This window comes from Sphingomonas sp. (assembly GCF_965227385.1).
Taxonomy (GTDB): Bacteria; Pseudomonadota; Alphaproteobacteria; order Sphingomonadales; family Sphingomonadaceae; genus Sphingomonas.
The window spans coordinates 2,310,300-2,367,970 of the sequence record NZ_OZ245750.1; the positions used below are offsets into that span (position 1 = coordinate 2,310,300).

Below are 57,671 nucleotides of genomic sequence, written 5' to 3' on the forward strand. Positions count from 1 at the left end.
GTCCGAGACGGGCGGGTCCGATCCGCCCGGTCTACTCCCCCTGCGCCATCGCCGGCGGTGGTTCGGTCAGCAGCCGCCACGGGGTCGGCAGGTAGTCGAGCGACATGTAGAAATAGAAGGCGCAGGACCCGTCAGTACGGAATGTCGCGCCCTTGACGATGCCGAATGCGGTCGTGCCGCTGAACACCGGGCCGCCACTGTCCCCCTGTTTGCAGGTGGGACCCGCTACCGCGACCCAGGTCGGCAGGCAATGGCCGCCGCACAATTCGCCCGCCGGTGCGAAGTCGAGCAACGTCACCTCCGCACAGCTATAGCCGGTGCTTTCGCCGCGATGGCACACGAAGTCGCCAGCACGTGTGCTCGTCTTGGCGCGCTGCGACTCGACCGGGCGGACGCGGGTGCGCGCGGTGTCGGTGAAGAACAGCGGGCGTGCCACCGTCGGGACGGTGTGGATCTGCACATCGTGATAGCCCCAGCCCCATTGCCCGACAAAGCCGAGCGGCGTCGCCTGGCGCGTCGGATCGATATAGGCGAGTTCGTCGAGACAGTGCGCCGCGGTGGTGATGCCGATGCGCGCGCCATCGCCGACCAGAAAGCCGCTGGTGCAGCGATAGCGCCTTCCGCTCGCCGGATCGGTGCCGTCGAGCCGCCCGCCGCCTTGCGGCCCGAGATTGCGGTCGACCAGATCGAGCATGCGGACCCGCACCGGAACTCCGGTCAGCGCGGTCAGCCCCGCGTCTAGCGCGGCGGCTCCCCCAGCGCGGTCGACCACCGACTGGGCGGCGATGACGACCAGTTCGCCGGTGCGGGGATCGATGCCCATCGACGGCGTCCCGCTGAGTGCGGCGCGGATCGCGGGCTGGTGATGGGTGAGCGCCCATAGCACACGCTCGCGACTGGCCTTGGCGCCGGTGCGGAACTGCACGGGGACCCGCGTGGGGCCGGCCGAGACCGCAGTCGGGGCCACCGGCCGCGCGCCGGTGAGATACACGATGTAGCGATAATCTGGACGATGCTGGACGGAGACGCCGGCGAGGCGGTCGCGATATCGCTCCGCGATGGCATCGATGGCTGGCACGCTATCTTGTTGCGCGATCAGTCGGCGCACTGCCTCCGCTGCGGGGACGCCATACGCGCGGACATATTCGGCGGCATCCTGCCCGAGTGCCTCGGCGCGTGTCTGTGCGGGTTGCGCGGTGGCGCGATGCGGAAGCGCGAACCAGGCGAGCAGCAGCAGGATGAAACTGGAGAGCGAGCGCATGGCACCGGTCTAACCAGCGCACCGCGCTGCGCCAAGGCCATGGCATTGCTTGCAGCACGTCCAACGCAATGTTAGCGGTCGGCAATCGATTGCAGGCGATGGGGCCAGCATTTGCTTGGGAGAGGGCCGTGAAGAGCAGGGCGTTGGTGCACGCTTGGGTGGCGCTGTGTGGCGTGGTTGCGATGATGCTGTCGCCGGCCGTGCGGGCGGAGGACCGCTGGATCAGCGCCTGGGGCACTGCGCAGCAGCTCGCCCCGATGCCGCCGCCGCGGATGCCGCCGCGCCCGGCGGGCGAAACCCGCCCCGCGCCGCCGCCCTCCGGCCCGTCACCGATCCTCCCGACACCGGAACGCCTGAACGACCAGACGGCGCGCATGGTGGTCCGCCCGACCGTCAAGGGTAGCGTGTGGCGGGTGCAATTCTCCAATGCGAGCGGTGGCGAACCGTTGCGGATCGGTCGTGCGGCGTTCGCGAAGAGCGCTGAAGCTGGAGCGATCCGGCCGGGAACCTCGCGGGCGCTCAGCTTTGCCGGGGAAGGGGCGGTGACGATCCAGCCGGGTGCGGTCGTATTCAGCGATCCCGTCGCGCTGGACGTTGCGGCACTCGAACTGCTCGCGGTCTCGATCCATCTTCCCGACGATGTCGCGGTCAACACGCTACACCCGCTGGGGCTTCGCACCACCTATGTCGTCAAGGGCGAGCGCACCGAGGACACGACGTTTGCAAATGCCGAAACCAATCGGTCCTATTTCTGGCTGAGCGGGCTGGCGGTGGAGGCGGATGCAAGCGCGGGCACGGTCGTAGCATTCGGGGATTCGATCACCGATGGTTTTGGTACCACGCCAGATGCCGGGCGGGCATGGCCGGAGCTGCTGGCGGAACGGCTGCAGGGGGACGCGCGCACGCGCCACCTGTCGGTCATCAACATGGGGATTTCGGGCAATCGCGTGCGACGCGACGGGGCGGGCCTGTCCGCGCTGGCCCGGTTCGATCGCGATGTGCTGGCGCGGCCAGGTGTGCGCTGGGTCATCCTGCTGGAGGGGATCAACGACATCAATTTCGCGGCGATCCCGGGCATGCCGGCAAGCGAGGCGGTGACGGCGGCGGACCTTATCGCCGCCTATTCCCAGTTCATCGATCGCGCGCATCTGCACGGCATCAAGGTCATGGGCGCGACGATCGCGCCGACCGAGGGAACGTGGCTGTACAGCGCCAAGACCGAGGCGCTGCGCCAGGCGGTGAACCAGTGGATCCGGTCGACCGGCAAGTTCGACGCGCTGGTCGATTTCGACGCGGTGCTGCGCGATCCGGCGCGTCCGACGCGGCTCAACCCGACCTATGATCCGGGCGACAACGTTCATCCCAACGATGCCGGCAATGCCGCGATGGCCCGCGCGATCGATATCGGTCGCCTCCGCCGCAACTAGGCTGCAACCGGGGCGGCTTGTTGCAAACGGGGCATTGCGACCCTATCCCCGGAGCGTGAGCGGGAGGCGGAATTTGGCGCGCAAGATCAAGACCATCTACGACCTCGCCGAACTGGCCGGCGTGTCGGCGGCGACGGTGTCGCGTGCGCTGGCAGGCAAGACGATGGTCAACTCCAAGACCTCCGAACGCATCCGCAAGCTTGCCGAAAAGCACGATTTCCGGCCCAGCGCGCTTGCCCGCAACCTGCGCACCAAGCAGCGCGGCGCGATCGGCGTGGTCGTGCCGCTGGGCCATGATCGCGGCCAGCATCTGTCGGACCCGTTCTTCATGACGCTGATCGGCTATCTCGCCGACGAGTTGAGCGAGCGCGGGTTCGACCTGGTGTTGTCGCGCGTCATTCCCAACCAGGACAATTGGCTGTCACGGCTGATCGATTCCGACCGCGTCGATGGATTCATCATTGTCGGCCAGTCGGATCAGTCGCAGGTGCTCGACCGGATCGCGGCGGAGTATCTGCCGCTGGTCGCCTGGGGCGGGTTCGTACAGGGGCAAATCCATTGTTCGGTCGGCACCGACAATTTCCTGGGCGGGCGGATGGCGACGCAGCATCTGATCGACCGTGGCTGTCGCAAGATCGCCTTTCTGGGCAACACCCAGGCGATCGAGCCGTCGCTGCGTCTGGAAGGGGCAAAGGCGGCGATCGCGGCGCGGGCGGACATCATCCTGGTCGACGCGCCGACCCATTTCGCGTCGGAAGTAAGCGGGTCGGACATCGACGCGTTTCTGTATCAATCCGAAATCCTGCCCGACGGTATCTTCGCCGCGTCCGACCTGATTGCGCTGACCGCGATCCAGGTGCTGGCGACACGCGGCCTGTCGGTCCCCGGCGATGTCCGGGTGGTCGGCTATGACGATCTGTATCTCGCCCGGACCGGCGCGCCGCCACTTACGACCGTGCGCCAGAACCTCGCCGCGGGCGCCGCGCATCTGGTCGATAGCCTGATGAAGCGGATCGCGGGCGAGGCGACCGGGTCGACGATCCTGACCCCCGAACTGATCGTCCGCGAATCGAGCTGAGCGCGTCAATCGGCCATCTACGACTTTGGTGGAGTTGACTTGCAATCGATTGCTAATAGGATGTTGGCATAACGGACCCGAGTCCAGGCGATAATTGGTTGGGAGAGTTGGATGCGCGCAAGGTTTTCCCTCGCCTGTGGAGCCGCGTTGCTCTGCGTTGCGATCGTGCCCGTTCCGGCGCTCGCGCAACAAGTGCCTCCGCCGGCCCAGCTGACCGCCGAGGATGAGGCAAAGCTCGCACCGATCGCGCCGGAACTGCGTGCGGGCGCACGCATGGCGATCGGCTTTTCAAAGATGATGGGCACGATCGACGAAGCGATGGTGCTCGCGTCGCGCAAGCGCGGCGGCGGGCCGCCAGTCCCGCCGCGCCACGCCGATATTCCGGTGCTGGAGAAGCTGATCCCCGGCCCGGCCGGCGCGCCGCAGGTCAAGCTGTTCGTGATCAATGCGAAGGCGGGGACGAGCCGTCCGGGTATCCTCCACACCCATGGTGGTGGCTACATACTCGGCACCGCGGCAACCGATGTGCGCCGCCTGCAGGAAATGGCGCGCGAGCTCGACGCGGTGATCGTCAGCGTTGAATATCGCCTGGCACCAGAAACGACCTTCGAAGGGTCGATCGAGGACAATTATGCCGGGCTGCGCTGGATGTACCAGAGCGCGGCCGAGCTCGGCCTCGATCGCAACCGGATCGCGGTGACCGGCGAGAGCGCGGGCGGCGGCCATGCTGCGCTGCTCGCGATCACCGCGCGCGACCGCGGCGAGATTCCGATTGCCTTCCAGGCGCTGGTCTATCCGATGCTCGACGATCGTACCGGTGGCGCGGTCAAGCTGCCCGGCCATATCGCCACGGTCGGGTGGAGCGCGGCGGAAAATCAATATGGCTGGAAGGCGTTTCTGGGCCAGGCCCCCGGTACGGACAAGGTCCCTGCGCGGGCCGTACCAGCGCGCACGCCCAGCCTGGCCGGGCTACCTCCCGCGTTCATCCAGGTGGGCGGCGTCGATCTCTTCGTCAGCGAGGATATCGACTATGCCCGGCGACTGAACGAGGCAGGGGTGCCGACCGAATTGCAGGTGATTCCAGGCGCCTATCACGGGTTCGACCAGCTCTCGGCAGACTCGCCGCAAGCGAAGCAGTTTACCCGCGCCAGGATTGAGGCGCTGCGCCGCGCCTTCGCGCGTCCGACCAAATAGCGGCGTCGGGCATCGCCCAGGGCCGGGCGATTCTTGACGGCAGTTTTTAGCCCATTTATGCAATCGATTGAAAAAAATAACCGGGGAGAGGAACATGAAGCATCTTTGCACGACAGTTGCGTCCATCGCGGTCGCAAGCGTTCTGGCAGCCGCGCCAGCCTTTGCGCAGAGCGACGCGGCAGGGCAGCAGGCCGATCGGCCGGCCGCATCCACCACCGAAGAAGTCGTCGTGACCGCGCAAAAAGGCGGCGCGCAGGCGCTGCAGGAAGTGCCGCTGGCGATCCAGGCGTTCGACGGCGAGGAGCTGAAGGAGCGCAATATCAGCACCATCGGCGACCTGGTGTCGAGCGTGCCGGGGGCGTTCGAAGGGTTCCGCCAGTCCAACGGCTCGCGCTTCTACAATCTGCGCGGCAGCGTGACTCAGAATGGCGACTCGCCGATCGGCTATTATCTCGACGATGCGCCGTTCATCGTCACCAATTTTGGCATCGCGCCGCCGGTCCGCTTCCTCGACATCGACCGGGTCGAAGTGCTGCGCGGACCGCAGGGCACGCTCTATGGGCAGGGCTCTTCAGGAGGCGTGTTCATCTTCCGCACGCGCGATCCCAATCTCAAGGATTTCGATTACGCGTTCGAGGCGGAGGCGTCGCAGACCCGCGGCGCTGACGGCCTCAACTACGGCGTTGCCGGCGCGGTCTCCGTGCCGATCGTCAAGGACGTGCTGGCGGTGCGCGTCAGTGGCGGCTTCTCACGCGATGCCGGCTGGGCCGACGCCTATTACGGCCCGTTCGACGGCACGCCCGACGAGACCGGGGTCAATGTCGCGAAGAATGACGACATCCGCGTCGTCGCCCTGTTCCGCCCGGCCGACAACGTCAACATCCGCGCGCAATATTGGAAGTTCCGCCCGCGTCAGGGCTTCACCGGCTTTACCGCATCGGTGAACCCGCCCTATTTCCAGAATACCGCGGGGCAAGACGGGTTCTCGAACGGCGACTTCACGTTGTACAGCCTGACCGCGACGGTCGATTTCGATGCGTTCACGATCACCAGCGCGACAAGTCAGCTCGACGGCGTGTTCGGGATCAACATCCCGCTCTCGCCCTCCGGGTCATTCTCCAGCCAGTTCCTGCCGAGCATGTTCGCGCAGGAACTGCGGTTGAACTCCAATGGCAGCGGGCCGTTCAAATGGCTGCTCGGCGCGTCGTATCAGGACGGGTCGGGGCCGCAGAAAAATGCGCTCACCCTGCCCGCCGCGGTGATCAATGCCGACAATGACACGCTGACCGAAAACTACGCCTTCTTCGGTGAGGTCAGCTACGAGCTGTTCGACGGCAAGCTCGTTCCGCTCGTCGGCCTGCGCCAATATCATGACGATCGCGCCTTTGCCGACGCGACCGAAACGCTGCCGACGACGAAGGACGTGACGACCTGGCGGGTCAACCTGTCTTATCTGCCGACCGATGACTTGACGATGTTCATTTCGGCGGCGACCGGCTTCCGTCCGGGTATCGTCCAGTCGCGGGTGCAGGTTCAGTCGGTGACTGGCGCGGGCGTGCCGACGGGCGTGACGCTCGAGCCCGAATCCTCGACCAACTATGAATTCGGCTTGAAGTGGCGCAGCGCCGACCGGTCGGTCAATGTCGGCCTCAACCTCTATCAGCTCGAATATACCAACCTGCAGACCTCGGTCACGGGGTCGATTGCCAACGTCAACGGCTTTGCCAATTTTGGCGACGCAAAAACGAAGGGCGTCGATCTCGAACTGCGCTGGAACACGCCGCTGAAGGGATTCAACCTGGGCTTTGTCGGCAACTTCAACGACAGCAAATATACCCGCGTGAATCCCATCGTGGCGGCGGCCCAGCCGCTGCTGCGTCCCGGCGCGCGGCTGACCAATACGCTGGCCAACAACTTCCGCGTCGACATGGGCTATAATGGCGACATCGCGAGCGGCGTGAACCTGTTCGGCAATCTGTCGCTCAGCCACAGCGGCGACCGGTTGCAGGGCAATGGCATCACCGCGCCCGCCTATAACGTCATGGCTCTGACCCTGGGCGTCCGTTACGGTGATTACGAACTGGCGTTGATCGGCAACAACCTGACCGACGAGCGGGGGCCGACCTTCGTCGGCACCAACGGCCCGTTGTCGGGATCGGGGCCGACCCCGCGCACGATCGGCCTTCGTTTCCGGGTCACGCCCTGACCGGAATCGGACATGCGGGAAGGGCGGGGGGCCATGCGCCTCCCGCCCTTTCCGTTCTCTCGGCGCGAACGATGATTGATTGGAGAGCGGGATGAACGATCAGGCGGGACAGAACGGCGCGGCGACGCTGCTCAAGGCACTGGTGTTCCTGATGTTCGCGATGTTCGCGATGACCACGGACTCGGTCGGCACGGTCATTCCCGAAGTGATCCGCGAGTTTCAGCTGGGCCTGACCGCTGGTGGGTCGTTCCAATATGCCACCATGGCGGGGATCGGCATCTCCGCGATCGCGCTCGGCTTCCTTGCCGACCGGATCGGGCGCAAGGCGACGATCCTGATCGGCCTGGTCCTGTTCGGGGTCAGTTCTGCGCTATTCGCGGCGGGGCATGATTTCCTGTTCTTCACTAGCCTGTTGTTCGTTTCCGGCATCGGCATCGGCATCTTCAAGTCCGGCGCGCTGGCGCTGATCGGCGACTTGTCGCGTTCGACTGGCGAACATGCGCGGACGATGAACCTGATCGAGGGATTCTTCGGCGTGGGCGCAATCATCGGGCCGGCGATCGTCGCCTATATGCTGACGCAGGGTGCGAGCTGGAAATGGGTGTACATCATCGCGGCGATGCTGTGCGCGCTGTTGGTGCTCGGGTCGGTCGTCGCGCGCTTTCCGCGGCCGATCATCACCCGCACCGAACCGGTCCGTGCGAGTGAAGCGATCCGCATGGCCGGCGATCCGCCCGCGCGCTTCTTCGGAACCGCGTTGATGCTCTATGTCGGGGCAGAGGCCGCGATCTATGTCTGGGCGCCGACCTATCTCGCCAATTATTCGGGGTCGTGGCTGTGGCTGGCGGCTTATGTCGTGTCGATCTTCTTCGTGCTGCGCGCGGCAGGGCGGTTCCTGGGGGTGTGGCTGCTCTCGCGGTTCGACTGGGCGAGCGTGATCCTGGTGTGCAGCGCGGCGATGGCAGCGCTGTTCTGGATCGCAGTGCTGGACGGGCGCGAGGTCGCGATCTTTGCGCTGCCTGCGACGGGGCTGTTCATGTCGGTGCTATATCCGACGATCAATTCGACCGGGATCAGCTGCTACGAAAAGGGGCGGCACGGGTCCATCGCCGGGTTGCTGCTGTTCTTCACCTGCGTCAGCGCGGTGCTGGCGCCGCTGGCGATGGGCGCGCTGGGCGAATGGCTGGCGGACAGCAGCTATGCGATCCTGCTCGGCGGCGTCTTTGCAACGCTACTGGCATTGCTGTGCGGCTGGAACAGATCGCGCGCGCCGTTCGCCGCGCTGCTCGCGCAGCGCGACGCCGACGATTACCGCGCTTAGCTCAGATGCCGGTCGAGCCAGGCAGCGAACAGAGCGGGCCATTGCCCGGCCGGCGTATCGGGACGTCCGACGCCGAAGCCGTGATTGCCCGCCTCGAACAGATGCAGCTCGACCGGGCGGTTCGCCGCCTGCAGGGCGCGCAGCATGATCATGCTGTTCTCGGCTGGCACCGCTTTGTCGTCGAGCGCGTGGACGAGGAAGACGGGCGGGGTCTGCGCGCTAACATGCTGCGCGGGCGAGCGTTTTGCGATCAGCTCCGCCGGGGGTGCGTTGCCGAGCAGGCGCATCGCGGACTCGGCATGGGTGACCGGCGCGGTGACGCTGATCACGGGATAGATCAGCGCCATTGCCGCAGGCCGGGCGTCGAGCGCGTCGGCGGCGTCGCGCGGCGCATAGACCGGCTCGGAAAAGCTGGTCGCCAGCGTCGCGCCGAGATGTCCCCCGGCCGAGAAGCCGATTGCCGCGACCTTGGCTGGGTCGAACCCGTAGCGTCCGGCATTGGCCCGGATCACGCGGATCGCGCGCTGCGCATCCTGCAGCGGCACATCCTCGCGCTTCGCCCAGCCTTCGTCGGGCAGGCGATAGGTGAGGACGAACACGGTGTATCCGCGCGCCGTCATCGCGCGGGCAACATCGACGCCTTCGTTGAGGATCGACACGAAGGTGTAGGCGCCGCCGGGGATCGACAGCAACGCGCGGCCGTTCGGCTTCTCCGGACGAAATACACGCAGCATCGGGGTTTCGATGTTGCGGACCATGATGTCTGGCCAGTCGGCGGGCACCGCGCGGGCGGTGTAGCCGCCGCCGGGGGTTCCGTTCGGCCAGAGCGGGATCTGTTCGGCATCGATCCACGCGCGCGGCATCGGCGGGAGCTTGGGGAATTGCGCCGCGCAGGCACTTCCAGCAGCAAGCGCCGCGAGGCCCGTGGCCCCGGCGATAAACCCGCGCCGTCCGATGGGTCCGATCTTAACCAACATGCATCCTCCCGTCCCGGACAGCACATTTGCGCTTCCGGCTGCGAGATAACAGCGTGTCGCGCCGCACGTTGCAAGTTGTATTCACAATCGATTGCGAAAGTCTTGCAAAGTCGGCAAGGAGGTCGCGTAGGCCCGAGGAAGGGAGAGCGAATTGATCCGGCGAGTTGATGCGTATTGCCGAAAGGGGCCGGCCGGATGCACCGCGGAGTTGCCCGCGTTTGTCGGAGCGGTTGCCCGATGAGCGCGATCGAACAGTCGCCAGCGATCGTCACGGCGGAGCAGCCGGCGACGGCGTCATGGACCCCAGCGCATATACGTGCCCTGGCCGACTTTTGCCACGACAGCGCGCCGCTAATCACGGATAGCGATGTGGCGCGCATCGCGCCCGATCTCGACATCTGGGACGCGTGGCCGGTGCAGGATGCGGATGGCAAGCCCTCCACGTTGCGCGATGGTCAGACCTTGTGGATGGCACTGGGGGCGCCGCGGTTCCCCGATCCCGATACGCGGCATGGCCATGCCCGCATCCACCTGATCCTGCGCGACGCCGCGGGCTGGCACCCGCTCGGCCCGGCCATGCCCGACGGTTTTGCGCCGGGCAGCCGCGAATGGTCCGGCTCCGCGCTGCTGGCGGCGGATCGTCGCACGCTGACCTTGTTCTTCACCGCCACCGGGCGGCGCGGCGAGGCAACGCTGACCTTCGAGCAGCGGCTGTTCCGCGCTGATGCGACCCTGGCGCATGAGGGCGGCTATCGCCTCACCGACTGGCGCGATCTGCGCGAATTCGTGGTCCGCGATCCCGCGCATTACATGGCGAGCGACGCGGGCAGTGGCGCGGTCGGCACGATCAAGGCATTCCGCGATCCCGCCTATTTCCGCGACCCGCGCGGCGGGCGGCACCATGTCTTTTTCGCTGCGTCGCTGGCCGGTTCCGATTCGGCCTTCAACGGCTGCGTCGGTTGGGCAACCGCGCGCGACGACACGCTAACCGACTGGGATATCCGCCCGCCGCTGGTCAGCGCGGATACGCTGAACAATGAACTGGAGCGGCCGCATGTCGTGATGCACGGCGGGCTCTATTATCTGTTCTGGTCGACCCAGCGGCATGTCTTCAACCCCGATGGCCCGACCGGCCCGGCCGGGCTTTACGGCATGGTCTCCGACCGGATCGATGGTGGCTGGCGTCCGCTCAATGGCACGGGGCTGGTGTTCGCAAACCCTGACGCCGCGCCGAAACAGGCCTATAGCTGGCTGGTATTGCCCGACCTTCAGGTGACCAGCTTCATCGACGCCTGGGGGAGCAACGGCAGCGACGCAAACGCCCGCCGTTTCGGCGCGACCTTTGCGCCGATGCTGCGTTTGCGGTTGCAGGGCGATGAGGCGGGGCTGGAGACGGACGGATGAACCGCTATGCGGGGATCGAGCTGGGCGGGACCAAGGCGATTGCCGTGCTGGCGCAGGGCGACGCGATCGTCGAGCGGCGCAGCATCCCGACCGGGGAGACGATCGCGACGCTAAGCGCGCTGCGCGCGATCCTTGATGGCTGGGCGACGACCGCGCCGCTGGCGGGGCTGGGTATCGCCAGCTTCGGTCCGATCCAACTCGGTCTGCGCGATCCGAAGTTCGGGCAAATCCTTGCAACGCCCAAGCCCGGTTGGACCGGCGCGCCGGTTTCGGCGCTGCTGAGCGAGGGGCTGGCATGTCCGATGGCGATCGACACCGACGTCAATGGCGCGGCGCTCGCCGAATATCGCTGGGGCGCGGCGCAGGGGTGCGACAGCCTGTGCTATCTGACGATCGGCACGGGGCTGGGCGGCGGGCTGCTGATCGGGGGCAAGCCCGTGCATGGCGCGATGCATCCGGAGATCGGCCATCTCCGGCTGCGGCGCGTGCCGGGTGACGCCTTTGCTGGCAACTGCCCATTTCATGGCGATTGCATCGAGGGGCTGGTGTCGGGGCCAGCGCTCGCCGCACGCTTCGGCATGGACCCGGCCAAGGCTCCCGATGACCACCCCATCTGGCACCATGTCGCTGCCGATATCGCAGAATTGTGCTGCGCTATCCTGCTGACGACGTCGGCGCGACGCATCCTGTTCGGCGGCAGCGTGGCGCTTTCACGCGCTTTCATCCTGCCCTGGGTGCGGGAGATCGTCGTGGCGCAGCTTGAGAGCTATCTGCCCTTCGTCACTAGCGAAGCGGTCGGCGAGATCATTCAGCCTGCGGGCCTTGGCACCGATGCTGGCCCGCTCGGCGCCATCGCATTGGCACAGGCCGCGTCGCGCTGAGGCGACGCGGCCCGTCGCCTCACTTCGCGTCGACCTTGTCGATCAGGTCGAGCAGTCCGTTGACGATCGCGCTCTCCGCGCAGCCCGGCTTCAGTCGCGACGACACCACTTCGAACGTGTTGTACGCAAACGCCGCGTCGTTCGGGATATAGCCCGACGGGGCCATGCCGTTGGTGATCGTCGTCATCATCGTGTGCTTGAACGGCGATTCGCGCTTGAAGCGCTGGGCGATGGTCGTGAACACCTCTGCGTCCACGCCGCCGATCACCGTGTCGCCGATCTTGAGCAGGCTCAGCCGGATGCTGATCGGGTCCGCATCCTCATAGGTGCCGGGATAGCCCGCGCGCCCCTTGTCCAGCCGCTTGCGGCCGGGGCAGGTCACGCTGGTCTGCGCGCCCTGAATAGTGGCCGCAGCGACCGGGCGCTCCAGGCTGGCGCGGCTGACGTGCAGCACTTCTTCGCCCAGCATCTGGCCCATCGATTTCACCATCTGCTTCTGCTGTTCCATCAGCATCGCGACGCGCGGATTGCTGCGGTCCATGCCGGTCCCGCCGGGGGGCATCGCGTTGCTGATATCCTCGCCGCGCTTTGCATAGTCCGCAGTGCGGATGGAACGCAGTTCATAGGTCTGGTTGAAATAGATCGGGTTCTGGTCGCCCGCCGCGCCGTTCCCATAGACCGCGACCGCGTCTCCGCCCAGCGATTGCTCGATATAGTTGGACGCGGCGCCCGGCAGGTCGGCGCTGACCAAGTCAAGATTGCCGGTCAGCACGGCATGAACGCCATAGTTGAAATAGACCGCGATCGGCGCGCCCTCCAGCGTCTCGAACCGCACCACCGCGACGGTCTTGTCCGACACGCCTTCGTAATTCGGCCCCTCCCACCAGCGGCGGTTGTCGGGGTCGATGATGTTGCGGTTGACGTTGATGTAGGAAACACCGGTGCTATAAGCCATGCGCGCGGGCTTTGCCGCCGCCGCCGCCTTGCGGATCGCGTCGAAAATCTGGGCCTCGTAGGCCGGGCCGCGCATCCACGGCGCGCTGTGCGTGTGGCTGGCGGTCAGCAGCAGCTGGCTGGTCGGGATATTGAGCTCGCGCTCGACCCGCGCGGCGACGTTCTGCCACGTCTCCGTCATGATCGCCCCGGCATCGACGGTGACCATCGCGGCGCGCGTCTTGCCGTCATCGAGCACGATCGCGCGGACGTTGAGCGGGTCGAGCACGCCGAGCATGGTCTTGGGCATCTCTGCCGGCTTGGGCGTGATATCGACCTTGGCTGCGCCCACCTTGAGCGTCTGGGCGGAGGCGGGGAGGGCGACGCAAATCAGGGTGGCGGCACAGGCCGCGCGAAGCTCAATCTTCATGGCAAGACATCCCGTTGGAGCCGAAGGCAGACAACGGCGGAACGGCACGCAGACGTGCTTTCAGCATGATCCCCTCCGCCTGACGATCGCGTTATGCAATCGATTGCTATCGACGTACTGCAGCGCCGCTGCGGTTGGCAACCGAAAAGCAGCGACTAGTTCGCGTCGTCGCGTTTCAGCGCATCGGCCACCAGCGGCGTGACCCGTCCGACGATCTTCTCCAGCCCCTGCGGATTGGGGTGGATGCGGTCGGGCAGCATCAGCGTCGGATCGGTCACCACCTGATCGAGGAAGAAGGGATACAGCACCGCATCATAGCGCTTCGCCAGATCGGCATAGATCGCGTTGAACGCGTCGGCATAGTCGCGCCCCATGTTCGGCGCGGCGATCATGCCGGTCAGCATGATCGGGATGCCGCGCTTCTTCAGCTCCTCGCAGATCGTGGTCAGGTTCGCGCGCGTCTCCGCCGGGTCGATGCCGCGCAGCATGTCGTTGCCGCCCAGATTGACCATGACCAGGTCCGGCTTGCGATCCAGCCCGTCGAGGGTGAATGCCAGGCGGCGCAGGCCCGCCGAGCTGGTGTCGCCCGAGACCCCGGCATTGCGCACGCTCGCGGCGATGCCGCGTGCTGCCAGAGCCTTTTCCAGCTGGGCCGGAAAGCTCTCCTGCGGCAACACGCCATAGCCGGCGTAGAGGCTGTCCCCGAATGCGACGACCAGCCGCCTATCGGCCTTCTCCGCCCCCGCACTGGCGACGGCCGATGGCGTCGACGGGGTGGCCAGCGACTGGTTCGCCGCATCATTTTCACCCGAACAGGCGCTCAGCCCTTGGAGGAGGAGCACCGCGCCCGCATATGGGGCAAGCTTTCTGATCAAGGACGTCATCTCCACCTATGTCGATCGAACCGGTGGCGGATATCGCAATCCGCGCGCGCAATGTCACCCTGACGCTTGGAACGCGCGAAGCGCCGACGGAAATTCTGAAGGGAATTGATGTCGAAATCGCGCGCGGGAGCAGCGTCGCGATCCTCGGACCATCGGGGTCGGGCAAGTCGTCGCTGATGGCGATCCTGTCGGGTCTGGAACAGGCGAGCGGCGGCAGCGTGAGCGTTGCGGGCATCGCCTATGACACGCTGGACGAGGACGGCTTGGCGCGCGCGCGGCGCGGACGGGTCGGGATCGTGCTGCAGGCATTTCACCTGTTGCCGACGATGACCGCGCTGGAGAATGTCGCGGTGCCGCTCGAGCTGGCGGGCGCGGACGATGCCTTTGCGCGCGCCGCGGCGGAGCTGGAGGCGGTTGGCCTCGGCCACCGTCTGACGCATTATCCGGTGCAGTTGTCGGGCGGCGAGCAGCAGCGCGTCGCCATCGCGCGCGCGGTGGCGGGGCGGCCCGAGATCATCTTTGCCGACGAACCGACCGGCAATCTCGACGGCACCACGAGCGGCGTGATCGTCGACCTGTTGTTCGACCGCCAGCGCGCGGCGGGGGCGACGCTGCTGATCATCACCCATGACCCGGCGCTTGCCAGCCGCTGTGACCGCGTGCTGACCATGCGCGACGGGCACATCGTTGCGGACAGCGCTGCATGAGGGCGCTCGGCTGGCGCGCGGCCTGGAACATCGCGCGGCGCGATCTGCATTCGGGCTTTCGCGGGCTGCGGCTGCTGCTCGTCTGCCTGTTCCTTGGCGTTGCGACGCTGGCGACGATCGGCAGCCTGACCGCGTCGATCACCGGTGAGATCTCGGCGCGGGGCCAGGTGCTGCTCGGCGGCGATGTCGAGGTGGGGATGACCCAGCGCCAGGCATCGGCGCAGGAGCGGGCGGCGCTGGCGCAGCTCGGCACGGTCAGCGACACGATCCGCACCCGCGCAATGGCGCGGCGCACGACGCCGATCGCGGGCGCCCCCGATGCGGTGCTGACCGAACTCAAGGGCGTCGATGCGCGCTATCCATTATACGGCAGCCTGACGCTGGAGCGGGGTCGCTATGCGCCGCTCGCGCCCGATGCGGCACTGATCGGCAAGTCGCTGTCGGAGCGGCTGTTGCTCAAGACCGGCGATCGGGTCCGCTATGGCGATGCGGAGTTCCGCATTGTGGGGCTGATCGCCGACGAATCCGACCGGGTGGGGGAAGGCTTCACCCTCGGCCCGGTCGCGATCGTGTCGCTGGACGGGATGAAGCGCACCGGACTTCTCCAGCCGGGCGCGCTGTACGAGACCAAGTATCGCATCCGCCTGAACCCCGGTGTAGTGCCGGGGGAAGCGGTCGACCAGCTCAAGGCGCGGTTCCCGACCGCCGGCTTCGAATACAAGACCCGCGACCGCGCCGCGCCCGGCGCGGTGCGCTTCTTCGAGCGGATGGGACAATTCCTGTCGCTGATTGGCCTCGCTGCCTTGGTCATCGCCGGGATCGGGGTAAGCAACGGCGTCGCCTCCTATCTCGGGCAAAAGCGCGGCGGGATCGCGACCTTCAAGATCCTCGGCGCGACCTCGGCCGATATCAGCCGCATCTATCTGCTCCAGATCGCCGCGGCGTCGGCGCTGGCAGTGGGGGCGGGGCTGGTGGTCGGTGCGGTGTTGCCGATCGCGTTCGTCGCGCTGGCGGGTGACCTGTTGCCGGTGGCGCCGGGCTTTGCGGTCTATCCGCTGCCGCTGCTGACGAGCGCCGCCTATGGCCTGCTGATCGCCTTCGCTTTTGCCATGCCGCCGCTGGCGCGTGCGCGCACCCATCCCGCCGCTGCACAGCTGCGCAGTGGGGTTGAGGAGTCGCGTGGCATCGACCGCCGCAGCGTCGCGCTGGTCGCGTTGGCCGGCGCGCTAGTGGTGACGCTGGCGCTGGTGACGGCGCGCGAGCCGATCTTCGCCGCCGCCGTGCTCGGCGCGGTGGCGCTGGTGCTGCTGGTGCTGCTTGGCATCGGCGCGCTGATCCGTCGCGTGTCCGCCAGGCTTCCGCGCCCGCGCCGTCCGCTGCTGCGGCTGGCGCTCGCCAATCTCCACCGCCCCGGCGCGCAGACCGTGGCGCTGGTGATCGCACTCGGCCTGGCCCTCACGCTGTTCGTCACACTGGCGGCGATCCAGACCAGCCTCGATGCCGAGATCGAGCGCGCGGTGCCGCAACGCGCGCCCAGCCAGTTCGTGCTCGATATCCCCTCCGAATCCCGCGATGCCTTCTCCACATTGGTGAAACGTGAGGCGCCCGAGGCGAAGCTCAACATCGTCCCGTCGCTGCGCGGCACGATCACCGCCTTTGGCAATACCCGCGTCGCCGACCTCAAGACCCTGCCGGAAGGCGCCTGGTTCCTCCGCGGCGAGCGCGGCGTCACCTATTCCGACGTGCTGCCACAGGGCAGCGATCTGGTGGCCGGAGAGTGGTGGCCGAAGGATTATGCCGGCCCGCCGCTCGTCTCGCTCGACCGGGAGGCTGCCGCGATCCTCAACGTCGGGGTCGGCGACACCATGACCGTCAGCATCCTTGGTCGCGAGATCCAGGCGCGGATCGCGTCGTTGCGGCAGGTCAATTGGGACACGATGGGGTTCAACTACATCCTCGTCTTCTCGCCCAACACGCTCGCCGCCGCGCCGCACAGCCTGACCGCGACGATCGACATGGAACCGAAGAACGAGGGCAAGGTATCGCGCGCGCTGCTGGGCGCCTTCCCCTCGGCCTCGATCATCGCGGTGAGCGAGGTGGTGGGTCAGGTGCGCACGATCCTCGACCAGATGGCGACCGCGATCCTGCTCTCGGCATCGGTCACGATCCTGGCCGGCATCGCGGTGCTGGTCGGCGCGATCGCCGCGTCGCGACAGGCGCGCAGCTATGACAGCGTCATCCTCAAGACATTGGGCGCGACCCGGCGTCAGATTCTCGCGGCGCAGGCGCTCGAATATGCGCTGCTTGCGCTGACCCTCGCGGCGCTCGCGCTGGGGCTGGGCGGACTGGCGGCGTGGTATGTTATTGCCGGCGTGTTCGAGTTCGGCTGGGCGCCCGACTGGAGCATCGTCGCGGCGACGCTGGGCCTCGGCGCGTTGCTGACGCTCGGCATCGGGCTGCTCGGATCGCTGCCGGTGCTGTCGGTGCGACCCGCTCAGGCGCTGCGGAGGCTCTGAGCGGGTCGCCTCCCGCTCATCCCCGCTTGAGATAGCCGTGCATCGTCATCCAGCTGACAAAGGCGTCGAACCAGCCGGTGCTGGTCGTCTCCTTCGGATACATGCCAAAGCCATGACCGCCCTGTTCATAGAGGTGGAACTCGACCGGGCGCTTGGCGGTGCGCCATGCATTGACCAGGCCGTAATCGATGTTGCCGAACAGCGGATCGTCGGCCGCCAACGCGACGAACAACGGCGGCGCGTCGGCGGGGATCGTCATTGCCGCCAGCGGGCCATAGATATTGCCGATGAACGCGGGCTTGGCATCCATGCCTGCCACCGTCGTCGCCATGGTCAGCATCGCCCCGGCCGAAAAGCCGACCATGCCGATGCGGTTCGGATCGACCTTCCACTCCCCGGCACGCTTGCGCACCAGCGCGAAGGCGGCGCGCGCGTCGGTGATCTGCGGCGTCAGCCCGGCCAGTTGCGCATCGGGAGAGGGGCGGGCGGGGCGCGCGGCGCCGGAGAACATCTGGCGCATCGACGCCTCGAACCCGGCCATGTCCGCCGGCGTCTGGTTGAGGCGATATTTGAGGACGAAGGCGGCAACCCCGCGATCGGCCAGCGCGCGCGTCACGGCCCAGCCCTCATTCTCCACCGATAGCGTGCGGAAGCCGCCGCCCGGCGCGACGATCACCGCGGTGCCGGTCGCCTTGGCTGGATCGGGCAGGAAGGGGGTCAGCGTCGCTTCGGTCACGTTGCGCGCGAACACGCTCCCATATTGGCTGTGCCAGCTTTCCGGATTGGTGCCGCCGGGCAGCGGCCCGGTGCCAAGCGGAATCGCATTCGGCTGAGCCGGGATCGCGATCGGGGTCATCTGGTCGTTCTGCGCCAAGGCCGGCGTGCCGAGGAGCAGGGCGGCGGCAAGGGCGGATGCGCGAAAGAACATGGCGGTTCTCCTGAATGTCAGCGGGGTGGCGGGGCGGTCACGCCAGCATCGGTCTGGACGACGGGCAGCATCAGTCCGTTGGCGTCATAGCGCAGATGCTCGACGGTCACCGCGCGGCGGCCGAGCGCGCCCTGTTGATCGCCGATGCTGAGCGCAGCATTATGCAGGAACAGATACCAGTTGCCCCTGAACTGCGCGATGCCGGGATGGATGGTGAAGCTGTTCTTGCCCGATCCGGTCAGCTCGCCGCGATAGGTCCACGGCCCCTTCATCGACGGCGCGGTGGAGTAGGACACGCGCTCGTCGGTGTGCGTCTTGCGGTCGAGCGAGGCGTAGGTGAGGTAATAGAGATTGCCGCGCTTGTGCAGCCACGGCCCTTCTTCGAAATGCGGCGGGGTGATTTCGGTGATCTCGCCGTCGATCTCGATCATGTTGCGCTTGAGCTTGGCGATGTAGGCCTGACGATTGCCCCAGGCGATCCACGTCGTGCCATCGTCATCGGTAAAGACCGTCGGGTCGATATCCTCCCAGCTGTGCGTTCCCTTGGGCGTCATCTGGTTGGTGATGAGCGCGCTGCCCTTGGCATCGACGAACGGTCCGGTCGGCTTGTCCGATACTGCGACCCCGATCGCCTTGCCCGGATGTGTATCGTCATGTTCGACGGCAGTGTAGAACCAGAATTTGCCGTTCTTCTGGATTGCCTGCGATGCCCAGGCATCCTTCTTGGCCCATTTGAAATCGGCGACGTTCATGATCGGACCATGGTCGGTCCAGGTGCGCATGTCGGTGGTCGAATAGACCAGCCATTCGCGCATGTTGAACATCTCGTCCCCGCGCGCCTGATCATGCCCGACATAGAGGTAGAGCCTATCGCCGACGACGAGCGGCGCGGGGTCGGCGGTAAACTTGTCGCGGATGATCGGGTTCGACCCCGGCACAGGGGTGGCCTGGGTCAGCGCCAACGCGGCGGCTAGGATCGCGGCGCGGATCATGCGGCGGCTTCCTCCACCGGCTTTGATCCCCACAGCGCGTACCACAGCACATAAAGCTCACATGCTGCGGTCAGCAGGAACGACATCTGCAGCCCGAAGCTGTCGGCCAGCCAGCCCTGCACCGCGACCAGCGCGCCGCCGGCAATCGCCATGATCAGCAGGCCGGACGCTTCTTCGGTATAGCGGCCCAGCCCCTTGATCCCGAGGGTGAAGATCGTCGGGAACATGATCGAGTGGAACAGGCCGACCAGGATCAGCGACCACATCGCGATCGGCCCGTCGACGAACACCGTCACCAGCATCACGATGAACGCGCCGACGCTGAAACACGCCAGCAGCGTCTCCGCCTTAATCCAGCGCATCGCGATGGCGCCAACGAACCGTCCGACCATCATGCCCAGCCACATCAGCGTGAGGTAACGGCCGGCCTGCTCGGTCGTCAGATTGGCGATGCTGGGCTGAGCGACGAAGTTGACGAAGAGGTTCGCGACGCCGATCTCCGCGATCAGATAGATGAAGATCGCGGGTACACCCCAGACAAGGTTGCGGTGCCGCCACATCGGGTGCGTCACGAAGCGGGTCCAGGCAGAGCCCGTCTTCGCCACGCCGTCGCTGATCCGCGCGGTCGCCTTGCCCATCGCGGGCAGCGGGAAACGACCGATAACCAGAGCCAGGATCACCAACACCAGCGCGACGAGCCCATAAGGCAGGATCACCGACTGCGCGTCCGCCAGCCGCTCGGCCTGGGTCAGCACCCGGCCATGCTCGGCAGTGCCGCCAACCGAGCGTCCGAGGATGAGATAAGCGCCGAACAAGGGCGCCAGCACGGTGCCGAGCGAGTTGAACGCCTGTACCAGGTTGAGCCGCGCCGATGACGTCTCCCCCGGACCGATGACGGCGACATAGGGGTTGGCCGCGACCTGCAGTAGCGTGATCCCGCTGGCGATCACGAACAACATGGTCAGCGTGACGCCATAGGACGGGATGCTCGCCGCCAGCATCATACCGAGGGACCCGGCGGCCATGATCAGCAGCCCTGTGACCAGCGCCTTCTGATAGCCAATCCGCTCGATGAGTTTAGCCGAGGGGATCGACGCGATGAAATAGGCGATGAACCACACGCTCTCGATCAGCGTCGTCTCGGTATAGTTGAGGTCGAACACGCTGCGCAGATGCGGCAGCAGCGTGCCGTTGATGACGGTGATGAACCCCCACATGAAAAACAGGCTGGCGAGCAGGGTCAGCGCGGGGCGGTAGCTGCGCGGCGCCGCCCCATCGCTGTGCGGATTCGTCGCGCCGATCGGTGACACTGCCATGCAACCCCTCCATGTCCGGCAATTTGCTTGCCCGTTATTTTGTCGGAGTATAAGCAAGCGCGACACCGGTCAATCCGGGCAAGACAAACGGGGAGTCGGATGATGAGGGCAATGATGGTCGCGGCACTGCTCTGCGTAACTGCAACTACTGCTTATGCCGCGGACGCGGCGCGTAGCGACGCGGGCAAGCTGGCTGACGGCACGCCGATCGAGGCGGTGACGCTGAAAAACGCGCGCGGCGTGGCCGCCCGGATCCTGACCTATGGCGCGACGCTGCAGTCGCTGGTCGCGCCAGACCGGGCGGGTAAGCCGGCGGAAATCACGCTCGGTTTTGACGATGTCGCCGACTACGAGAAGAAGCCGAACTATTTCGGCGTGACTGTCGGTCGTTACGCCAACCGCATTGCCGGTGGGCGCTTCACGCTCGACGGACGCGCCTATCAGCTGACTCAGAATGACAAGGCCAATTCGTTGCATGGCGGGGTTCAGGGCTTCGACAAGCGCAACTGGCGGATCGTGTCGGTGTCGAGCGGACCAATCGCCCGGGTCGTCATGGCGCTCACCAGCCCGGACGGCGACCAAGGCTATCCCGGCACGCTGGAGGTCAAGGTCACGTATGCGCTGGACGACAAGGGCGACCTGACGATCCAGTTCGACGCGACGACCGACAAGCCGACCATCGTCAACATGACCAATCACGCGCTGTTCAACATGGCCGGGGACGGCGCGCCCGAGGGGACGTCGCGCCAGCTGCTGACCATCCCTGCGCGCGCCTACACGCCGGTCGACGCGGCGCTGATCCCGACCGGCGAAATGAAGCCCGTCGAGAGCGGGGTGTTCGATTTCCGCAAGCCCCGGTTGATCGCGGAGGGCTTGCGTGACGGGCGCGATCCGCAGATCGTCGCAGGGCGCGGTTATGACCATAACTGGGCGCTCGACAAGGGCCAGACCGCGACGCCACAGCTCGCTGCGCGGCTTGAGGATCCGGTGTCCGGCCGGGTGCTTGAGGTGCTGAGCACCGAACCCGGCCTGCAATTCTACAGCGGCAATTTCCTCGACGGCACCGTTGCGGGGCGCAGCGGGCGGATCTATCGCATGGGCGACGGCATCGCGCTGGAGCCGCAGAAATTCCCCGATGCGCCCAACAAGCCGGCGTTCGCATCGGCGCGGGTCGATCCGGGCAAGCCCTATCGCCACGTGATGATCTACCGCCTTTCCACCAACTGAGTATCAAATGACCACAGACAAGCCGCTGCGCTCGCGCGCCTGGTTCGATAACCCCGACAATATCGACATGACCGCGCTCTATCTGGAGCGGTACCTCAATTTCGGCCTCAGCCTGGACGAGCTGCGTTCGGGCAAGCCGATCATCGGCATCGCGCAGACCGGATCGGACCTCAGCCCGTGCAACCGCCACCATCTGGTGCTGGCCGAGCGGGTGCGGGAGGGCATCCGCGAGGCGGGCGGGATCGCGATCGAGTTTCCGGTCCATCCGATCCAGGAGACCGGAAAGCGCCCGACCGCCGGGCTCGACCGCAACCTTGCCTATCTCGCGCTGGTGGAGGTGCTCTACGGCTACCCGCTCGACGGCGTGGTGCTGACCATCGGGTGCGACAAGACGACGCCGGCATGCCTGATGGCGGCAGCGACAGTGAACATCCCCGCGATCGCGCTGTCGGTCGGGCCGATGCTCAATGGCTGGCACAAGGGCGAGCGGACGGGATCGGGGACGATCGTGTGGAAGGCGCGCGAGATGCTGGCGGCGGGCGAGATCGACGCGGACGAATTCATCCGCCTCGTCGCCTCGTCCGCGCCCTCGACCGGTTACTGCAACACGATGGGCACGGCGACGACGATGAACTCGCTCGCCGAGGCGCTGGGCATGTCTCTGCCCGGATCGGCGGCAATCCCGGCGCCCTATCGCGACCGGCAGGAGGTAGCGTACCGCACCGGCCTGCGCATCGTCGAGATGGTGGCGGAGGACATGAAGCCCTCCGACCTGCTGACGCGCGAGGCGTTCCACAATGCGATCCGGGTCAACACCGCGATCGGCGGATCGACCAATGCGCCGATCCACCTTGCCGCGATCGCGCGCCATATCGGGGTCGATCTGCCGATCGACGATTGGCAGGCCGTGGGTCGTGAGGTGCCGCTGCTGGTGAACCTCCAGCCGGCGGGCGAGTATCTGGGCGAGGATTATTACCGCGCGGGCGGTGTTCCGGCGGTGGTGGCGCAACTGATGCGGCACGGGCTGATCCATGAGGACGTGCTGACCGCCAATGGCCGCACCATCGGCGACAATTGCCGCGCCGCCACGATTGAGGACGAGCGGGTGATCCGCCCGTTCGACAACCCGATCCTGCATGATGCCGGCTTCCTGGTGCTGCGCGGAAACCTGTTCGATTCGGCGATCATGAAGACCAGCGTCATCTCCGACGAGTTCCGCGCGCGGTATCTGTCCAACCCCGACGATCCAGAGGCGTTTGAGGGACCGGTGGTGGTGTTCGACGGACCGGAGGATTATCACAAGCGGATCGACGATCCCGCGCTTGGCATTACGCCCGAGACGCTGCTGATCATGCGCGGGGCGGGGCCGATCGGCTATCCCGGCGCGGCCGAGGTCGTGAACATGCGGCCGCCCGATTACCTGATCACCGCCGGCATTCGCAGCCTGCCCTGCCTGGGCGATGGGCGGCAATCGGGGACGAGCGGCAGTCCGTCGATCCTCAACGCCTCTCCCGAAGCGGCGGCGCTGGGCGGGCTTGCCCTGCTGCGCAATGGCGACCGGGTGCGGGTGGACCTGAGAGCCGGGACCGCCAACATCCTGGTCCCTGATGCCGAACTGGCCGAACGCCGCCGCGCGCTCGAGGCCGCGGGCGGCTATCCCTATCCGGCGTCGCAGACCCCGTGGCAGGAAATCCAGCGCAGCCTGGTCGGCCAGATGGAGAGCGGCGCGATCCTGGAGGGCAGCGAAGCCTATCAGCGCATCGCCCAGACACGGGGGCTGCCCCGCGACAATCACTGACGCGACACGGTGGGAGGAGAGACGATGTTCAAGCACTTCATGCTGGCAGGGTCGCTCCTCGCCACCGCGACGCTGACGGCACCTGTCTTGGCGCAGCAGGCCGAGGCTCCGGTCACGGTGACGGTCCAGGCCGACAAGGCCGGTCCGAAGATCAACCGCCATATCTTCGGCCAGTTCGCCGAGCATCTCGGCACCGGAATCTATGGCGGCGTGTGGGTCGGGCCGGATTCGCCCATTCCCAACGTCCGCGGCATCCGCAGCGATGTGGTGGCGGCGCTGCGCGAAATCCGCGTGCCGAACGTGCGCTGGCCGGGCGGCTGCTTTGCCGACGAATATCACTGGCGCGACGGGATCGGCGATCCGGCCAAGCGGCGCGTCACTGTAAATTCCAACTGGGGCGGCGCGATCGAGAATAACGCGTTCGGCACGCACGAATTCTTCGATCTTCTGGAGCAGATCGGCGCGGAAGCGTTCGTGTCGATCAATGTCGGTTCGGGCAGCTACAAGGAGGCCGCCGACTGGGTCGCCTATATGACCGCCGACACGCGCAACACGGCGGGGCAGGAGCGCGCGGCGAACGGGCGGACCGAGCCGTGGAAGATCCGGTTCCTTGGCATCGGCAACGAAAGCTGGGGCTGTGGCGGCAATATGCGGCCCGAACATTATACCGACGAGCTGAAGCGCTACGCCCGCTTCGCGCGCAACTATCATCCGGCGCAACAGGCCTTTCCGAACCCCGCCAACCCCGCGGCACCCTTGCCCAATCCCGACCAGATGCTGCGCATCGCAGTCGGGCCGAGCGACAGCGACACCGCCTATACCGAAGGGGTGATGAAGGCGTGGAAGGGCCGCGACTGGAGCTGGAGCATCGAGGGGCTGTCGCTGCACAGCTACACCGTGGTGAAATGGCCGCCCGCCTATGACTCGGTCAATTTCGCCGAAAAGGAATATGCCGAGCTGATCCAGTCCACCCTGTTGATGGACGAACGGCTGCGGACTCATTCGGCGATCATGGACAAATATGATCCCGAGAAGAAGGTGCCGCTGATCGTCGACGAATGGGGCGTGTGGCTGGCCAAGCTGCCCGGCTCGCCCGAGGGCTTCCTGCAGCAGCAGAATTCGCTGCGCGACGGCATCATCGCCGCGCTTAACTTCAACATCTTCGCGCGCCATGCCGATCGCGTGCAGGGCGCGAACATCGCACAGATGGTCAATGTGCTTCAGGCGCTGATCCTGACCGATGGGCCGAAGATGGTGCTGACCCCGACCTATCACATCCACAAGATGTACCGGCCGTTCCAGGACTCGACGCTGGTGCCGGTGACGTTCGATGCGGGCCAGTATCGGGAAGGCGCGGTGACCCTGCCGCGCGTCGACGCGGTCGCGGTGCGCGCGAGCGACGGGAAATTGTGGCTGTCGCTGGTCAATCTCGATCCGGCCAAGCCTGCCGACATGCGGCTGGAGATCCCGGGCGTGAAGGCCAGGTCCGCTGCCGGCACGGTGCTGACGGCGGCGAAGGTCAACAGCATCAACAGCTTCGACGCCCCCGATGCGGTGAAGCCGCAGCCGATCGTCGGCCGGGTCACAGGCGGCGCGGTGAGCGTGCGCCTGCCGGCGAAGTCGGTGACGATGCTGGAGATCGTGGAGTAAAGCCGCATCCGTCGCTGCCGAAAGGAGGGGCGGGTGCGGTTGAAACTGACGAAGTTAATGGCAACGCGCGCGGTTCTGTCAGCTTCGGGTGGGTCCGTGCCGCGCATTGAAGGTGGGGGAGGGTGTCCGGACGGGGCATCGGACAGTTGAGATATGCCGGATCGGGGCTTGTAGGAAAGGGCAATTATTCACTGCACCCGTGTGATGGCGAACGGCGGAAATTGGGTGGGAAGCCAAACGACCGTTTTAAGCAAAACGGCTCGATAGCAGCCATCAAACGCGCGTGAACAGCACCCATGCCGACCGAACGGTGACCACCGTCGTTACCAGCGCTGCGAACGCGCAGGCAGCAAGCATAAGCTGAGCCGTTAAATGCCCCGGTCCATCGCTCAGACCAACAGCGAGCATGGAGTAGAAAGTCCCGAAGCTTGCGGCGAGCAGTAGAATGGAGCTCGCTACGAGCGTCACCATCGGATGCTTGCTAATCATAGCGCTCTATCAACTCGTCCGCTTTGAGGGACGCTACGATTATCGATAAGCGGCGGCAATGGGGTCGTCAGCGGACAGGCGGCATCCCTTGCTAGCACCAGCCAATCCCGCGGTGCCGCGATGTCGGTGATCCTGGCGGAGCGGGACCTGATCCTCCCCCTGGCGGGGGCGGATTAATGTGCCTCACTCCTCGAACGGTTCGGCCACGCAATGCCGCCCGCGCAGAAATGCGTCGGCGACGAGGCGAAAGGGTGCGGTGTCGAGGTCGCTCGCGCCAGACGCGATCAGCCGGGCGAACTGCGCGTAGAGTGCGGGATATTCGCGATCCTCGCCGGGGCGGGTGCCGTCGGGCAGGGTCAGCTCGGCCCCGCCGCGGGCGAGGCGCAGCGTACCGGCGTCGGTCTCGATCTCGATATCCCAGCTTTGCGGCCCGGTCTGGCGAAAGTCGAAATCCGCCGCGATCGGCGCACCGCAGCCGGTTTCCAGCGTGAGCCGCGCGGCGATGGGGGCGTGGCGGTTGCTCGGCACCTCCAGCTCCGCGTCGCGCAGCAGCAGGGTGCCGGGCAAGATCTCGGTCACGATCGACAGCGCGTTGATCCCCGGATCGAACACGCCGAGCCCGCCCGGCTGCCAGATCCACAGCTGACCTGGGTGCCACACGCGCACATCCTCACGCCAGGTGATCGTGCCGCGCGTGATGTTGCGCTCCGCGAGCCATGCACGCGCCTCCGCGACCCCGGCGGCACAGCGCGAGTGCCAGGCGGCGAACACCGTGACCTTGGCCTCGTCCGCCAGCGCCGCGAGCGCTGCGGCTTCGGTCAGGCTGGCTGCGGGCGGCTTTTCGAGCAGGACGTGCAGCCCGTTGCGCAGCGCGGTCGCGGCGACGCGGTGGCGCACCTGTGGCGGGGTGCAGATTGCGACCGCATCGACCGCGATGCCGCTGGCCAGCAGCGCGTCGATGCTCTCGAACCCCGGCACACCGCCCAGCGTCGCGCCGTCCGCGCTCGCGGTCGCAACGAGGGTAAAGCCCGGGTCGCCGGCAATCGCGGGCAGATGCTGGTCATGGGCGATCTTGCCCAGGCCGATCAGCGCAATGCGGATTGTCACAGCGCGCGCACCGTCACCGCGTCAGCCTCCGCGCGGGCCAGCGGGTTGCGCAGCGGGAGGGCGAACGGTGCGGCCTCGATCTCGAACACGTCCCCCGGCTGGGTCGCGATGCCGTCGCTGAACGACAGTGTTGCGGTGCCGAAGAAGTGGACATGCACATCGCCGGGACGCCTGAACGCGGCATATTTGAAGTGATGATGCTCCAGATTGGCGATGCTGTGCGACATATTGGCCTCGCCCGTCAGGAACGGCTTTTCCCACAGCACAGCGCCATCGCGCACGATGCGGCTGGACCCGCGCACATCGGCGGGCAGATCGCCGACCAGCAGCTCCGGCCCGAGCGCCGCCGGGCGCAGCTTGGAGTGCGCGAGCCACAGATAATTGTGCCGCTCAGTCATGTGATCGCTGAACTCGTTGGCGAGGCAGAAACCGATGCGGTGCGGCGTCCCGTCTGGCCCGATCAGGTAGATGCCGGCCAGCTCCGGCTCCTCGCCGCCATCCTGCGCGAAGGCGGGCATGGTCAGCGGCGCGCCGGTGCCGACCAGATGCGCGCCATCGCCCTTGTAGAACCATTCCGGCTGTTGCCCGACCGCACCGGGGGCGGGCTTGCCGCCCTCCAGCCCTTCGAGGAACATGCGCATCGAGTCGGTCAGCTTCTCGCCCGAAGCGGCGGCGCGGTGCATCTTGTCGCGCCCCTCAGCCGATCCGAGATGGGTGAGGCCGGTGCCGGTCACCACGATGTGCGCCGGGTCGAGATGGTCGATCGGCGCGAGCAATTCTCCCGCTGCCGCCGCAGCCGACAGATCGACCGCCTCGTCAAAGCCTGCATCTTCGGCCAGCGCGGCAAGGCCGATCCCGCGCGCGATCGCCGCAGCCGCCATCGTGCGAACGTCGCTGAACGCACGGACGAACCGCGCTTCGCCGTCGGCTGCGGCAATCACCCGGCGCGTGCCATCGGACGAGCGATGTTGAAGCAAACGAACCATCGAACCTCTCCCTTCCCATGCGAATTAGTCCGACATAATATAAAATGGAAGTTCGCATGTCGCATTGCGGGCGCGATTTTTGGCGCGTAGGCAATCGGGCCGTGAGAAGAGGCGAGAGGGTGAAGCAGGAATACCCGTCCGAACCCGGCGAACAGAAGCGCGAACGCAGCACTGGCCGCCGCCTGCGCGGGGCGGTCGCGCATTACCTCGGCCGCGCGATCGTCAGCGGTGAGATTGCGCCGGGCGAGCGGCTGACCGGCGAAGTTGCCAATGCCGAGGCTCTCGACGTCTCGCGCAGCGCCTATCGCGAGGCGATCCAGGTGCTCGCCGCCAAGGGGCTGGTCGAAAGCCGGACCAAGGCGGGGACGCGGGTCCAGCCGCGCAGCCGGTGGAATTTGCTCGACCCCGATATCGTCGCCTGGGCCTTTTCAGGCGAGCCCGATCCGGGCTTTGTCCGCGACCTGTTCGAGCTGCGCGCCATCGTCGAGCCGGCGGCGGCGCGGCTTGCGGCCCAGCGTCGCGACAAGGACGACATCGCCGCGCTCAAGGCCGGGCTGGTCGGCATGCGGCGGCACACGCTGGCGACCGAAGCGGGGCGCGACGCCGATCGCGCATTCCACGACGCGCTGATCACGCTGAGCGCGAGCATCGGCGCGGCGGTCAATTGGACCACGCGCTTCAAGCTGCGGACCAAGGCGCTGCCGCGCGACCCCGTGCCCGATCATGCGCGGGTCAGCGACGCGATCATCGCGGGTGATGCAGACGCCGCCGAGGCGGCGATGCGTGCGTTGGTCGATCTGGCGTTCGCCGATACGCGCGCGGTGCTCGCCGAGCCCTAGAACTCCTCGGTATCGATCTCTGCCTGGGTCGCCGCGGGGTAGCGCGGCCCGGCAATCGCGGTCGGCGCAAAGATGCGGTCGAGTTCGGCGAGCACGTCGCCGGGCAGTGGTTCGACGGGGGTTGCGAAATTCTCGGCAAGATGCGCGGGTGAGGTGGTGCCGGGGATGGCGACAACATGCTCGCCCTGCGCGAACACCGATTGCAGGCAGAGCTGCGCCGGGGTGATGCCGCGATCCGACGCGATCCGGCGTAGCTGCGCGAGCAGGTCGAGGTTGCGCGCGAAGTTCTCGGCGTTGAAACGCGGCATCATACGGCGAATGTCGCGCTCACCCAGCGCGTCCGGCGAAGCCAGCGCGCCGGCGAGGAAACCCCGCGCGACCGGGGAAAAGGCGACGAGGGTCGTGCCCAGCTCCGCGCACGCCGCAAGCACGCCGAGCTCGACGTTGCGCGACCACAGCGAATATTCATTCTGCACTGCCGCGATCGGGTGCACCGCATGCGCGCGGCGCAGCGTGGCGGCGGACACTTCGCTAAGGCCAATCGCGCCGATCTTCCCCGCCGCGACCAGCCGCGCGAGTTCGCCGACCGACTCTTCGATCGGCACCGACTTGTCCCAGCGGTGGAGATAGTAGAGGTCCACCCGGTCGGTGCGGAGCCGGGTCAGCGACTGGTCGATCGTCGCGCGCAATGTCTCGGGCCGCCCGTCGATCACGCGCTTTCCGTCCACGCCGGTCATCCCGCATTTCGACGCGAGGAAATACGCGTCGCGGCGATGGCCGATCGCTTCCCCGATCAGGGTCTCGTTCGCGCCGAAGCCGTATAGCGCGGCGGTGTCGAGATGGTCGTATCCCAGGTCGAGCGCCTGATTGAGCAACCGGATCGCATCCTCCCGCGCGGGCGGGGTGCCATAGGCATGGCTGAGCGACATGCAGCCGAGGCCGACCGGGTTGACGGTGGAGGATGCAAGGCGGCGCGTCATGGGTGTCTCCGATGCAGGGGTCGCGGCCTCACTGACCCGCCCAGCGCATGGTGGCAAGCCTCAGCGTCGCCGCCCGGCATAGTCGCTGACCGGCCCTTCGAGGAATGCGGCGATCTGGCGATCGACCGCGTCGCCGTCGCTCGCCTCGCGGTTGTAGTTGTCGAGATCGAGACTGAGCACCGGCACGCCCGCACGGCGCAGCGCGCGCAGCACGAACGGGTCGGCATCGCTCAGCGCCACCGCGCCATCGACCGCATGGCTCTGCGCCTCGCGGACATGCCAGGCCCCGGCCCAGGTCGGCATGCGCAGCTCGTCGCCCATCGTCACGAAGCGGGCCGCGAGCGCACGCAGCGGGTCCTGTCCGGGTGCGGTGCGGCGGATATAGCCATCGGCGGCGAGTGCGAGATACATCGACCAGACAAACACCGCGCCATGGCTATCTTCCCAGCGCTGGGTGAAGCCCATGTCGCTCCACATGCCGCGCCCGACCCACATCAGGCGCAGCTTCTCGTTGGCGCAGGCGGCTTCGCCGGCTTCGTGCCGCGCCTTCACCTCGTGGTAGAAGTCGCGCGCCGCGTCGCGTGCCCATGTCGTTCCGCGATGCCATTGCGGCACCATTGTCGCGGGCATGGTGTCGCTGATCGACACGGGGGCGGGGTGCGCGCCGGCGATCAGGTCGCGGGTACGGCGGTAATAATCCTCCTGCTCGTTCACCAGATCCATGATGTCGGCGAAACGGTCGGGGTCGAAGCGGCGGTCGGTACTTGCCTCGATCCGCGCGATCACCGCGCGCAGTTCGGCGGTCATCAGGTCGAGCCGTTCGGGCTCGATCGCGCTGTCCCAGTCGTCGTGCAGCCGGTCCCACCAGTCGATCGGAAAGTCGATGCGGCTTTCGATGCTGCGCTCGAACAGGAACGGCTCCGCGCCGGTCTCGCGCGCCCAGTGATCGAAGATGCGCGGCGTTGCGTCGGTGCCGAGCGGGGCCTGAACGAAGGCCGGGCGGGGCAGGCCGCCCCAGGGCGCCTGTTCGGGGTCCGCGTCGAACATCGCGGCGATGCCCTGCGCGCTATAGGCTTCGGCATCGCTGGGGTAGCCATGGTCGCGGAGCAGCTGGAAATAGCGCGGCGATTGCTGCTTGGCCGCGACGATCGATGCCCACCATTGGTTGACGACGAACGGCACGTCCATCGCGCGCAGGATTTCCTGCGGCGAGTTGGCGTTGACCACGGCGAGCGGCGCGCCGGCTGCGACCGCTTCGCGCACGCCCTTGAACCAGTCGCGTTGATACGCCCCGAAGCTGGCGATCGAGGTCAGCGACTTGCGGCTGCGGCGGCCGTCCTGTCCGCGCGGCGTGGGGCGGGGGGCGTCGGTTGCGGGGGCAGGGGGCGGAGAGGCGCCGATCCGCTCGACCGCGAAGCCGGCGGCTTCGAGCGTGCGCGCGAAATAGCCCGCGTCCCACGCCGCCGCTTCGTCGCCGACCGATTCGACGATCACCGCACGGGCGATGTCGAGCGCCTGCATGCGCGCGATCACGACAGCGGCGCGGTCCTCGGCAGTGACCAGCTTGCGCGGGACGAGGCGCATCGGGTCGGACAGGCCGTCGAGCGTCGCGGGGGTGTCGGCCCAGGCTGCAACGAGCGGATCGCCCCAGTCCTGATCGTCGGCGCGGGCATCGAGGCCCCGCGCGGCAAGGTCGCGGGCGCGGGCGGTGGAGAAGTGCGGGGAGCCGAGGACGAACACCGGCTCGCCGGCTGCATCGCCCGAAACCTGCCCGACGAGTTCCAGCCACTCCGCTGGCGGAAGGGCGTGCGCCGCACCAATCGCCGCGATCCGCCTCACCCCGGACAGGTGCCGCATCGCCGCCGGACGCGCACGCTCTTCGGCGGCACATGCGGCAAAGTGATCCGCATCCACTCCGCCGAGCCAATCGACGAGCTGGGCAATTCGCGCCGCATTATAGGCCCGGCTGGACTCGCGCGGTTGATGGCCGAGGTCGAGCATATGGATCGGGCGCTCGGCGATGTCGCCCGCGCGGATCAGGTCGCGCACCGTCGCGAACAGCTGCGGCAACTCGCTATCGGCATGGGTAAACAGCAGCGAGGTGCCGCTTGCGTCCCCGACAATCTGCTGCAGCAGCGACCGGCCCCGCTGCGACAGTGTGCCATCGCCCGCCAGCATATCGGCATCGGGCGTTGGGCCGGGACGGGGGACCATCCGCACCGGCGCGCGACCCATTGCGCGCAGCAGCGCATAGGGCGCGTCCTGCCCCAGCACGCGGATCACCCGATGTCCTTCGCTCAGCAGCCGCTCGGCCACCGCGCCGGGATCGTCGCATGCCGCGATCAGCTGTGCTGCTGCATTCTGCATCAGATCACGCCCCGTTCGCGCAATGCGGCAATCCGCTCGGCATCATAGCCCAGCGTCGTGGCGAGCACGCGGTCATTATGCTCGCCGACCTGGATCGGGGTCACGTCGTCAAAGCCGGTATCCGCGCCCGAAAACACGATCGGGATGCCGGCGGTGCGCAGATCGACCTGCGACCCGTAGCTCGGATGCGCGACCGGAACTGCTTCGTGCCGCGCAACCACGCGCGGGTCGTCCAGTGCATCCTCGGGGTGGCGAACGGGAGCGACGGGGACACCTTGCGCCTCCAGCACCGCAACCACATGCTCGACGCTGTGCTGGCGCGACCAGCCGTTGATCGTTTCCTCCAGCACCACAGCATTCGCAACGCGGCTGTCGCGGTTGGCGAAGCGCGGGTCGTCCGACAGCTCGGGCTGCCCCATTGCGCGGAACAGGCCTTGGGCCAGCTTCTCATGCACTGCAACGACCGCGACATAGCCATCGGCGCATTCGAACACTCCGAATGGCGAGAGCCGCTGGACGGTCAGTCCGGTACGCGCCTGCATCCCCGCCGCCGCCATCGCCGACCAGTTTTCGATCGCCACAAAGCTGGTCAGCGCGCCGAGCATCGACACGTCGATATGCTGGCCGACGCCGGTGCGGTGGCGCTGTTCGAGCGCCGAGAGGATGCCGATCACCGAGAACACGGGTGCGAGCATGTCGGCGATCGGGATACCGATACGCACCGGTGGTTCGCCCGGCCCGCCGCTGGCATACATCGCACCCGACAGCGCCTGGATGATGATGTCCATCGCCTTGCCCCCTTCCGGCGCGGTCGCGCCGAAGCCCGAGAGCGAGCAATAGATGATGCGCGGATTGGCGGCCTTTGCGGCTTCATATCCGACGCCCAGCCGGTCGGCGGTGCCGGCGGTGAAATTCTCGACCACGATGTCGGCGGTGCGGACGAGGTCGAGGAACACCTCCTTCGCCTCGGGCGATTTGAGGTTGAGCGAGACGCCGAGCTTGCCGCGCGCACGCGTGAGGTGGCTGATCGACACATCGTCGTCATGCTTGCGCTCGACGGTGATGCCGTCGCGGCCGACATAGGGGCTGTTGTCGCGCGCGAGATCGCCGCCCTTGGGGTCCTCGACCTTGATCACCTCGGCACCCAGCCCGGCGAGCAGCAGGGTCGCATAGGGTCCGGCAAGCGCGCGGGTCAGGTCGATGACGCGCAGCCCTTCGAGCGGGCGTTCGCGGGTGGCTTCGGTCACGGGAGTCGTCCTTCAAGTGCGGCGGCCTGCGCCGCGGTGTAGCCAAGGCTCGCCAGCACCTCCGCCGTATCGGCGCCCGCTGGGCGGGCGACGGCGGCGGGGCTGGCGGGGGTGTCGGAAAGGCGGATCGGACAGCCGGTGTGGCGCACCGTCCCGCCGCCGGGCGCGGGCAGATCGAGGATCATGCCGCGCGCGTGATTGTGCGGGTCCTCCATCGCCTGCGCGACGGTCAGGACCGGCGCGAACTGCGTGCCGGCCGCATCGAGGATGGCGAGCCATGCGTCGCGCGGCTTTGTCGCAATCACCTGGGCGATGCGGTCCTTCATCGCGGGCCAGTTGGCGCGGTCCATCTGCTTGTCGGCAAGGTCGGGCAGGCCGATCGTCTCGACGAAGATGCGCCAGTAGCGCGGCTCCATATCGGTCGTGACCAGCCACTCGCCATCGGCGCAGCGCCAGATGCCGCTATCGGCGCGGTGCATTCCCTTGGGCGGTGCCTTGGAGAGGTCCGGGTTGCGCGAGAGGATGTTGCCGATCAGCGCGAGCGAGGCGTCGGACATGGCGATGTCGACCTGCTGCCCCTTGCCCGTCGTCGCGCGTGCGATCACCGCAGCGAGGATGCCGATGACGGCGTTCGATCCGCTCAGCAGATCGGCGACCGGCACGCCGGGAAAGGCCGGGCGGTCGGGGTCTTCGCCCATCCGTGACAATGCCCCGGCAATGGCGAGCGCGACCGGATCATGGCCGGGCTTGCGCGCATAGGGGCCGGTCTGGCCGCACAAGGTGACCGAGCAGTAGATCAGACGCGGGTTCCGCGCCGCCATCTCCGGCCAGCCATACCCCATGCTCGCCATCACGCCGGGCCGGTAATCCTCGACCAATATGTCGGCCTGGTCGATCAGCTTCAGGATCGCCGCGCGGCCCTCATCGCTGCCGGGGTCGATCAGCACGCTCTTCTTGCCGCGCGCGAGAATGTCGTGCGCGCGCAGCCGGGCGTTTTCCGCGTCGGACAGCTTGTCCCAGCCGAACACCTTGCGCTGCTTCGCCAGCTCGCGCGGGTTCTCGATGCGGATCACCTCTGCGCCCAGATCGGCAAGCAGCCAGGTGCAATAGGGGCCGGGGAGGAACTTGCTGAAGTCGATGACCGTGAGGCCAGTGAGTGCGGTCATTGCCTGTCCTCCAGCGACGATACCCACAGCCTGCCGGGCAGCTTCACGCCGTCGACATTGCGCCACAGCCCGCGCGCGGCGAGGTGCTCGCTGGCGAGCGCGTCGGCGGGGGTGTCGATCCACGACAGGCCCAGCCCGTTGGCCTGCGACATCGCGCCCAGTTCGGCGCGGGTGTGGTTGAGGAAGAACGCCTCGACCACCGCCTCCCATTCGATCAGCGTCTCGCGCGGCATGTCGGCGACCAGGATCGCGTCCCAATCGACGTCGGCCAGCGGCCCGGCGGCGTCGCCCATCGCCTTGACCATGCCGCGCATCATCGGCTGGTTGTCGACCAGCGCCCAGGTGACGAAGCCATCGGCGCAGGGCCAGATCTGTCGCACGCCGGACTTGCCGCGGATCAGCAGATTGCCGGTGCGGTTGCCGACGCGCCCGGTCCATTGCCAGGTCAGCGGCTCGCGATAATTGGCAAGGACGGCGGACTGATAGGCGGACACCTCGACCAGCTGGCCCTTGCCCGTCGTCGCGCGGGCGTGGAGCGCGGTGAGTGCACCAATTACCGCTTGAATACCGGCGAGCGCATAGGCCTGTTCACCGGGCAGGGTCAGCGGCGCTCGGTCCGGGTCGCCGATGATCGTCATCAGGCCGGAGCGCGCCATCAGCGTCAGGTCGGTTTCCGGGCGCCCGTCATTGGGGCCGCCGGGCAGGAACGGCGCGACGACCACGTCGATCAGCTTCGGGTTGGCGGCGGCGAGCGCGCTATGGTCGCGGCCGGGATTGCGGAACAGGATATCGGCGGTGGCGAGCAGCGTTTCGGTGTCGCCGGTCCGCTTGCCATGGTCCCAGGCCGCTTCGCCCGGCTCGGCCCGCACGACGCGTGCGCCGAGTTCGGCGAGCATCCGCCCGGCGAGTTCGCCAAGACCGTCGGTCAGGTCGACGATGGTGAGGTGGGCGAGCATCATGCGAGTGCTCCCGCGTCGGTGAGGTCGCGGACTTCGGCCTCGCTCATGCCGAGCAAGTCGACGAACACCGCACGGTTATGCTCACCCAGATTGGGCGGCGGCCCGACCTGGATGGCGCTGTCGGAAAAGCGCAGCGGCGGGCCGGGAATCTCGGTCTCGCCTAGCTTGCTGTGCGTGACTGGCTGGTAATGGCCGCGTTCGATCAACTCGGGGTCGGTAAATACGTCGCGGCCGTCATTCACCGGCTCAGCCGGGATGCCGATCGCGGCGAGCCGGTCGGCAAGGACGCGCTTGTCCTGCCCGCGCGTCCACTTGGACAAAGCTGCGTCGAGCTCGTCCTCATGCGCCTTGCGCCCGGCGAGCGTGTCGAAGCGCGGATCGGTGATGCCTGCCGCCGCTGCCAGTACGGCCCATTCGGCATCGCTGCGAACCGCAATCGCGACCCACTGGTCCACGCCCCGCGCGGGATAGGCACCCTGCGGGGCGCGGTGGGGCGAGCGATTGCCGGGCTTCCCGCCGACTCCAGTTTGCTCCGTCATAAACCGGTCGGCCATGACGTGGATCAGCGGCTCGGTCTGGCTGATGTCGATCAGCTGACCCTCGCCGGTCTGGCGGCGATGCTCGAGCGCGGCGAGCGTCGCGACGGTGGCGAACATCGGTGCGACGACATCGCCATAGGCGAACGGTGCCATATGCGGATCGCGATCGGGCCAGCCCGAAAGCGCCGCCATGCCCGACAGTGCGCCGGCCGAATTGCCATAGCCGCGCATCGTGCCGAGCGGCCCCTTGCGCCCCGCGACGCTGACGCTGATCTGGATGATGTCGGGGTTGATCGCCCTCAGCGTGTCGAAGCTGAGGCCAATGCGATCCATATAGCCATGGCTGAAATTCTCGACGACGATATCGGCCCAGGCGACCAGCTTCTTCGCGACCTCGATGCCGCGCGGATCATTCAGGTTGATCGTCACCCCCAGCTTGCTGGTGTTGGTGATCGCGAAGAAGGTCGACGCATCGGGATCACGGCCGGGGGTCGCGAATGGAGGGGATAGCCGGCCAAGGTCGAGCCGCTTGCGCGATTCGATCTTGATCACCGTTGCGCCCATGTCAGCCAGATCCTTGGTCGCGCGCGGCCCCGCACCTACCCAGGAGAAATCGGCGACCCTGACGCCTTCGAGGGGGAGGTTGCTCATCGTCCCGCCACCTTCGCGTCGCACCGGATATCGCCGCCCGCGATCAACCGCTGCGCTTCCTCATAGATCGGCACCGCATCGATCCCGATCTTGCCCAGCCGCTGCGCCTGGATGCGCGCATCCTTGTTGTAGAGCGCGTCGAACGCGCGCTGTTCCCGCTCGGGGATGCTGGAGAAGGTGATCCCCTCCTTCTTCCCATAGTCGATCCCCGCCTGCTCGGCCTTGAGCAGCTGGCGGTTGAGCGCTTCCTCCCACACCTTGCGCCCTTCGGTCAGGATCGCCTGCAGGTCGGGCGGGAGCGCGCGCCAGGTCTTGTCCGACATCGCGCGCGCCGGATAGGCACCGCGACTGAAGCGGATCGTGGTGAAATGCTTCGCCACTTCGGCGAAATGCAGGCTGCGGATCGTGTCGGCGGGGGCGACGACGCCGTCGATCACGCCCTTGGCCAGCGCCGAATAGACCTCGCCCATCGGCATGTTGACCGGGTCCGCGCCCAGTTGCTTGAGGATATCGACCGCATCGCTCTGCGCGCGTAGACGCAGGCCCTTAAAGTCGGCGAGGCTGCGGATCGGGCGGTCGCGCGTCAGCACGCCGGGGAAATTCCCGCCCTGCACCGCGAGCACATGCAACCCGTGCAGCTCATTCTCGAAATGCGGGAAGCGGTCGGCCAGGCAGTCATACACCGCGACCTGATCGGTGATCGTGCGCACCCCGCCATAATAGGCCGCCTGCCCACGCAGCAGATGCGCACCGCCCTTGGAATAGATCGGCGTAATCAGGCCGATATCGGCAACGCCGTGGCGCACCTCCTCCATGCTCATGTCGGACGAGATCAGCGCGCCCGACCAATAGGGCTTGAACGCGATGCGCCCGCCGCTCTTCGCCTCGACCCACTTCATCCATTCCTGATCGGCGAGGCCGAACGGGTGGGTGGGGGTATAGGGGCTGGCATAGGTCAGCACATGCTCGGCGGTCGGCTGCGGCGCGACGCTGCATCCGGCGAGCGCGAGCGCGGCGAGGATCACTGGTAAACGCATCGGTCAGGCCCCCATCACGCTGGGCAGCCACAAGGTCACCACCGGGAAGGCGATGATCATGGCAAGGTGGAAGAAATCGGCGATCAGGAACGGCACGATCCCTCGGAAAATCTGCCCGAGCGGAATGTCCTTGCCGATCGCCTGGATGACATAGACGTTGAGGCCAAGCGGCGGGTGGACGAACCCGATCTCCATCGTGCGGACGAGGAAGATGCCGAACCAGATCGGGCTGTAGCCCAGCTCCAGCACGATCGGCAGGAAGATTGGCGTGGTCAGCAGCATCAGCGCCAGGCCATCGAGGAACGAGCCCAGCACCAGCAGCATTAGTGCGATGACGATGACCACGACGATCGGGCTTGCGTCGAGATCGCGCACGGTGGTCGACATCAGGTCGGCGATGCCGGTCACGCTGATGAAGGTCGCGAACAGGATCGCGCCGAAGATGATCAGGTAGATCATGCCGGTGGTCGACAGCGTCTTCGCAAAGCTGTCGGCGATCGCCTCCCGATTGAACGCGCCACGGACGCCCATCAGGATGAAGGCGACGATGACGCCGACCGACGCGGCCTCGGTCGGGGTGAACCACCCGATCATCAGCCCCCCGATGACGAACACGACCAGCACGATGATGTCGAGGATGCCGAGCAGCCCGCGCATCCGCTCGCGCCAGCCGACGCGTACCGACCGCGGCCCCAGCTCGGGCTTGAACCAGCACAGGACCGCGATGGCGATCATGTAGAACAGTGCCTGGCTGAACCCGGGAATGATCGCGGCGGTGAACAGCCGGCCGATCGAGACTTCGGCAATGATGCCGAACACGATCAGCGCGCCCGATGGCGGGATCAGTGCGCCGAGCGTGCCGCCAGCAGCGAGTGCCCCGGCGGCAAAACCGGGATTATAGCCCGCGCGCCGCATCTCCGGCAGCGCGGCGGAGCCGACCGTGGCGACAGTGGCGAGGCTGGATCCGCTGATCGCGCCGAACCCGGCGCACCCTGCGATCGATGCGAGGCCAAGGCCGCCACGACGATGCCCGACGAAGCGCGCGGCAACATCGAAGAAATCGCGGCTCGCCCCGGCGGCGAAGCACAGATGCGCCATCAGCAGGAACAGCGGGAGGACGCCCAATTCGTATTTGTTCGCGACCTCGAACACTACCACGCCCGCCTTGACCAAAGCGGCTTCGGGCGAGAGCATGACCATCAGGCCGACCACGCCGGTGAGCGCGAGGCTCACCCCGATCGGCACGCCGATGGTGAGCAGGCCGAGCAACGCGAGGATGCCGATCAGGCCGATCAGTTCAGGCGCCATGACCACCCTCCGGCGTTTCGCGCGAAAAAGCATGGCGAACGAACAGGATCGCGACGAACACCAGCGCCACGATCATCAACAGCCTGAACCAGCGTAATGGAATGTGCAGCAGCTCCGACCGCTCATGTCCGTTCCACAGGTCACCAAGCAGGATCAGCGATCCTGCCGCCAGCAGCAGCACGGCAACAGCGCCTAGCAGGTTCGCAACGCGCGCCAGCGTCGCGCGGCGGGCAGGGGAGAGGCGGTCGGTCAGGATATGCACGGCGGCATGGCCGCGCGAGAGGGTCACCGCAACCATCGACGATGCGGCGATGAACACGATCGCCGCTTGGACGATCTCGATCGCGCCGAGCAGCGCGAATCCGGTGTGGCGCCCCAGCACCGCGATCGAATCCGCCGCGGTCGCCAGCAACAGTCCGGCCGATCCGATATAGAATGCCGCCTTGCCCGCGATGCCCGTAACCGGGGCGGGGGGCGGCTCCTCATCATGCAGCGGCGCTGCGGCTTCGGTCACCGGGTCGGACACGCTATGCCTCTCCTGATTGACAGCCTCTCGCTGGGGCGGTCTAACTGAATGGTAGGATCAAAACCGTAGATATTTTCAACCATCTGTCAATCGCACGAACGGTGGATGGCGACAAGGGGACACATGTGACGCAATTGCGGTCGAAATCGCCGGACGACGCGGTTGAGGGCGGGCTGAAGCTCGGCCGGCTGGGCGATTATGTCGGCTTTCGCATGCGCCGCGTCCAGAACCAGCTGTCGGCCGATTTTGCGGCGGCGAGCGCGCATTACGGCATCCGCGCCGGTCTGTTCTCCTCGCTCGCGTTGATCGAGGCCAATCCCGGGCTGTCGCAGCAGCAATTGTCGAGCACCGTCGGCCTAGACAAATCGATCACGGTGCAGATCGTCGACGAACTCGAAAAGCGCGGCTGGGCCAAGCGCGAGCGCTCGACCGTCGACCGCCGCCGCCACGCACTGACGATCCTGCCCGAAGGCAAGAAGACGCTCGATGACCTGTTCAACATCATGAAGGGGGTCGAGGCCGAGGTACTGGCCCAGCTCAGCCCGGAAGAGCGCCCGATTTTCGACGCAGCGCTCGACCGGATGTACGCCGTCTTCCATCGCTAGGGCCGGACGTCCGGGGGCGGCACGACCCGCCCCCGGTGCCCCCTTTTACATGCGGAACCGCAGCGACGCGGCGAGTACACGGCCGATCGGGTTGGCCGCCGACGCATCGTAACCGCCACCGCCGTTCAGGCCCGGCGCGACGTTCACATAGGGCGGCTGCAGGTCGAACAGGTTGCGCACTTCCAGCCCCAGTTCGACCCCGCCCAGCAACGACGTCGCGCCCATCTCGCCCAGGTTCCAGCTCACCGCCAGGTCGATCGGGGTGTAGCTCTTGATCTTCTGGTTCGGGGTGATTGCGGTGTTGGTATAGCCACCGACATGGGTCGCGGTCAGCTGCACCCGCATCGGCTCATAATCCCACACCACGCTGCCGCGCGCCTTGAACTTAAGCGGGTTGTAGATGGTGTTGAGCCGGCTGCGGGGCGTTCCCGCGGGCGACACGGCCGTCTCGTAATGGAAGAGATAGGCGCCCGACGCGTTGAAGTTGAACGTCCCCGCGCTTTCGGTCGGCACCCGCCAGTTCACGACGAAGTCCATGCCGCGTGTCGTCGATTGGCCCAGATTGTTGTTCCGCCCGTCGACGAACAGCGTAACATTGTTGGGGTCGCCGCCGGGGAAGGTGCCGCGCGCCAGCGTCACGCCCTGTGACAGCAATTGCAGCACGCGGTCGCGCGCCGCCGTGCCGCGCAGGATGATGCCCGTCCCGGCAAATTCGGACTCGCGCGACAGGATGGCGAGATCAGCGAGATAGCTGTCGACCTGATTGATATACTTCACGTCCCAATAGGTTGCGCTGACACGCAAATTGGATGTGACGTCCCAGTCGGCGCCGACCGACCAAGTCGTCGCCTCTTCCGGCGCAAGGTTGGTGTTCGGCCCCGAATAGGCAAAGCCGGTCAGCGGCGCGCCGCCCGCCGGATTCTGGTAGCTCTGCCCGAACAGATTGTTGCTGTTGCCGTAAATCTGCGAGATCAGCGGCGCACGGAATGACGTGCCGTAGCTGCCGCGCAGTACCAGCCCGCGCACCGGCGACCAGTTGACGCCGAACTTGGGATTGGTGGTGTCGCCCACGTCCGAATATTTGTCGTAGCGGACCGCGGCGTTGATCTCGAGCCGCTCGAATCCGGGCGTGGCGTTGCCCGCGCCGAACACCGGCACCAGCAATTCGGCATAGGCGGAATCGACCCGGCGGGTGAAGCGGCGGAAGGTGACCGGCGTCCCCGCCGCGCCGCGCGCAGAACCCAGCCGCGTCTCGATCTCCTGACCTTCATAGCCGGCAGCGAGCTTCACGCTGCCACCCGGCAGATCGACGATCGACCCGTTGATCCGCGCTTCATAGCCGTTGAAGTCGTTCAGCGTCGGCGACAGCGTCAGGAAGTTGCTGATCGCTAACAGAGTGGCCGCGGACGTGCGGCCAAGGCCATAGGGGTCGAACGCCGTCGCCGGATTGCTGCTTGCCAGCGCCGCGTTCAGCGCGGTCGCGTTGAGCCCGCGCACCTGATCCGACTGGTCATTGCCGCGGCCGTAGGTGAACAGCCCTTCAAGCTCCCAGTCGCCGGGCAGCTTGAAGCGGACGCCCGGCGTCACCTGCCAGTTCTCGGCAAAACCGCGCGACACGTCGCGGGGCAGGTCGTTGTGGAAATTATAGTCGATCGTGTAGCTCGTGCCCGCGAAGCCGGTCGGGCGGACGAACCAGGCGTTGGTCTGCGGAACGGTCAGCGTTGAGCTGAAATAGGCCGGAAGCCGCTCATATTCGCGCTTGCTGTAAAAGCCGTCGGCGAACACCGTGAACCAGTCGGTGACCTCGAACGTGGCGGTGCCGTTGACCGAGTTATAGGTCTGTTTCGGGAACAAATCCTGCCCGATCAGATCGTCGCAGCTGTTGATCGTGCCCGCGACCAGGCTGCCGACATTGGCCGGGGTCAGCTGCCCCGGCATCGCATAGGACACGCCGCCAGCACGCAGTGTCCCGGGCGCGCAGCGCGTGACGCGATAGTCGTTGCCCCCGAACGCGCGCTGGTCGGAGCGGAAGAAGGAACGATCGTCGCCGCTCAGGTTCGACCGGCGCGAATGTTCATAAGCCAGCATTACCTGACCGCGATCCCACACCTTGCCGACCGCGACGCCGACCTGATATTCGTCGAAATCCGCGCCCCAGCCGCCACGCGCGGTCGCCTCGATCCCGTCGAGCGTGCGGCGCGGGATCAGGTTGACGACGCCGGCGATCGCGTCGGAACCGTAGATTGCTGATGCGCCGTCCGCGACCACTTCAACCCGCTCGAGGCCGAGTGTCGGGATGACCGACGGTTCGAACGCACGGCTGTTGTTCACCGCGCGATGCCCGTCGACCAGGATCAGCGTCGCATAGGGGCCGATGCCGCGCAGGTTGATCGTGTTGCCGTACGTGATGTTGCCGCTGCCGCCGCTTTGCGCGCGCGAATTCTCGCTGACGCCCAGGTCGAGGACCTGCGGGATCTGCTGGATCAGGCGATCGGTGCTGATCGCTCCGGCGGAGACGATGTCGTCACGGTCAACCGCGATCACGGTCGATCCGACCGGGGCGGCGCCGCGCAGGCGGCTGCCGGTGACGACGATCTCGTCGCTCTGCGGGGATCCGGATGACCCGGCTTCGGGGCCGGCGGGCGATGCGCCGCCATCTTGCGCCAGGGCAGGTGCCTGAATCGCGACCACCATCGCCAACGCGCTTCCGGCACAGCACAGCCGGCGTCCGAATCCACCCATAACATCCTCCCACCATATCTCGGTCGTTATCGACTCGATTAGATATGATCATAAACAATCCGCAACGTCAACGTTATGTGCCTAGATCGATCGCTAGATTGACGAACTGACTGAAATCGTGCTCACGCTGATGCCATGGCAGGGGAACAGGAACAGGTCGGCGCGCTCGGGCCGCTGGTCGGCTATCATTTGCGGCGCGCCTTTGGTGCGTTCGCAGCGGATTTTTCGGCGGCGATGGAGGGAACCGGGATGCGCCAGGTGCTGGTCGGCATCCTGGCCGTGGTATCGGGCAATCCCGGGATCAACCAGGGCGCGGTCGGCCGGGTGCTGGGCATCAAGCGCGCCAACATGGTGTCGCTGATCAACGAACTGGTCGATCTGAAGCTGATTGCGCGCGTGGTGGATCCCAGCGACCGCCGCGCCTTTTCGCTGACCGTTACCGACGCCGGACGCGCGATGCTGACCGATTGTCTTGCGCGGATCGAGGCCCATGAGCGCGAGATGCTCGCCGGCCTGAGCGAGGCGGAGCGCGCAACGCTGCTCGACCTGCTCGGCCGCATTGAACGGCGCGATCCGGCCGCGGGTTAACGTCCGAACGCGTTGCGGCTTCTCGCCCCTTCCGCGAGCGGGAGGGGCATTAATCCGCCAGGATCAGCGCATCCAGCGCGACCACGCCGTCACCCTTGGGATAGACCACCACCGGGTTGAGATCGATTTCGCGGATCGACGGCGTGCCGGCCAGCACACGTCCCAGGCCCGCGATCAGCTTCGCCACCGCATCGATATCCAGCGCAGGCGACCCACGATAGCCATCGAGCAGCGCGCCCTGCTTGAGCGCGCGCAACTCCGCGACGATCGCATCATGCGTCAGGTCATGCGGCAGCAGCCGGACGTCATGCAGCAGTTCAGCGGTCACCCCGCCGAACCCGGCGAGGATGACCGGCCCCCATTCGGGGTCGTTGCGCGCGCCGATGATCAGCTCGACCCCGCGCTTGCCCATCGCCTCGACCTGCGCGCCGTCGAGCGCGATGCTTGTGTTATAGGCGGCGACGTTGCCGTACAGCCGCGCCCACGCCGCATCCAGCGCGGCATCGTCGGCGATGTTCAGGATCACGCCGCCCGCGTCGCTCTTGTGGCTGAGATCGGCCGACTGCGCCTTGATCGCGACCGGATAGCTGACGCGGGCAGCAATCGCCTTGGCCTCGTCCGCGCTCGCGGCAAAGCCGCCGGCGGGGAAGGGGATGCCGACCGGGGCGAGCAGCTGCTTCGCGCGATATTCGGGGATCACGCCCGACGGCAGGTCGAGCGCCACCGGCGCGCTGTCAGCCGTCGCGAAATCGCGCTCCGCCAGCTTGCCCAGATGCCGCAGCGCCCGGAACGCGCGGTCGGGCGAGGGGAAATAGGGCACGCCGATCGCGCGCAGTCCGGCGACATACTCGGCGGGCACCTCCGCACCGTCGTCGATTCCGGCGAAGATCACCGGCTTTTCCGGATTCAGTGCCGTCACCGCATCGATGATCGCCGGGAATTTGCGCGCGCAGGTCGCCGGGTCGGTCTGGATGATTCCGAACACCAGCGCCGCGAAGTTATCGTCCGCCAGCAGCGGGATCAGCGTGCGGCGATACAGGTCGGGATCGACCAGCGCCTGCGCGGTCAGGTCCATCGGGTTGGACACCGGGATGAAGTCGGGGATCGCTGCGCGCATCGCATCCGCCGTCGCGCCATCCATTGCGGGCAGGTCGAGCCCGATGCTCTCGGCCAGATCCAGCGTCAGCGCCTTGAACGCGCCGCTCTCGGTCAGCACCGCCGTGCCGCCGCGCCGCACCGGCTTGGCGCGTACCGCGAGTTCGGTAACATCGCCCAGTGCTTCCAGGCTATCGACCAGCACCACGCCCGCGCGCTCGACCTTGGCCTTCATCAGCTGCCAGTCGCCGGCCATTGCGCCGGTATGGGTCGCGGCACTCTCCCGCGCGGCGCTCGACGTGCCGGGGTGAAGCAACACGATATGCTTGCCCGCCGCGCGCGCCTTTTCGGCGAGCGTTAGGAAGCGGGCGGGCTTGCGGAATTGCTCGACGATCATCGCGATCGCCGGAGTCTCCGGATCGTCGATCAGATACTCGACATAATCCTCGACGCCGGACGCTGCCTCGTTCCCCGTCGATACGGACACGGTGATGCCCAGTCCCTTGCTCATCAACGTCGCGCCGAGCACGACAGCCATCGCGCCGGATTGGCTGACGATGCCGACCGCCGGCTTGTCGTTGAGGTCGAGCACCGGCGTCTCGACAAAAGTCAGCGGCACGCCCGCGCGGTAATTGACCATGCCAAGGCAGTTTGGCCCCTCGACCACCATGCCGTGTTCGTGCGCGATCCGCGCGACCTCGGCCTGCGCGGCCAGCCCTTCCTCGCCGCCTTCGGCAAAGCCCGCCGAAAAGATGATCGCCGCACCCACGCCGCGCGCTGCCAGGGCCTGAACCGCGTCCAGCACTGCCGGACCGGGGATCGCAAGCACCGCAGCATCCACACCCTGCGGCAATTGATCGATCGACTTGAGGCATGGGCGCCCGTCGATGTCGTCGCGCTTGGGATTGATCAGGTGGATATCGCCTGCATAGCCGTGCCGCTCAAGGTTCTTGAGCACGGAGTTACCCAGCGCACCGGGCGTGGGAGAGGCGCCCACGATCACGACCGAACGCGGGGAGAGCAGGCGGGAAAGGTCGGGCATCACTACGCTATCCTAATTCCTCCCCTGGAGCTTGTCTCAGGGGAGGGGGACCGCCCGCGAAGCGGGGGTGGAGGGGTCGCCGCGCAGACGGCGGGTTGGCGGGAGAGGTTCCCCGCCGACGGTGTCGGCGGCCCCTCCGTCATCGCTTGCGCGATGCCACCTCCCCCAGCAAGCTGGGGGAGGACTAGGATCAAGCCTTCACGCGGTCCTTGTCGTACGCGCCCAGGCCCGGCTTGTAGCTCTTCTCGTCGATGAACTGGCGAATGCCTTCCTTGCGGCCTTCATTGTCGTACGAGTTGGCGGCTTCCTGCGCGCGGATCAGATAATCCTCGGCCTCGTCATAGGTCATCACCCCGACGCGGCGCACCGCATCCTTGGTCGCCTTGAGCGCGACCGGGTTCTTGCCCAGCAGCACCTTGGCCACTTCGGTCACGCGGTCCTTGAGCGCGTCCAGCGGCAGCGCCTCGTTGACCAGGCCCCATTCGGCGGCGGTCTTGCCGTCGATGTTCTCGCCCATCATCGCGTGGTACATCGCCTTGCGGAACGGCAGAAGCTCGGTTGCGACCTTGGTCGCGCCGCCGCCGGGCAGGATGCCCCAGTTGATCTCCGACAGGCCGAACTTGGCTTCTTCCGCAGCAAAGGCCAGGTCGCACGCGAACAGCGGGCCATAGCCGCCGCCAAAGCACCAGCCATTGACCATCGCGATCGTCGGCTTCTGGTACCAGCGCAGGCGGCGCCACCAGCCATAGCTTTCGCGCTGCGCCTTGCGCGTGCCCTGCAGTCCCTGCGCCTCGGTCTCGCGGAAATATTCCTTGAGGTCCATGCCGGCGGTCCACGCCGGGCCTTCGCCCGACAGCACCAGCACGCCCACATCGTCGCGGAACTCGAGCGTGTCGAGCACTTCCATCATGTCGCGGTTCAGCGTCGGGCTCATCGCGTTGCGCTTGTCGGCGCGGTTGAACCGCACCCAGGCAATGCCGTTTTCGACATCATAGGCGACGACGCCGTTGGCACTCAGTTCCGTCATATCTTCTTCCCTGTTGGGCGCGGGGCGCGCCTATTCGACGATGTAGAAATCGATCACGACGTGATCGGGCATTCGGATGCCGCGTCCGACCAGCACCTTGCTGCGCAGCCATTGGTGCGCGCCGGGCGGTGGGTCGAAGCTGGCGGCGGAGCGGAAATAATAGCTGCCGGGATCGACCTTCTCGCCCCGCGCGATCCTGTCGGTCACTTCGGGGCTGGCGACGCGGACGCCGACATTGTGGATGCCGATCACGGCCCCGTCGGCAGCCTTGAGGAAGTAGCGCGCTTCGACCCTGGTCACCCCGCCGGCATGGATCGCCTGCCAGTCGCCACCGCCCGGCAGCACCGTGCCGGTGAGGCGCGGGCCGGTGATCGTCCCGCCGGTGATCGGGATGAAGCGCTTGCGCGCGCCGTCGATCTCACCCTGTTCGACCGGCGCCGCCACCTCGACCCGCGCCGAAAAGGCGTAGGTCAGGGTGGGGGCAGGGGCGGACTGGCCAGCAGCCAGTCCGATGCCCGCCACTGCCGCAAGAGCGAGGGAAGGGGAGAGCGCGCCCATCGGATCAGATCGGGTAATGGCCCGGTTCGGTCTCGATCGTGATCCAGCGCAGTTCGGTAAAGCTGTCGATGCCCGCGCGGCCGCCGAACTTGCCATAACCCGACGCCTTGACCCCGCCGAACGGCATCTGCGCCTCGTCGTGCACGGTCGGGCCGTTGACGTGGCAGATGCCCGACTTGATCTGCTTCGCGACCTTCAGGCCCCGCGCGGTGTCGCGGGTGAACACCGATGCCGACAGACCGTACTCGGTGTCGTTGGCCAGTTCGATCGCATGCGCCTCGTCGCGCGCGCGGATCACGCCGACGACAGGCCCAAAGCTCTCGTCGCGGAACAGCTTCATCTCCGGCGTCACCTTGTCGATGACATGCGCCGGCATCAGCACGCCATTGGCGTCGCCGCCATTGACCTGCACCGCGCCGTGCGACACCGCATCGGCGATCAGCGACTTGCAGTGATCGACGGTCTTCTGATCAACAACAGCGCCCAGCGGCGTCTTACCCTCGCGCGGGTCGCCGACCGCCATCGTCCCGACCTTGGCCGCGAACTTCTCGACGAACGCGTCGGCGACGCTGTCGACGACGATGATCCGCTCGGTCGACATGCAGATCTGGCCCTGGTTCATGAACGCGCCGAACGCGGCGGCCTTGACCGCCTCGTCCAGATCCGCGTCCTCCAGGATGACCAGCGGTGCCTTGCCGCCCAGTTCGAGCAGCACAGGCTTCAGATGCTCCGCCGCGCGCTTGGCGATGATCCGGCCGACCGCGGTCGATCCGGTGAAGTTGATGCGGCGAACATGCGGGTTGTCGATCAGCGCGCCGACGATCTCGCCTGCATCCTGCGGCGCGTTGGTGACGATGGTGACCGCCCCCTTGGGCAGCGCTTCGTCAAACGCTTCGGCGATCAGGCTGTGCGTGCGCGGGCATTGCTCGCTCGCCTTGAGCACCACCGTGTTGCCGCATGCCAGCGGCACCGCGACCGCGCGCACGCCCAGGATGATCGGCGCGTTCCACGGCGCGATGCCCAGCATCACGCCGACCGGTTCGCGCAGCGCCATCGCGATACAGCCGGGCTTATCCGACGGGATCACCTCGCCGCCGATCTGCGTCGTCAGCGCGGCGGCTTCCCGGACCATGCCGACCGCCAGCATCAGGTTGAAGCGCGCCCAACCCTCGGTCGCGCCAATCTCGCCCATCATCGCATCGACGAACTGATCGGCCTTGGCAGCAAGCGCATCGGCGGCCTTGCTCAGTGCGGCGCGGCGGGCATTGGGGCCGAGCGCGGACCAGGCCGGGAAGGCGGCGGCGGCGGCTGCGACGGCGGCATCGGCATCGGCGACGCTGAACGCTTTCGCCTCGGTCGCGACAGCGCCGGTGACCGGGTTCAGACGGGTAAAGGTAACGCCGGGAGCCGGCGGTGCAATGGTGGCCATGAACCTCTCCTTTATATTGTTATGCTATATAACCTAAAAATCGGCGGTGCAAGCGGGTAGATCGAGTATCTGGTATGCCGCAACGTCGGCCGAAAGGGTGAGTATGCGCTTGGCCAGAGCCGCGGCGGAGTCGGCATCGATTGGCCGTGCGGCATGGGCGGCGCAGTCGATGAATTTGGCGATCAGCGCCGCATCGTCCATCGGCCGCTCGGGATGTCCCGCCGCCTGCATCACGCGATGGGCAAGGGTGGTGCCATCGTCGAGCGTGACGGTCAGCGACCCGCTCGCCGCTTCGCCGCGGCCCCAGTCGGGATTGCGCCGCTCGACCACCCCGCTTGCCAATGCTCTGGTGGCAGGATCGGCGATCCGCGCCGCCGTGAAGCTGTCAAGCGTCACCGCCCCGTCGATCAGCGCGACCGCGACGGTATAGGGAATCGAGAATTTCGCCTCGATCGCGCGGGTCGGTTCGGCCTTCACCGGCTGCGGGCGGATCAGCATTTCCTGGATCGGCCCGGTCTCCGCCTCGATCCGCGCCACCCGCGCCGGATCGATCCGGTCGCGCAGCACCAGCGCCGCCTCGATATAGGGATGCGTCCCCCGACATGCGGGCCAGGGCTTGAAGCTCACCTGATCGCCCAGGAATCGTTCGCCCAGCCCGTCGAGCAGCGTGTCGTTTGGCGCGCCTCCGCCATAGATCGCGAAATATCCCGCGCGCCCCTCCAGCGGTTCGGCAAAGGCGGTCGCGCCTGCTTCGGCCAGCAACGCCGCCTCGACCGCCGCGCGCGCGACCAGCCCCTCGCGCACGCCCCGGATCGGCGAAGTCGCGTCATATTTGATTTCGCTCGGAAAACTGCCCTGCAACAGCGCAAGCCCCATCGCATGGCGCATGCCATCTGCATCCAGCCCAATGAACCGCGCACACGCCGCTGCAGTCGCAATCAGATTGACCAGCGGCGGCGGATACCAGCCGCCCTCCTCATAGGGTCGCGGCGCAGCGATCGACAGCCGACAGGCAAGATCGCTCCCCGCCGCCATCGCGACCAGAAACTCCCCAAACGCCCGCTCGGGCCGCGCATCGGCCAGCGCCAGCAGGGCAGGGACCAGCGCCGCATTTGGATGAGCCGGCCCGGCATCGAACGTGTCCCCGAAATCCAGCTGGTGCGCGAGCGCGCCATTGGCCAGTGCTGCCAATGACGGGGTGCTCGAGCCCGAAAATCCGATCAGCCGCGACGGGCCGGAAACCGCTTCGGCATGGCGGCGATAGGGCGCCGTATCCTCGCCAAGCCCGGTCGCGCCCAGCGTCACCCCGACCGCATCCAGCAGCGCCCGACGCGTCGCGTGCAGCGTCGCATCGGGCAGTGCATCCAGCGTCAGTTCCGCAAAATGCGCCGCTATGGTGGCTGAAATAGCTTTATCACAAAACATTCTATGCAAACGCTTTCATCGGCTTTATCGGAAACGCAAGCAAAAACGGGAGAGAGTGATGCGGACACGCGCGATTGCAGCTGTAACGATGCTGGCGCTGACGCTCCCGGGCGCGGCGCGACAGGATCAAGCCGCGCAAACGCTGCCCGGTGGGGCGCGCTGGGCGGCCGAGGTGCCCGCCAACTGGAACGGCACGCTGCTGCTCTACAGCCGCGGCTATTCCCCCAGCGCGGGCAACCCCGACCCTGCCCCCAAACAACACCGACGAGCACTGCTCGACGCAGGCTATGCCATTGCCGGGTCGGACTATGGCAGCGGCGGCTGGGCGCTCGAACAGGCCGTCCCCGCCCAGCGTGCGACCCTCGCCGCCTTCGCCGCGAAACATGGCAAGCCCAAGCGCGTCATCGCCTGGGGCAGCTCGATGGGCGGCCTCGTCAGCACCGCTTTGGCCGAGGCAAAGGGCAGCGGCATCGACGGCGCCGCGCCGATGTGCGCGTCGATCGGCGGGGCGCTCGGCATGATGAACATGGCGCTCGACGGCGCCTATGCCTTCCGCACGCTGATCGCCCCCGACGCAGGCATCCGCGTCACGGCAATCGATGACGACCGCGTCAACGGCAAGCGCGTCTCCGATGCCCTCGCCGAGGCCGCCAAGACCCCACAGGGCCGCGCCCGGATCGCACTCGCTGGCGTCCTTGCCGGCATCCCCAGCTGGACGAGCCGCGACAAGCCCCAGCCCGCCGCGAGCGACTATGCTGTGCAGGCCGATGAAATCGCCAAATCCTTCGTGATGGGCGTTTACCTCCCACGCACTGATCAGGAGGCGCGCGCCGGCGGGACGTTCAGCTGGAACACCGGCATCGACTATCGCACCCAGCTCGCCCGCTCGGGCCGCCGCGCAATGGTTGAAGCACTGTACCGTGACGCCGGGCTGAAGCTCGACGCCGATCTCGCCACGCTCAACGCGGGTCAGCGCATCGCCGCCGATCCCAAGGCGGTCGCCTATATGCGCGCTAACTACACCCCAAACGCCCGCCCGCTGGTGCCGCTGGTCGCGGTGCAGACGATCGGCGACGGACTGACCGCGCCCGCGATGCAGCGCGGCTATACCGAGGCGGCGCGTGGTGATGTGAAGAGCCTGTACGTCAACGCCGCGGGCCATTGCACCTTCGACACCGCAACGGTGCTCGCGACGATCCGCTATCTCGACACGCGGATCGCCACCGGCAAATGGCCGCAAACCCCCGCCACCTTCGTCCCGCACCAGCCCGCGCCGATGCTGCGCCCGTGCTGGCGCGGCGGGAAATGTCGCTGAACCAATCATCCTTCCCCTTGCGGGGGAGGATCGGCTGCCTTCTCAAATCCCCTTGCGCGCGATCTTCCACTTCGGGTCGCTGCACAGCCCGCAATCGGCACCCGTGAACAGCTTTCCCGCCGCGGCGTCCCCACGCAGCTGCCAGTTGAGCCACGCGACCGCAAAGCGCCCGACATCCCCGCCATTGTCCTCGCGGAACGTGCCGCCATGGCCGACATCGCCATTGATCAGTGCGACCGGGATATGCGTAATCCGGGCATAATCGTCGCTGCCATTGGGCCACGCCACATCGCCCTTGCCGCCGAGCACATAGAGCGTCGGGGTGTGCAGCGCGTTCAGCATCGCCTTGTCCACCGTCATGCCGCTGATCGACTGCTTGCCGTCGTTGAACACGCCGCTGTTGTGGACCAGCACGGTCTTGATGCGCTTGTCCGCGCCCGCCTGGATCGCCTGGAGCCCGCCGCAGCTATGTCCGGCCACAGCAACCTGCGCCGGATCGATCAGCCCCTTGTAGCGGCTGCCCTCCCGACCATTCTCGGCCAGCGCCCAGTCGAGCCCCTTGAGCACGTCCTGCGCCCGCGTCGCCGGCGGGGGAAGCTGACCAGTCGCGGGATCGACGCCGCGCGGGGCGGCGGCGGCGGGGCGGGGCAGGGCGCCGGGACCGCTGTAGATTCTGCCGGGCGCAATCACGAGATAGCCATAGGACGCGATCTGCGCGAGGTGATGCCGCGCGCTCGCGCCATCGGCGGCGCATCCGCCATTGCCCCAGATCACCACGCCCAGTTTCTTTCCGTTCAGCTTGGACAGGTCGGCCGGACGATAGACGGTGTGGTCGGGAATGCCGGGATCGGCTTCCTTGATCGCGGCATAGGGACCGGTGCCGATCGAATCCGCCCGCTTGGCATCCGCCGCGCGCATTTCCGCCATGCGACGCGCGGCCTCGAGGTCGGGCTGCGGCGCGGTCTGCGCCAGTGCCGTGCTGCCCAGCAGCGCCAGTCCAAGCGCCATCATCCCGATCCGCATCATCACTCTCCCGAGGTTGTTATGCGGGAAAACTAACTCGGCAAAGCCGCGATGCAAGCCCTTTCATGCGCTCTCGCGCGCAATCACCCTAAAGCCGACATCGATGCGCCGCTCGATCTCCTGACCCGCAGCGCGCGCGCGCAATACGCGCATCACTTCGCGCGCGATGCGGGCGCCGTCGACGTCCATCGACGTGATCGTCGGGCGCATATCCCCGGCCAGTCGCAAATTGCCGAATCCGGTGACGGCGAGCTGATCGGGCACCCTGATTCCCGCCGCCTGCGCCTCGACGATCAGGCCCTGTGCAATCCAGTCCGAACCGCACACTACCACGTCGGGCTGCTCGTCCAGGTCGCTCAGGCCGCGATAGGCAAGCCGCCCCTGGCCGAAATGACTGGGAACATTGACCTCGAGCCGGGTTGGCTCGGCCCCTCCATCATGCACCCAGCGCGTCGCGAAGCCGTCCGCGCGCCGCTCCGACCGGGTCGATCGCGGCACCACCAGATGCGGCCTGCGATAGCCGCGCTGGCGCAGGAATCGCGCCATCTCCTCGCCCGCGGCGCGGTGGGAAAATCCGACCGCCACGTCGATCGGATCGTCCGGCAGGCCCCAGGTCTCGATCACCGTGATCCCCGCTGATCGCAGCCGTTCGCGCAACTCGGCATCGGAGACAATCCCGGTCAGGATGATCGCATCTGCGCGCCGCCCCAATGCCATGTTGATCTCGCGCGTCAGCCGACGATTGTCCGCACCGGTCAGCGCCAGCATCACGCTGTTCCCGTCCGCCGACAGCTCGTCAATCATCGCCTCGACCGTGTCGTTGAAGATCGATTGTGCGATGTCGGGCACCAACGCGGCGATCAGGCGGCTGCGGCTGCCCGCCAGCGCAGTGGCCGCGAGATTCTGGACATAGCCCGTCTTTTCGATCGCCTCGCGGATGCGCGCGCCTGTCGCGGCGGCAACCACCTCGGGGCTGTTGAGATAGCGGGAGACCGTCGCTGCGGACACGCCCGCCATCGCCGCCACATCGTCCAGTCGAGGATTTCGTGCTGCCATGCCGACTTCCTACACCGTTGCGACGAAAAAATGCAAAAGCTGTTGCAAGCGCTTTCACCGTAGAATATCAGTATTGTTATGACGCATGACTTCGATCCGCTTCAGCCGGAGACGTTCGACAGCGCAAACGGAGAATATGCCGAGCTTCGCGCTCGGTGCCCCGTTGCGCACAGCGACACGTGGGGCGGCTTTTGGGCCTTGATGAAACACGCCGATGTCGCGGCCGCCGCGACCGATTGGCAGACCTTCATCACGTCGAAACAGAATGTCGTGCCCAAGGTCGCTTTTACCGGCCGCCGCCCGCCGCTTCACCTCGATCCACCCGAGCACACCCCCTATCGCCGCGCGATCGCGCCCCTGCTGACCGAGCGCAAGGTCGCGAGGCTGGAGCCGGTCGTGCGGCGAATTTGTCGCGACCTGCTCAATACCATGGTGGCAAAGGGCGGGGGCGATGTCGTCGCCGACTATTCTGCGCACATGCCGATCGCGGTGTTTGCGCACTGGATGAACCTCACGCCCGACGCCGTCGCCGAACTCACCCGCGTCGGCCAGCGCTACAATATCGCGGTCCAGTCCGCAGATGTGGACGCGACCAAGGAATCGAGCCTGCTGCTCTACGACATGGCGCGCGCCATCGTTGCCGACCGAAAGGCGAACCCGCTACCGGTCGATGAAGACGTGACCAGCGCCTTGCTCGCCACCCGCGCCGATGGTGAGCCGCTGCCCGAGGAGATGATCGTCGGCACGATTCGCCAGGTTCTCGTCGTCGGCATCATCGCGCCGAGCGTGATGATCGGGTCGATCGCTGTGCATCTCGGCCGCGACCAGGCGTTGCAGGCGAAGCTGCGCGCCGACCCCGCATTGGTCCCGGCGGCGGTCGAGGAGTTCCTGCGCCTCTACACGCCCTATCGCGGGTTCGCGCGCACCGCCGTGACCGATGTGACGATCCGTGGGCGCACCATTCCTGCAGGTGAGCCGATCGCGCTCGTCTACGCCTCGGCCAACCGCGACGAAGAGGTGTTCGAGGACGCCGACCAGTTCCGCATCGATCGCCCGAACATGAAGGATTCGCTGGCGTTCGGGCGCGGCACGCACTCGTGCGTCGGCGCTGCGCTGGCGACGCTGGAACTCAACGTCGCGGTCGAGGAGCTGCTTGCCGCCGCGCCGGGCTTCACTTTGGCCGGAGAGCCAAAGCCGACCCGCTTCCCCGAAATCGGCGCGCTCAGCGTGCCGATCGCGTTCGGGCAAGCGGCATGACGCACGTCTTCCTCGCGGCGGGCGACCTCGCCCCAGATCGCGACGATTATGACGAGAGCTATGTGGCGACGCGCGATGTGCTGCACGCGGCCGACATCGCCTTCGCCCAGCTTGAAACGAGCTTTGCGGAGACGGGCGTCCGCCTGCCCCAGGCGCGCCATGCCGTCCTCGCCCGGCCCGACGGTGCCGATGCGCTCGCCCGCGCCGGATTCGACGTCATCTCGATGGCCGGCAACCATGTGCTCGACTGGGGCAATGACGCGTTCTTCGAGACCAAAGCGAACCTGGAGCGGGTCGGCCTGAAAGTCGTCGGCGCGGGCGCGAACATCGCCGAGGCCCGCAAGCCCGTGAAGATCACGCTGGGCGACGGCACGCGCGTCGCGATCCTCGCTTACTGCACCATCCTCCCGCACAGCTATTGGGCGGAGGAACGCCGCCCCGGTTGCGCCCCGATGCGCGCGCACACGCTCTACGAACAGATCGAGCACGACCAGCCGGGCACGCCCGCGCGCATCCACACCTTCCCGCACCGCGAGGATCTCGCGGCGCTCGAGGCGGATGTCCGCGCCGCCAAGGCCGACGCCGATCTCGTCTTCGTTTCGCTCCACTGGGGCATCCACTTCGTTCGCGCGAGCATCGCCGACTATCAGCGCGACGTGGCGCGCGCTGCAGTCGCGGCCGGGGCCGACGCGATCCTCGGTGGCCATCCGCACATCCTCAAGGGCTGCGAAGTGATCGACGGCGCGCCGGTCTTCTATTCGCTGTGCAACTTCGCGACCGACCTGCGCATGGACCCCGTTCATGCCGCGTCGAAAAGCTTCAACGAAATCCGCGTCCTGGCCGAGGAGTGGGAGCCGGATTTCGACAGCCTGTACAATTTCCCCAAGGCATCGCGCATGTCGCTGGTCGCGCGCTTCGAGATCGCGAACGGACGCATCGTCCGATCGGGCTTCCTGCCGCTGTACATCGACCGCGACGCGATCCCGCGCTTCGTCGAAGCGGGCAGCGAACGCCATGTCGAAATCGTCGATTACATGGCGGCCGTGACCGCCGAAGCAGGGCTCAACGCCCGCTATCGTGTGGAGAGTGAAATGGTCGTCCTGGAAGCCGCGGCATGAGCGACGGCAAACCTGCAACCGCGTCGGGCTTTCCTCTGGAAGGCTATGTCTTCCTCTATCTCATCGCCTATCTGCCCAATGTCATCATCACCAAGCTGGTGACGAGCACGGTGCACCCCGGCCTTGGTCGGCCGCTGACCGGTCTTGAAACGCTGCCCGCGTCGCTGATCATCTCGACCGTGTTGACCTATCTCTTCATCTGGTGGTCGGGCTGGCACAAGGACGCCCATGGCGTGATGTTCCTCGGTCGCCGCATCCCCGTGCCGACTAAATACACGATGTATTCGGGGCTCGGCACCGCGCTGGTGCTGTTCACCGTACCTTTGTCCTTTACCTTCGAAGGGGTCAGCATCCCGTTCATTCAGCTGCTGATGCGCGGCGACATCCTGATCATTGCGCCGATCGTCGACCTGATCTTCGGCCGCCGCGTGCGCTGGTGGAGCTGGACCGCGCTGGTGATGGTGCTGATCGCAATGGTGATCACGCTCAAGGACCGCGGCGGGCTGTACCTTCCGCCGCTCGCGATCCTGACGGTGGTGCTCTACACGATTGGCTACTTCGTCCGCCTGATCGTGATGACCAAGGTTTCGAAGAGCGGCGACCCCGCCAGCGTCCGGCAATATTTCGTCGAGGAGAAGGTGTTCGCGCTGCCGCTGTCGGTCGCGATCCTCGCAGCGATCTCGGCGTCGGGCATCGGCAGCCAGTCGGGCGCGCTCGGCTGGGGCTTCATCTCGGTCTGGACCGATCCGGTGATCTGGCCGCTGCTCGGGATCGGTGTCACGCTCACCATCGTCTCGGTCTTCGCGATCATCATCCTGCTCGATCCGCGCGAGAACGCCTATTGCGTCCCGCTCGAGCGCGCGGCGAGCCTGGTCGCCGGGGTCGGCGGCGCGCTGATCCTGGCCTGGGTCTGGGGTTTGCCGCATCCGCGCCCGGCCGAGCTGGTCGGCGCCGGCATCCTGATCGCCGCCATCGTGCTGCTTTCGCTCGCCCCGCGCTTTGCCGACCGGCCCGCCCGCTCGGCGCGCGCGGAAACCACCTGACACATCGCTTTCGTCGACCCGCAGAGACAGGCGGGCTGAACATAAGGAGGGGAATGAAATGACCAACACCATTTGTCGCCCGTCGACCCTGTTGGGGCGCAGCGCATTGGGCGCGCTCGCGCTCGCCATCGCCACTCCGGCGCTTGCGCAGGAAGAGGCGCCGACCACCGGCGCGCAGGCCGCCGAACAGGACATCGTCGTCACCGGCAGCCGCATCCGTGGCATCGATCCGGTCGGCTCTGCCGTGATCGCGATCGATTCCGATCAGATCATGGAAGAGCCGGTCACCTCGACCAACGACATCCTGCGCCGGGTCCCGCAGGTCGTGTCGCTCGGCGCCAACCGCGCGGGCGGCAATGCCCAGAACGGCGCGGCCAATGCGACGCGCGGCGCGGGCATCAACCTGCGCGGCCTGTCCACCAACGCAACGCTGCTGCTTTATGACGGCAAGCGCCTTCCGCCACAGGGTACGCAGGGCCAGTTTACCGATCCCTCCGCTATCCCCTCGATCGCGCTCGGGCGGATCGAGGTCGTCGCCGACGGCACCTCCGCCGTCTATGGCTCGGACGCGGTCGCCGGCGTGGTCAACCTGATCCTGCGCAAGGATTTCTCGGGCATCGAGGTGCGCGGTCGCTACGGCATCACCGAAGCGGATTACTACGAGGCGCAGGCCGCGGTGTTGCTCGGGCACAAATGGGACAGCGGTTGGATCATGGCGGCCGGCGAGTACGCCAAGAACAACGATCTGCTCGGCTCCGAACTCGATTTCTACACCTCCGACAACCGCAGCCGGGGCGGGCGTGACCTACGCGGCACCAACTGCGCGCCCGGCACGATCGTCGCGGGCGGCGTCAACTATGCGATTCCCGCAGGGGGCGTGACACCGGCCACGGCTGGCAGCCTCGTCGCCAACACCCGCAACCTCTGCGAATTCCGCGACATCGCGCAGGTCATCCCCGATCAGGAGCGCTGGAGCGGCGTCGCGGCGCTGAGCCAGGACATCACCGACGGCATCCG

The 57,671-nt window shown here is 66.8% G+C and carries 46 protein-coding genes (1 of these 46 only partly in view); 20 read left to right on the plus strand and 26 right to left on the minus strand.

Translation table 11 applies throughout. From position 1 onward, the window contains the following. Window positions 1–31: 31 nt before the first annotated feature. On the minus strand, window positions 32–1,261 hold the full coding sequence (locus tag ACO05N_RS11270; protein ID WP_422057177.1) for a hypothetical protein: 1,230 nt from the start codon (window positions 1,259–1,261) through the stop codon (window positions 32–34). Between the two features lie 146 nt (window positions 1,262–1,407). Here ACO05N_RS11270 and ACO05N_RS11275 point away from each other — a divergent pair, with 146 nt between their 5' ends. From ACO05N_RS11275 to ACO05N_RS11295, 5 genes are all read left to right on the plus strand, one after another. Further along, the gene (locus ACO05N_RS11275; RefSeq protein WP_422057178.1) at window positions 1,408–2,688 is read left to right on the plus strand and encodes an SGNH/GDSL hydrolase family protein; all 1,281 of its coding nucleotides are present in this window, start codon (window positions 1,408–1,410) and stop codon (window positions 2,686–2,688) included. Window positions 2,689–2,761: 73 nt separating this feature from the next. Further along, a complete protein-coding gene (locus ACO05N_RS11280) occupies window positions 2,762–3,766 on the plus strand; it encodes a LacI family DNA-binding transcriptional regulator (RefSeq protein WP_422057179.1) in 1,005 nt (334 codons plus the stop codon). 192 nt (window positions 3,767–3,958) lie between these two features. After that, entirely contained in the window at window positions 3,959–4,960 is a 1,002-nt protein-coding gene (locus ACO05N_RS11285; RefSeq protein ID WP_422057180.1) for an alpha/beta hydrolase, read from the plus strand. A gap of 94 nt (window positions 4,961–5,054) precedes the next feature. Next, window positions 5,055–7,166, plus strand: coding sequence for a TonB-dependent receptor (locus ACO05N_RS11290; protein WP_422057181.1), 2,112 nt, complete (start codon window positions 5,055–5,057; stop codon window positions 7,164–7,166). A gap of 91 nt (window positions 7,167–7,257) precedes the next feature. Next, window positions 7,258–8,487, plus strand: coding sequence for an MFS transporter (locus tag ACO05N_RS11295; RefSeq protein WP_422057182.1), 1,230 nt, complete (start codon window positions 7,258–7,260; stop codon window positions 8,485–8,487). Here ACO05N_RS11295 and ACO05N_RS11300 read toward each other — a convergent pair. After that, window positions 8,484–9,464 carry an alpha/beta hydrolase gene (locus ACO05N_RS11300; protein ID WP_422057183.1) on the minus strand — a complete coding sequence of 327 codons (981 nt, stop codon included), beginning with the start codon at window positions 9,462–9,464 and terminating at the stop codon, window positions 8,484–8,486. The two genes, ACO05N_RS11295 and ACO05N_RS11300, sit on opposite strands and share 4 nt — an antisense overlap. A gap of 237 nt (window positions 9,465–9,701) precedes the next feature. Between ACO05N_RS11300 and ACO05N_RS11305 the strand changes: the two genes are divergently transcribed. Both ACO05N_RS11305 and ACO05N_RS11310 read left to right on the plus strand, forming a co-directional pair. Beyond that, window positions 9,702–10,868: a glycoside hydrolase family 68 protein gene (locus tag ACO05N_RS11305; protein WP_422057184.1), complete on the plus strand. Its 1,167-nt coding sequence runs from the start codon at window positions 9,702–9,704 to the stop codon at window positions 10,866–10,868. Then, window positions 10,865–11,749, plus strand: coding sequence for an ROK family protein (locus tag ACO05N_RS11310; protein ID WP_422057185.1), 885 nt, complete (start codon window positions 10,865–10,867; stop codon window positions 11,747–11,749). The genes ACO05N_RS11305 and ACO05N_RS11310 overlap by 4 nt, the downstream gene beginning before the upstream one ends. A 19-nt stretch (window positions 11,750–11,768) precedes the next feature. On the opposite strand, the gene ACO05N_RS11315 is transcribed toward ACO05N_RS11310, so the two are convergent. Continuing rightward, on the minus strand, window positions 11,769–13,112 hold the full coding sequence (locus ACO05N_RS11315) for a neutral/alkaline non-lysosomal ceramidase N-terminal domain-containing protein (protein WP_422057186.1): 1,344 nt from the start codon (window positions 13,110–13,112) through the stop codon (window positions 11,769–11,771). Between the two features lie 155 nt (window positions 13,113–13,267). Further along, the gene (locus tag ACO05N_RS11320; protein ID WP_422057187.1) at window positions 13,268–13,996 is read right to left on the minus strand and encodes a GDSL-type esterase/lipase family protein; all 729 of its coding nucleotides are present in this window, start codon (window positions 13,994–13,996) and stop codon (window positions 13,268–13,270) included. A gap of 8 nt (window positions 13,997–14,004) precedes the next feature. Here ACO05N_RS11320 and ACO05N_RS11325 point away from each other — a divergent pair, with 8 nt between their 5' ends. Together ACO05N_RS11325 and ACO05N_RS11330 are read left to right on the plus strand one after the other, a co-directional pair. After that, on the plus strand, window positions 14,005–14,703 hold the full coding sequence (locus ACO05N_RS11325; protein ID WP_422057188.1) for an ABC transporter ATP-binding protein: 699 nt from the start codon (window positions 14,005–14,007) through the stop codon (window positions 14,701–14,703). Next, window positions 14,700–17,219: an ABC transporter permease gene (locus ACO05N_RS11330; protein WP_422057189.1), complete on the plus strand. Its 2,520-nt coding sequence runs from the start codon at window positions 14,700–14,702 to the stop codon at window positions 17,217–17,219. Before ACO05N_RS11325 ends, ACO05N_RS11330 begins: the two co-directional genes overlap by 4 nt. 16 nt (window positions 17,220–17,235) lie before the next feature. Here the strand turns inward: ACO05N_RS11330 and ACO05N_RS11335 are convergent, their stop codons facing one another. From ACO05N_RS11335 to ACO05N_RS11345, 3 genes are read right to left on the minus strand one after another with little or no spacing between them, the layout of a single operon-like run. Continuing rightward, entirely contained in the window at window positions 17,236–18,147 is a 912-nt protein-coding gene (locus tag ACO05N_RS11335; RefSeq protein ID WP_422057190.1) for an alpha/beta hydrolase, read from the minus strand. A gap of 17 nt (window positions 18,148–18,164) precedes the next feature. Next, window positions 18,165–19,139, minus strand: a complete 975-nt coding sequence (locus ACO05N_RS11340; RefSeq protein ID WP_422057191.1) for a glycoside hydrolase family 43 protein — start codon at window positions 19,137–19,139, stop codon at window positions 18,165–18,167. After that, window positions 19,136–20,455: a sugar MFS transporter gene (locus ACO05N_RS11345; RefSeq protein WP_422057192.1), complete on the minus strand. Its 1,320-nt coding sequence runs from the start codon at window positions 20,453–20,455 to the stop codon at window positions 19,136–19,138. Before ACO05N_RS11345 ends, ACO05N_RS11340 begins: the two co-directional genes overlap by 4 nt. 102 nt (window positions 20,456–20,557) lie before the next feature. Here ACO05N_RS11345 and ACO05N_RS11350 point away from each other — a divergent pair, with 102 nt between their 5' ends. Genes ACO05N_RS11350 through ACO05N_RS11360 form a run of 3 tightly spaced genes read left to right on the plus strand, consistent with a single transcriptional unit; the run spans window position 20,558 to window position 25,130 of the window. After that, a complete protein-coding gene (locus ACO05N_RS11350; RefSeq protein ID WP_422057193.1) occupies window positions 20,558–21,682 on the plus strand; it encodes an aldose epimerase family protein in 1,125 nt (374 codons plus the stop codon). 7 nt (window positions 21,683–21,689) lie between these two features. Next, window positions 21,690–23,480 carry an IlvD/Edd family dehydratase gene (locus ACO05N_RS11355; protein WP_422057194.1) on the plus strand — a complete coding sequence of 597 codons (1,791 nt, stop codon included), beginning with the start codon at window positions 21,690–21,692 and terminating at the stop codon, window positions 23,478–23,480. 24 nt (window positions 23,481–23,504) lie between these two features. After that, the gene (locus ACO05N_RS11360) at window positions 23,505–25,130 is read left to right on the plus strand and encodes an alpha-N-arabinofuranosidase (protein ID WP_422057195.1); all 1,626 of its coding nucleotides are present in this window, start codon (window positions 23,505–23,507) and stop codon (window positions 25,128–25,130) included. A gap of 672 nt (window positions 25,131–25,802) precedes the next feature. Here ACO05N_RS11360 and ACO05N_RS11365 read toward each other — a convergent pair. Further along, the gene (locus tag ACO05N_RS11365; RefSeq protein ID WP_422057196.1) at window positions 25,803–26,726 is read right to left on the minus strand and encodes a Gfo/Idh/MocA family protein; all 924 of its coding nucleotides are present in this window, start codon (window positions 26,724–26,726) and stop codon (window positions 25,803–25,805) included. After that, window positions 26,723–27,712, minus strand: coding sequence for an AraD1 family protein (gene araD1, locus ACO05N_RS11370; RefSeq protein ID WP_422057197.1), 990 nt, complete (start codon window positions 27,710–27,712; stop codon window positions 26,723–26,725). The genes ACO05N_RS11365 and araD1 overlap by 4 nt, the downstream gene beginning before the upstream one ends. Before the next feature lie 119 nt (window positions 27,713–27,831). Between araD1 and ACO05N_RS11375 the strand changes: the two genes are divergently transcribed. After that, window positions 27,832–28,551, plus strand: a complete 720-nt coding sequence (locus ACO05N_RS11375; protein WP_422057198.1) for a FadR/GntR family transcriptional regulator — start codon at window positions 27,832–27,834, stop codon at window positions 28,549–28,551. On the opposite strand, the gene ACO05N_RS11380 is transcribed toward ACO05N_RS11375, so the two are convergent. The 9 genes from ACO05N_RS11380 to ACO05N_RS11420 are packed head-to-tail and all read right to left on the minus strand — an operon-like array spanning window position 28,548 to window position 39,331. Beyond that, on the minus strand, window positions 28,548–29,531 hold the full coding sequence (locus ACO05N_RS11380; protein ID WP_422057199.1) for an aldo/keto reductase: 984 nt from the start codon (window positions 29,529–29,531) through the stop codon (window positions 28,548–28,550). The two genes, ACO05N_RS11375 and ACO05N_RS11380, sit on opposite strands and share 4 nt — an antisense overlap. Window positions 29,532–29,591: 60 nt before the next feature. After that, window positions 29,592–31,898 carry a 2-hydroxyacyl-CoA dehydratase gene (locus ACO05N_RS11385; RefSeq protein ID WP_422057200.1) on the minus strand — a complete coding sequence of 769 codons (2,307 nt, stop codon included), beginning with the start codon at window positions 31,896–31,898 and terminating at the stop codon, window positions 29,592–29,594. Next, window positions 31,898–33,145 carry a CaiB/BaiF CoA transferase family protein gene (locus tag ACO05N_RS11390; RefSeq protein WP_422057201.1) on the minus strand — a complete coding sequence of 416 codons (1,248 nt, stop codon included), beginning with the start codon at window positions 33,143–33,145 and terminating at the stop codon, window positions 31,898–31,900. Before ACO05N_RS11390 ends, ACO05N_RS11385 begins: the two co-directional genes overlap by 1 nt. Next, entirely contained in the window at window positions 33,142–34,311 is a 1,170-nt protein-coding gene (locus tag ACO05N_RS11395; RefSeq protein ID WP_422057202.1) for a CaiB/BaiF CoA transferase family protein, read from the minus strand. Before ACO05N_RS11395 ends, ACO05N_RS11390 begins: the two co-directional genes overlap by 4 nt. Continuing rightward, on the minus strand, window positions 34,308–35,270 hold the full coding sequence (locus tag ACO05N_RS11400; RefSeq protein WP_422057203.1) for a CoA transferase: 963 nt from the start codon (window positions 35,268–35,270) through the stop codon (window positions 34,308–34,310). The genes ACO05N_RS11395 and ACO05N_RS11400 overlap by 4 nt, the downstream gene beginning before the upstream one ends. Further along, window positions 35,267–36,460: a CaiB/BaiF CoA transferase family protein gene (locus tag ACO05N_RS11405; RefSeq protein WP_422057204.1), complete on the minus strand. Its 1,194-nt coding sequence runs from the start codon at window positions 36,458–36,460 to the stop codon at window positions 35,267–35,269. The genes ACO05N_RS11400 and ACO05N_RS11405 overlap by 4 nt, the downstream gene beginning before the upstream one ends. Next, entirely contained in the window at window positions 36,457–37,497 is a 1,041-nt protein-coding gene (dctP, locus tag ACO05N_RS11410; protein ID WP_422057205.1) for a TRAP transporter substrate-binding protein DctP, read from the minus strand. Before dctP ends, ACO05N_RS11405 begins: the two co-directional genes overlap by 4 nt. A 3-nt stretch (window positions 37,498–37,500) precedes the next feature. Then, a complete protein-coding gene (locus tag ACO05N_RS11415; protein WP_422057206.1) occupies window positions 37,501–38,805 on the minus strand; it encodes a TRAP transporter large permease in 1,305 nt (434 codons plus the stop codon). Continuing rightward, window positions 38,795–39,331, minus strand: a complete 537-nt coding sequence (locus tag ACO05N_RS11420) for a TRAP transporter small permease (RefSeq protein WP_422057207.1) — start codon at window positions 39,329–39,331, stop codon at window positions 38,795–38,797. Before ACO05N_RS11420 ends, ACO05N_RS11415 begins: the two co-directional genes overlap by 11 nt. A 125-nt stretch (window positions 39,332–39,456) precedes the next feature. Here ACO05N_RS11420 and ACO05N_RS11425 point away from each other — a divergent pair, with 125 nt between their 5' ends. Beyond that, window positions 39,457–39,936, plus strand: coding sequence for a MarR family winged helix-turn-helix transcriptional regulator (locus ACO05N_RS11425; protein ID WP_422057208.1), 480 nt, complete (start codon window positions 39,457–39,459; stop codon window positions 39,934–39,936). A gap of 45 nt (window positions 39,937–39,981) precedes the next feature. Here ACO05N_RS11425 and ACO05N_RS11430 read toward each other — a convergent pair whose 3' ends face one another. After that, complete coding sequence (locus ACO05N_RS11430; protein ID WP_422057209.1) at window positions 39,982–42,678, minus strand: TonB-dependent receptor plug domain-containing protein; 2,697 nt, start codon at window positions 42,676–42,678, stop codon at window positions 39,982–39,984. A 135-nt stretch (window positions 42,679–42,813) separates the two neighbouring features. On the opposite strand from ACO05N_RS11430, the gene ACO05N_RS11435 reads away from it, so the two are divergent. Further along, window positions 42,814–43,266 (plus strand): MarR family winged helix-turn-helix transcriptional regulator, encoded by a 453-nt coding sequence (locus ACO05N_RS11435; RefSeq protein ID WP_422057210.1) that lies wholly within the window; start codon window positions 42,814–42,816, stop codon window positions 43,264–43,266. Window positions 43,267–43,315: 49 nt separating this feature from the next. Here the strand turns inward: ACO05N_RS11435 and ACO05N_RS11440 are convergent, their stop codons facing one another. The 5 genes from ACO05N_RS11440 to ACO05N_RS11460 form a co-directional block, all read right to left on the minus strand. After that, window positions 43,316–45,403 carry an acetate--CoA ligase family protein gene (locus ACO05N_RS11440; protein WP_422057211.1) on the minus strand — a complete coding sequence of 696 codons (2,088 nt, stop codon included), beginning with the start codon at window positions 45,401–45,403 and terminating at the stop codon, window positions 43,316–43,318. A 190-nt stretch (window positions 45,404–45,593) separates the two neighbouring features. Then, a complete protein-coding gene (locus tag ACO05N_RS11445; RefSeq protein ID WP_422057212.1) occupies window positions 45,594–46,430 on the minus strand; it encodes a p-hydroxycinnamoyl CoA hydratase/lyase in 837 nt (278 codons plus the stop codon). 30 nt (window positions 46,431–46,460) lie between these two features. After that, a complete protein-coding gene (locus ACO05N_RS11450) occupies window positions 46,461–46,988 on the minus strand; it encodes a DUF3237 domain-containing protein (RefSeq protein ID WP_422057213.1) in 528 nt (175 codons plus the stop codon). Between the two features lie 4 nt (window positions 46,989–46,992). Further along, window positions 46,993–48,417: an aldehyde dehydrogenase gene (locus ACO05N_RS11455; protein ID WP_422057214.1), complete on the minus strand. Its 1,425-nt coding sequence runs from the start codon at window positions 48,415–48,417 to the stop codon at window positions 46,993–46,995. A gap of 33 nt (window positions 48,418–48,450) precedes the next feature. Beyond that, window positions 48,451–49,842, minus strand: coding sequence for an MmgE/PrpD family protein (locus ACO05N_RS11460; RefSeq protein WP_422057215.1), 1,392 nt, complete (start codon window positions 49,840–49,842; stop codon window positions 48,451–48,453). 58 nt (window positions 49,843–49,900) lie between these two features. Here ACO05N_RS11460 and ACO05N_RS11465 point away from each other — a divergent pair, with 58 nt between their 5' ends. Next, window positions 49,901–51,157: an alpha/beta hydrolase gene (locus tag ACO05N_RS11465; RefSeq protein WP_422057216.1), complete on the plus strand. Its 1,257-nt coding sequence runs from the start codon at window positions 49,901–49,903 to the stop codon at window positions 51,155–51,157. Window positions 51,158–51,199: 42 nt separating this feature from the next. Here ACO05N_RS11465 and ACO05N_RS11470 read toward each other — a convergent pair whose 3' ends face one another. Next, window positions 51,200–52,180 (minus strand): hypothetical protein, encoded by a 981-nt coding sequence (locus tag ACO05N_RS11470; protein ID WP_422057217.1) that lies wholly within the window; start codon window positions 52,178–52,180, stop codon window positions 51,200–51,202. Window positions 52,181–52,243: 63 nt separating this feature from the next. After that, complete coding sequence (locus ACO05N_RS11475) at window positions 52,244–53,236, minus strand: LacI family DNA-binding transcriptional regulator (RefSeq protein WP_422057218.1); 993 nt, start codon at window positions 53,234–53,236, stop codon at window positions 52,244–52,246. Between the two features lie 201 nt (window positions 53,237–53,437). On the opposite strand from ACO05N_RS11475, the gene ACO05N_RS11480 reads away from it, so the two are divergent. The 4 genes in view from ACO05N_RS11480 to ACO05N_RS11495 are tightly spaced (at most 58 nt apart) and all read left to right on the plus strand, a layout consistent with a single transcriptional unit that may run on beyond the window. Beyond that, entirely contained in the window at window positions 53,438–54,493 is a 1,056-nt protein-coding gene (locus tag ACO05N_RS11480) for a cytochrome P450 (protein WP_422057219.1), read from the plus strand. Then, window positions 54,490–55,611, plus strand: a complete 1,122-nt coding sequence (locus ACO05N_RS11485) for a CapA family protein (protein ID WP_422057220.1) — start codon at window positions 54,490–54,492, stop codon at window positions 55,609–55,611. Before ACO05N_RS11480 ends, ACO05N_RS11485 begins: the two co-directional genes overlap by 4 nt. Continuing rightward, on the plus strand, window positions 55,608–56,654 hold the full coding sequence (locus ACO05N_RS11490; RefSeq protein ID WP_422057221.1) for a hypothetical protein: 1,047 nt from the start codon (window positions 55,608–55,610) through the stop codon (window positions 56,652–56,654). The genes ACO05N_RS11485 and ACO05N_RS11490 overlap by 4 nt, the downstream gene beginning before the upstream one ends. Window positions 56,655–56,712: 58 nt before the next feature. Further along, window positions 56,713–57,671: the start of a TonB-dependent receptor plug domain-containing protein gene (locus ACO05N_RS11495; protein ID WP_422057222.1), read on the plus strand. It continues 1,675 nt past the right edge of the window; only the first 959 of its 2,634 coding nucleotides appear in the window; it begins with the start codon at window positions 56,713–56,715; the stop codon falls past the right edge of the window.

What these genes read in the sequence shown, in the direction of transcription:
- ACO05N_RS11270 (WP_422057177.1), bottom strand. Translation starts at nt 1,261, where the DNA reads ATGCGCTCGCTCTCCAGTTTCATCCTGCTGCTGCTCGCCTGGTTCGCG.
- ACO05N_RS11290 (WP_422057181.1), top strand. Translation starts at nt 5,055, where the DNA reads ATGAAGCATCTTTGCACGACAGTTGCGTCCATCGCGGTCGCAAGCGTT.
- ACO05N_RS11295 (WP_422057182.1), top strand. Translation starts at nt 7,258, where the DNA reads ATGAACGATCAGGCGGGACAGAACGGCGCGGCGACGCTGCTCAAGGCA.
- ACO05N_RS11300 (WP_422057183.1), bottom strand. Translation starts at nt 9,464, where the DNA reads ATGTTGGTTAAGATCGGACCCATCGGACGGCGCGGGTTTATCGCCGGG.
- ACO05N_RS11305 (WP_422057184.1), top strand. Translation starts at nt 9,702, where the DNA reads ATGAGCGCGATCGAACAGTCGCCAGCGATCGTCACGGCGGAGCAGCCG.
- ACO05N_RS11310 (WP_422057185.1), top strand. Translation starts at nt 10,865, where the DNA reads ATGAACCGCTATGCGGGGATCGAGCTGGGCGGGACCAAGGCGATTGCC.
- ACO05N_RS11315 (WP_422057186.1), bottom strand. Translation starts at nt 13,112, where the DNA reads ATGAAGATTGAGCTTCGCGCGGCCTGTGCCGCCACCCTGATTTGCGTC.
- ACO05N_RS11320 (WP_422057187.1), bottom strand. Translation starts at nt 13,996, where the DNA reads ATGACGTCCTTGATCAGAAAGCTTGCCCCATATGCGGGCGCGGTGCTC.
- ACO05N_RS11325 (WP_422057188.1), top strand. Translation starts at nt 14,005, where the DNA reads ATGTCGATCGAACCGGTGGCGGATATCGCAATCCGCGCGCGCAATGTC.
- ACO05N_RS11330 (WP_422057189.1), top strand. Translation starts at nt 14,700, where the DNA reads ATGAGGGCGCTCGGCTGGCGCGCGGCCTGGAACATCGCGCGGCGCGAT.
- ACO05N_RS11335 (WP_422057190.1), bottom strand. Translation starts at nt 18,147, where the DNA reads ATGTTCTTTCGCGCATCCGCCCTTGCCGCCGCCCTGCTCCTCGGCACG.
- ACO05N_RS11340 (WP_422057191.1), bottom strand. Translation starts at nt 19,139, where the DNA reads ATGATCCGCGCCGCGATCCTAGCCGCCGCGTTGGCGCTGACCCAGGCC.
- ACO05N_RS11345 (WP_422057192.1), bottom strand. Translation starts at nt 20,455, where the DNA reads ATGGCAGTGTCACCGATCGGCGCGACGAATCCGCACAGCGATGGGGCG.
- ACO05N_RS11350 (WP_422057193.1), top strand. Translation starts at nt 20,558, where the DNA reads ATGAGGGCAATGATGGTCGCGGCACTGCTCTGCGTAACTGCAACTACT.
- ACO05N_RS11355 (WP_422057194.1), top strand. Translation starts at nt 21,690, where the DNA reads ATGACCACAGACAAGCCGCTGCGCTCGCGCGCCTGGTTCGATAACCCC.
- ACO05N_RS11360 (WP_422057195.1), top strand. Translation starts at nt 23,505, where the DNA reads ATGTTCAAGCACTTCATGCTGGCAGGGTCGCTCCTCGCCACCGCGACG.
- araD1 (WP_422057197.1), bottom strand. Translation starts at nt 27,712, where the DNA reads ATGGTTCGTTTGCTTCAACATCGCTCGTCCGATGGCACGCGCCGGGTG.
- ACO05N_RS11380 (WP_422057199.1), bottom strand. Translation starts at nt 29,531, where the DNA reads ATGACGCGCCGCCTTGCATCCTCCACCGTCAACCCGGTCGGCCTCGGC.
- ACO05N_RS11385 (WP_422057200.1), bottom strand. Translation starts at nt 31,898, where the DNA reads ATGCAGAATGCAGCAGCACAGCTGATCGCGGCATGCGACGATCCCGGC.
- ACO05N_RS11395 (WP_422057202.1), bottom strand. Translation starts at nt 34,311, where the DNA reads ATGACCGCACTCACTGGCCTCACGGTCATCGACTTCAGCAAGTTCCTC.
- ACO05N_RS11400 (WP_422057203.1), bottom strand. Translation starts at nt 35,270, where the DNA reads ATGATGCTCGCCCACCTCACCATCGTCGACCTGACCGACGGTCTTGGC.
- ACO05N_RS11405 (WP_422057204.1), bottom strand. Translation starts at nt 36,460, where the DNA reads ATGAGCAACCTCCCCCTCGAAGGCGTCAGGGTCGCCGATTTCTCCTGG.
- dctP (WP_422057205.1), bottom strand. Translation starts at nt 37,497, where the DNA reads ATGCGTTTACCAGTGATCCTCGCCGCGCTCGCGCTCGCCGGATGCAGC.
- ACO05N_RS11415 (WP_422057206.1), bottom strand. Translation starts at nt 38,805, where the DNA reads ATGGCGCCTGAACTGATCGGCCTGATCGGCATCCTCGCGTTGCTCGGC.
- ACO05N_RS11430 (WP_422057209.1), bottom strand. Translation starts at nt 42,678, where the DNA reads ATGGGTGGATTCGGACGCCGGCTGTGCTGTGCCGGAAGCGCGTTGGCG.
- ACO05N_RS11435 (WP_422057210.1), top strand. Translation starts at nt 42,814, where the DNA reads ATGGCAGGGGAACAGGAACAGGTCGGCGCGCTCGGGCCGCTGGTCGGC.
- ACO05N_RS11440 (WP_422057211.1), bottom strand. Translation starts at nt 45,403, where the DNA reads ATGCCCGACCTTTCCCGCCTGCTCTCCCCGCGTTCGGTCGTGATCGTG.
- ACO05N_RS11445 (WP_422057212.1), bottom strand. Translation starts at nt 46,430, where the DNA reads ATGACGGAACTGAGTGCCAACGGCGTCGTCGCCTATGATGTCGAAAAC.
- ACO05N_RS11450 (WP_422057213.1), bottom strand. Translation starts at nt 46,988, where the DNA reads ATGGGCGCGCTCTCCCCTTCCCTCGCTCTTGCGGCAGTGGCGGGCATC.
- ACO05N_RS11455 (WP_422057214.1), bottom strand. Translation starts at nt 48,417, where the DNA reads ATGGCCACCATTGCACCGCCGGCTCCCGGCGTTACCTTTACCCGTCTG.
- ACO05N_RS11460 (WP_422057215.1), bottom strand. Translation starts at nt 49,842, where the DNA reads ATGTTTTGTGATAAAGCTATTTCAGCCACCATAGCGGCGCATTTTGCG.
- ACO05N_RS11465 (WP_422057216.1), top strand. Translation starts at nt 49,901, where the DNA reads ATGCGGACACGCGCGATTGCAGCTGTAACGATGCTGGCGCTGACGCTC.
- ACO05N_RS11470 (WP_422057217.1), bottom strand. Translation starts at nt 52,180, where the DNA reads ATGCGGATCGGGATGATGGCGCTTGGACTGGCGCTGCTGGGCAGCACG.
- ACO05N_RS11475 (WP_422057218.1), bottom strand. Translation starts at nt 53,236, where the DNA reads ATGGCAGCACGAAATCCTCGACTGGACGATGTGGCGGCGATGGCGGGC.
- ACO05N_RS11480 (WP_422057219.1), top strand. Translation starts at nt 53,438, where the DNA reads ATGAAACACGCCGATGTCGCGGCCGCCGCGACCGATTGGCAGACCTTC.
- ACO05N_RS11485 (WP_422057220.1), top strand. Translation starts at nt 54,490, where the DNA reads ATGACGCACGTCTTCCTCGCGGCGGGCGACCTCGCCCCAGATCGCGAC.
- ACO05N_RS11490 (WP_422057221.1), top strand. Translation starts at nt 55,608, where the DNA reads ATGAGCGACGGCAAACCTGCAACCGCGTCGGGCTTTCCTCTGGAAGGC.